Annotated in this window: 50 protein-coding genes, 1 pseudogene and 1 riboswitch (2 of these 52 only partly in view); of the genes and pseudogenes, 18 read left to right on the forward strand and 33 right to left on the reverse strand. The window is 70.1% G+C overall.

Annotated elements, in window-relative coordinates; all coding sequences use genetic code 11:
- On the reverse strand, positions 1–523 hold the 5' portion of the coding sequence (locus OG844_RS18190; protein WP_406391555.1) for a PaaI family thioesterase. Its footprint begins 62 nt before the window's first position; 523 of the gene's 585 nt are visible here — the first part of the coding sequence; its start codon is at positions 521–523; its stop codon lies beyond the left edge, outside the window.
- Positions 524–581: 58 nt separating this feature from the next.
- Between OG844_RS18190 and OG844_RS18195 the strand changes: the two genes are divergently transcribed.
- Positions 582–1,037 carry a DUF3093 domain-containing protein gene (locus OG844_RS18195; protein WP_406391557.1) on the forward strand — a complete coding sequence of 152 codons (456 nt, stop codon included), beginning with the start codon at positions 582–584 and terminating at the stop codon, positions 1,035–1,037.
- Between the two features lie 4 nt (positions 1,038–1,041).
- Here the strand turns inward: OG844_RS18195 and OG844_RS18200 are convergent, their stop codons facing one another.
- From OG844_RS18200 to OG844_RS18215, 4 genes are all read right to left on the reverse strand, one after another.
- Positions 1,042–1,998: a hypothetical protein gene (locus OG844_RS18200; protein WP_406391559.1), complete on the reverse strand. Its 957-nt coding sequence runs from the start codon at positions 1,996–1,998 to the stop codon at positions 1,042–1,044.
- Between the two features lie 12 nt (positions 1,999–2,010).
- Positions 2,011–2,307, reverse strand: coding sequence for a DUF4193 domain-containing protein (locus OG844_RS18205; protein WP_003965732.1), 297 nt, complete (start codon positions 2,305–2,307; stop codon positions 2,011–2,013).
- 404 nt (positions 2,308–2,711) lie between these two features.
- Positions 2,712–3,944, reverse strand: coding sequence for a sensor histidine kinase (locus OG844_RS18210; RefSeq protein WP_406391560.1), 1,233 nt, complete (start codon positions 3,942–3,944; stop codon positions 2,712–2,714).
- Positions 3,945–3,951: 7 nt separating this feature from the next.
- Entirely contained in the window at positions 3,952–4,605 is a 654-nt protein-coding gene (locus OG844_RS18215) for a response regulator transcription factor (RefSeq protein ID WP_329206664.1), read from the reverse strand.
- A 362-nt stretch (positions 4,606–4,967) separates the two neighbouring features.
- On the opposite strand from OG844_RS18215, the gene OG844_RS18220 reads away from it, so the two are divergent.
- The gene (locus OG844_RS18220; protein WP_167359495.1) at positions 4,968–5,141 is read left to right on the forward strand and encodes a hypothetical protein; all 174 of its coding nucleotides are present in this window, start codon (positions 4,968–4,970) and stop codon (positions 5,139–5,141) included.
- A gap of 99 nt (positions 5,142–5,240) precedes the next feature.
- On the opposite strand, the gene OG844_RS18225 is transcribed toward OG844_RS18220, so the two are convergent.
- The gene (locus tag OG844_RS18225; protein WP_406391561.1) at positions 5,241–6,041 is read right to left on the reverse strand and encodes an inositol monophosphatase family protein; all 801 of its coding nucleotides are present in this window, start codon (positions 6,039–6,041) and stop codon (positions 5,241–5,243) included.
- 40 nt (positions 6,042–6,081) lie between these two features.
- On the reverse strand, positions 6,082–7,209 hold the full coding sequence (locus OG844_RS18230; RefSeq protein ID WP_406391563.1) for a ferrochelatase: 1,128 nt from the start codon (positions 7,207–7,209) through the stop codon (positions 6,082–6,084).
- 127 nt (positions 7,210–7,336) lie between these two features.
- Between OG844_RS18230 and OG844_RS18235 the strand changes: the two genes are divergently transcribed.
- Positions 7,337–8,584, forward strand: coding sequence for an MFS transporter (locus OG844_RS18235; RefSeq protein ID WP_406391564.1), 1,248 nt, complete (start codon positions 7,337–7,339; stop codon positions 8,582–8,584).
- The gene (locus tag OG844_RS18240) at positions 8,541–9,863 is read left to right on the forward strand and encodes a D-arabinono-1,4-lactone oxidase (protein ID WP_406391565.1); all 1,323 of its coding nucleotides are present in this window, start codon (positions 8,541–8,543) and stop codon (positions 9,861–9,863) included. Before OG844_RS18235 ends, OG844_RS18240 begins: the two co-directional genes overlap by 44 nt.
- Positions 9,864–9,959: 96 nt before the next feature.
- Here the strand turns inward: OG844_RS18240 and OG844_RS18245 are convergent, their stop codons facing one another.
- Positions 9,960–10,961, reverse strand: coding sequence for a hypothetical protein (locus OG844_RS18245; RefSeq protein ID WP_406391567.1), 1,002 nt, complete (start codon positions 10,959–10,961; stop codon positions 9,960–9,962).
- Between the two features lie 497 nt (positions 10,962–11,458).
- Between OG844_RS18245 and sepH the strand changes: the two genes are divergently transcribed.
- Positions 11,459–12,520, forward strand: coding sequence for a septation protein SepH (sepH, locus tag OG844_RS18250; protein ID WP_406391569.1), 1,062 nt, complete (start codon positions 11,459–11,461; stop codon positions 12,518–12,520).
- A gap of 80 nt (positions 12,521–12,600) precedes the next feature.
- On the opposite strand, the gene OG844_RS18255 is transcribed toward sepH, so the two are convergent.
- Positions 12,601–13,428, reverse strand: coding sequence for a sulfurtransferase (locus tag OG844_RS18255; protein WP_406391571.1), 828 nt, complete (start codon positions 13,426–13,428; stop codon positions 12,601–12,603).
- A 238-nt stretch (positions 13,429–13,666) separates the two neighbouring features.
- Here OG844_RS18255 and OG844_RS18260 point away from each other — a divergent pair, with 238 nt between their 5' ends.
- The gene (locus tag OG844_RS18260; RefSeq protein WP_406391573.1) at positions 13,667–14,443 is read left to right on the forward strand and encodes a VOC family protein; all 777 of its coding nucleotides are present in this window, start codon (positions 13,667–13,669) and stop codon (positions 14,441–14,443) included.
- Positions 14,444–14,491: 48 nt separating this feature from the next.
- Here OG844_RS18260 and OG844_RS18265 read toward each other — a convergent pair whose 3' ends face one another.
- A complete protein-coding gene (locus OG844_RS18265) occupies positions 14,492–15,274 on the reverse strand; it encodes a hypothetical protein (protein WP_406391575.1) in 783 nt (260 codons plus the stop codon).
- Positions 15,275–15,852: 578 nt separating this feature from the next.
- Here OG844_RS18265 and OG844_RS18270 point away from each other — a divergent pair.
- From OG844_RS18270 to OG844_RS18290, 5 genes and pseudogenes are all read left to right on the forward strand, one after another.
- The gene (locus OG844_RS18270; protein WP_406391577.1) at positions 15,853–16,680 is read left to right on the forward strand and encodes a class I SAM-dependent methyltransferase; all 828 of its coding nucleotides are present in this window, start codon (positions 15,853–15,855) and stop codon (positions 16,678–16,680) included.
- Positions 16,681–16,900: 220 nt separating this feature from the next.
- Positions 16,901–17,170: a hypothetical protein gene (locus OG844_RS18275; protein ID WP_406391579.1), complete on the forward strand. Its 270-nt coding sequence runs from the start codon at positions 16,901–16,903 to the stop codon at positions 17,168–17,170.
- 217 nt (positions 17,171–17,387) lie between these two features.
- Positions 17,388–17,693 (forward strand): chitin binding peritrophin-A domain-containing protein, encoded by a 306-nt coding sequence (locus OG844_RS18280; RefSeq protein WP_406391581.1) that lies wholly within the window; start codon positions 17,388–17,390, stop codon positions 17,691–17,693.
- Between the two features lie 52 nt (positions 17,694–17,745).
- On the forward strand, positions 17,746–18,075 hold the full coding sequence (locus OG844_RS18285; protein WP_406391583.1) for a hypothetical protein: 330 nt from the start codon (positions 17,746–17,748) through the stop codon (positions 18,073–18,075).
- 287 nt (positions 18,076–18,362) lie between these two features.
- Positions 18,363–18,491, forward strand: a pseudogene (locus OG844_RS18290) (AAA family ATPase); the annotation flags it as partial.
- 68 nt (positions 18,492–18,559) lie between these two features.
- Here the strand turns inward: OG844_RS18290 and OG844_RS18295 are convergent.
- The 4 genes from OG844_RS18295 to OG844_RS18310 form a co-directional block, all read right to left on the reverse strand.
- A complete protein-coding gene (locus OG844_RS18295) occupies positions 18,560–19,210 on the reverse strand; it encodes a thymidine kinase (protein WP_384611859.1) in 651 nt (216 codons plus the stop codon).
- 48 nt (positions 19,211–19,258) lie between these two features.
- Positions 19,259–20,446 (reverse strand): alkaline phosphatase family protein, encoded by a 1,188-nt coding sequence (locus OG844_RS18300; RefSeq protein WP_406391585.1) that lies wholly within the window; start codon positions 20,444–20,446, stop codon positions 19,259–19,261.
- Entirely contained in the window at positions 20,446–21,042 is a 597-nt protein-coding gene (locus OG844_RS18305) for a DUF5998 family protein (protein ID WP_329206686.1), read from the reverse strand. The genes OG844_RS18300 and OG844_RS18305 overlap by 1 nt, the downstream gene beginning before the upstream one ends.
- A gap of 61 nt (positions 21,043–21,103) precedes the next feature.
- Positions 21,104–24,109 (reverse strand): GNAT family N-acetyltransferase, encoded by a 3,006-nt coding sequence (locus tag OG844_RS18310; RefSeq protein ID WP_406391587.1) that lies wholly within the window; start codon positions 24,107–24,109, stop codon positions 21,104–21,106.
- A gap of 161 nt (positions 24,110–24,270) precedes the next feature.
- Between OG844_RS18310 and OG844_RS18315 the strand changes: the two genes are divergently transcribed.
- The gene (locus OG844_RS18315; RefSeq protein WP_329206688.1) at positions 24,271–24,552 is read left to right on the forward strand and encodes an HPr family phosphocarrier protein; all 282 of its coding nucleotides are present in this window, start codon (positions 24,271–24,273) and stop codon (positions 24,550–24,552) included.
- Between the two features lie 170 nt (positions 24,553–24,722).
- On the opposite strand, the gene OG844_RS18320 is transcribed toward OG844_RS18315, so the two are convergent.
- The 4 genes from OG844_RS18320 to OG844_RS18335 all read right to left on the reverse strand — a co-directional run bounded on the left by OG844_RS18320 (position 24,723) and on the right by OG844_RS18335 (position 29,579).
- Positions 24,723–25,427, reverse strand: a complete 705-nt coding sequence (locus OG844_RS18320; protein WP_406391589.1) for a GntR family transcriptional regulator — start codon at positions 25,425–25,427, stop codon at positions 24,723–24,725.
- A 223-nt stretch (positions 25,428–25,650) separates the two neighbouring features.
- Complete coding sequence (locus OG844_RS18325) at positions 25,651–26,433, reverse strand: M23 family metallopeptidase (protein WP_406391591.1); 783 nt, start codon at positions 26,431–26,433, stop codon at positions 25,651–25,653.
- A gap of 12 nt (positions 26,434–26,445) precedes the next feature.
- A riboswitch (cyclic di-AMP (ydaO/yuaA leader) is annotated at positions 26,446–26,613 on the reverse strand.
- Between the two features lie 192 nt (positions 26,614–26,805).
- Entirely contained in the window at positions 26,806–28,188 is a 1,383-nt protein-coding gene (locus tag OG844_RS18330; RefSeq protein WP_406391592.1) for a M16 family metallopeptidase, read from the reverse strand.
- Between the two features lie 26 nt (positions 28,189–28,214).
- Positions 28,215–29,579 carry a M16 family metallopeptidase gene (locus OG844_RS18335; RefSeq protein ID WP_406391593.1) on the reverse strand — a complete coding sequence of 455 codons (1,365 nt, stop codon included), beginning with the start codon at positions 29,577–29,579 and terminating at the stop codon, positions 28,215–28,217.
- A 248-nt stretch (positions 29,580–29,827) separates the two neighbouring features.
- Here OG844_RS18335 and OG844_RS18340 point away from each other — a divergent pair, with 248 nt between their 5' ends.
- Positions 29,828–32,278: a DNA topoisomerase (ATP-hydrolyzing) subunit A gene (locus tag OG844_RS18340; RefSeq protein ID WP_406391595.1), complete on the forward strand. Its 2,451-nt coding sequence runs from the start codon at positions 29,828–29,830 to the stop codon at positions 32,276–32,278.
- A 28-nt stretch (positions 32,279–32,306) separates the two neighbouring features.
- On the opposite strand, the gene OG844_RS18345 is transcribed toward OG844_RS18340, so the two are convergent.
- Together OG844_RS18345 and OG844_RS18350 are read right to left on the reverse strand one after the other, a co-directional pair.
- Positions 32,307–33,371, reverse strand: a complete 1,065-nt coding sequence (locus OG844_RS18345) for a CobW family GTP-binding protein (RefSeq protein ID WP_406391597.1) — start codon at positions 33,369–33,371, stop codon at positions 32,307–32,309.
- 22 nt (positions 33,372–33,393) lie between these two features.
- Positions 33,394–34,557: a citrate/2-methylcitrate synthase gene (locus OG844_RS18350; RefSeq protein WP_406391599.1), complete on the reverse strand. Its 1,164-nt coding sequence runs from the start codon at positions 34,555–34,557 to the stop codon at positions 33,394–33,396.
- Between the two features lie 131 nt (positions 34,558–34,688).
- On the opposite strand from OG844_RS18350, the gene OG844_RS18355 reads away from it, so the two are divergent.
- On the forward strand, positions 34,689–36,041 hold the full coding sequence (locus OG844_RS18355) for a citrate/2-methylcitrate synthase (protein ID WP_406391601.1): 1,353 nt from the start codon (positions 34,689–34,691) through the stop codon (positions 36,039–36,041).
- A gap of 6 nt (positions 36,042–36,047) precedes the next feature.
- Here the strand turns inward: OG844_RS18355 and OG844_RS18360 are convergent, their stop codons facing one another.
- Positions 36,048–37,067, reverse strand: a complete 1,020-nt coding sequence (locus OG844_RS18360; protein ID WP_383179111.1) for a LacI family DNA-binding transcriptional regulator — start codon at positions 37,065–37,067, stop codon at positions 36,048–36,050.
- Between the two features lie 183 nt (positions 37,068–37,250).
- On the opposite strand from OG844_RS18360, the gene OG844_RS18365 reads away from it, so the two are divergent.
- Together OG844_RS18365 and OG844_RS18370 are read left to right on the forward strand one after the other, a co-directional pair.
- Positions 37,251–38,924 (forward strand): ATP-binding protein, encoded by a 1,674-nt coding sequence (locus tag OG844_RS18365; protein WP_406391603.1) that lies wholly within the window; start codon positions 37,251–37,253, stop codon positions 38,922–38,924.
- Entirely contained in the window at positions 38,921–39,598 is a 678-nt protein-coding gene (locus OG844_RS18370; RefSeq protein ID WP_406391605.1) for a response regulator, read from the forward strand. Before OG844_RS18365 ends, OG844_RS18370 begins: the two co-directional genes overlap by 4 nt.
- Positions 39,599–39,622: 24 nt before the next feature.
- Here the strand turns inward: OG844_RS18370 and OG844_RS18375 are convergent, their stop codons facing one another.
- The 6 genes from OG844_RS18375 to OG844_RS18400 form a co-directional block, all read right to left on the reverse strand.
- Positions 39,623–41,215 carry a cation acetate symporter gene (locus OG844_RS18375; RefSeq protein WP_406391607.1) on the reverse strand — a complete coding sequence of 531 codons (1,593 nt, stop codon included), beginning with the start codon at positions 41,213–41,215 and terminating at the stop codon, positions 39,623–39,625.
- Positions 41,212–41,682: a DUF485 domain-containing protein gene (locus OG844_RS18380; protein ID WP_406391609.1), complete on the reverse strand. Its 471-nt coding sequence runs from the start codon at positions 41,680–41,682 to the stop codon at positions 41,212–41,214. The genes OG844_RS18375 and OG844_RS18380 overlap by 4 nt, the downstream gene beginning before the upstream one ends.
- Before the next feature lie 98 nt (positions 41,683–41,780).
- Entirely contained in the window at positions 41,781–42,449 is a 669-nt protein-coding gene (locus tag OG844_RS18385) for a response regulator (RefSeq protein ID WP_406391611.1), read from the reverse strand.
- Positions 42,446–43,609 (reverse strand): sensor histidine kinase, encoded by a 1,164-nt coding sequence (locus OG844_RS18390; RefSeq protein ID WP_406391613.1) that lies wholly within the window; start codon positions 43,607–43,609, stop codon positions 42,446–42,448. Before OG844_RS18390 ends, OG844_RS18385 begins: the two co-directional genes overlap by 4 nt.
- The gene (locus OG844_RS18395) at positions 43,606–44,133 is read right to left on the reverse strand and encodes a DUF1453 domain-containing protein (RefSeq protein ID WP_406391615.1); all 528 of its coding nucleotides are present in this window, start codon (positions 44,131–44,133) and stop codon (positions 43,606–43,608) included. The genes OG844_RS18390 and OG844_RS18395 overlap by 4 nt, the downstream gene beginning before the upstream one ends.
- A gap of 185 nt (positions 44,134–44,318) precedes the next feature.
- Entirely contained in the window at positions 44,319–46,445 is a 2,127-nt protein-coding gene (locus tag OG844_RS18400; RefSeq protein ID WP_406391617.1) for a type IIA DNA topoisomerase subunit B, read from the reverse strand.
- 432 nt (positions 46,446–46,877) lie between these two features.
- Between OG844_RS18400 and OG844_RS18405 the strand changes: the two genes are divergently transcribed.
- Positions 46,878–47,111 carry a hypothetical protein gene (locus OG844_RS18405; protein WP_014153643.1) on the forward strand — a complete coding sequence of 78 codons (234 nt, stop codon included), beginning with the start codon at positions 46,878–46,880 and terminating at the stop codon, positions 47,109–47,111.
- A 106-nt stretch (positions 47,112–47,217) separates the two neighbouring features.
- Here the strand turns inward: OG844_RS18405 and OG844_RS18410 are convergent, their stop codons facing one another.
- The 6 genes from OG844_RS18410 to OG844_RS18435 all read right to left on the reverse strand — a co-directional run bounded on the left by OG844_RS18410 (position 47,218) and on the right by OG844_RS18435 (position 55,308).
- Entirely contained in the window at positions 47,218–48,051 is an 834-nt protein-coding gene (locus OG844_RS18410) for a S1 family peptidase (RefSeq protein WP_406391618.1), read from the reverse strand.
- Positions 48,052–48,183: 132 nt separating this feature from the next.
- Positions 48,184–49,731: an RNA polymerase sigma factor gene (locus tag OG844_RS18415; RefSeq protein WP_351170551.1), complete on the reverse strand. Its 1,548-nt coding sequence runs from the start codon at positions 49,729–49,731 to the stop codon at positions 48,184–48,186.
- 324 nt (positions 49,732–50,055) lie between these two features.
- Positions 50,056–50,922: a FadR/GntR family transcriptional regulator gene (locus tag OG844_RS18420; protein WP_406396176.1), complete on the reverse strand. Its 867-nt coding sequence runs from the start codon at positions 50,920–50,922 to the stop codon at positions 50,056–50,058.
- Positions 50,923–51,103: 181 nt separating this feature from the next.
- Positions 51,104–52,852: an ATP-binding cassette domain-containing protein gene (locus OG844_RS18425; protein ID WP_406391620.1), complete on the reverse strand. Its 1,749-nt coding sequence runs from the start codon at positions 52,850–52,852 to the stop codon at positions 51,104–51,106.
- A 136-nt stretch (positions 52,853–52,988) separates the two neighbouring features.
- Positions 52,989–53,753: an NUDIX hydrolase gene (locus OG844_RS18430; RefSeq protein WP_406391622.1), complete on the reverse strand. Its 765-nt coding sequence runs from the start codon at positions 53,751–53,753 to the stop codon at positions 52,989–52,991.
- A 217-nt stretch (positions 53,754–53,970) separates the two neighbouring features.
- A complete protein-coding gene (locus OG844_RS18435; RefSeq protein ID WP_406391623.1) occupies positions 53,971–55,308 on the reverse strand; it encodes a DUF4192 domain-containing protein in 1,338 nt (445 codons plus the stop codon).
- Positions 55,309–55,418: 110 nt separating this feature from the next.
- On the opposite strand from OG844_RS18435, the gene OG844_RS18440 reads away from it, so the two are divergent.
- Positions 55,419–57,429: the 5' portion of a RecQ family ATP-dependent DNA helicase gene (locus OG844_RS18440; protein WP_406391624.1), read on the forward strand. 161 nt of this gene lie beyond the right edge of the window; only the first 2,011 of its 2,172 coding nucleotides appear in the window; the start codon lies at positions 55,419–55,421; its stop codon lies off the right edge, out of view.

Consider the following 57,429-nt stretch of genomic DNA (forward strand, 5'->3'; position numbering starts at 1 on the left):
GGATCTCCTCCGGTCGACCGTTGTCGATGAAGTGGTCCATCTTGACCTCGATGAAGAGGGCCTCGGCACGGACCGCGACGGGCCCCTCGGGGCCGCCGATCCGGCCCGTGGCCTGGCAGAAGATCTTCCGCCTGTGCACTGCGGTGACCTCGGCGTCCAGGAAGAGCACCGTGTCCACCGGTACCGGCCTGACGAAGTCGGTCTCCAGCCGTCCGGTCACCGCGATCACCCGCAGCAGCCAGCTCAGGGCACCGAGGGTCTCGTCCATCGCCGTGGCGAGCACGCCGCCGTGCGCGAGCCCCGGAGCACCCTGGTGCGCGGGCTTCACGGTGAACTCGGCGGTGACGCTCACTCCCTCTCCGGCCCGCGCCTGGAGGTGCAGCCCGTGGGGCTGCTCATCTCCGCAGCCGAAACATTGCTCGTAGTGCGACCCGAGCAGCGTGCCCGGCGCCGGGGCATCGGGATGCCGTTCCGGCTTCGCGGCATCGGCCGGGGGTGTCAGACGTGTAGATGTTCCACTCACAGGCGCAGACCTTACCCGCGCGGCCGATCGCAGGTCGCGCCGTGCCAAGCTTGGCTCCATGCAGCCTTCCGCACCGCCCTTCGACGAACGTCTCACCGCACCCCGCACGTGGTGGCTCATCGCCTTCGGGGTCGGCGTCGCCTGCGCCCTGATGCTCCTGCCGCTCGGCACGCTGCCCATGCTCGGCGGTCTGGCCGGCGGCACCGTCGCGGCCGCCGTGGTGGTGAGCTCGTACGGCTCGGCACGCGTCCGGGTGGTGGCCGGCGCCCTCGTCGCGGGCGATGCGCGGATCCCGCTGTCGGCGCTCGGCGACGCCGAGGCGCTGGATGCGGAGGAGGCGCGGGCCTGGCGCTCGTACAAGGCGGATCCCCGCGCCTTCATGCTGCTGCGCAGCTACATCCCGACCGCGGTGCGGGTGAAGGTCACGGATCCGGACGACCCGACGCCGTACGTCTACCTCTCGACCCGGGAGCCGCAGGCCCTGGTGGCCGCCCTCACGGGCGTCCACGCCTGAGGCCCTAGGCGCCGGGCTCGTCGAGCCCCTTCGGCAGCTCCTTCGCGGGCACCGCGGGCTGCTCCAGCGGGGGCAACTCGGGGAGCCGGTCCCAGGTGACCTGCTGCTTGCGCAGATCGGCCCTGACCCGGTCGGCCAGCTTTCTGGTGTCCCGGCGGTTCATCAGGGCGCCCACCGCGGCGCCGATCATGAACGGCATGAGGTTGGGCAGGTCGCGCACCATGCGCTTCATGATCTGCTGACGCAGTTCGCGCTTCATCTGCCCGCCCAGCGCCGCGTTCAGCGTGGTGGGGCGCGACACGTCGATACCGCGCTCCTCCGTCCAGGAGGTCAGATACGCGGTGCTGCGCTGCCCGAGGTTGCCCGGCGGGCGCCGGCCGTAGACCTCGTGGAGCTCGGCGACGAGCTTCATCTCGATGGCTGCCACACCGGTGATCTCGGCGGCCAGCTCGGCCAGCATGGCGGGGGGTACGGGCATCATGGCCGCCGCCCCGATACCCGCGCCGACGGTGGCGGTCGCGTTGCACGCGCCCGCGACGAGCTTGTCGGCGAGTTCCTCGGGACCCAGTCCCGGGAACTGCTTGCGCAGCCTGGCGAGGTCGCGCACAGGGATGCGGGGAGCCATGTCGATGATCCGGTCGGCCAGCTGGCCGATTGCCGCCCTGGCGCTCTCCCCGCCCTTGTGTACGCCCCGTTTCAGTTTCCTCAGACGGCCTGCCCCGGTCGTGGACTCCGTCGTGCCGTCCGGTCCCGGCATCTCCGGAGATGCCGCTGCCCGGACTGCTTCGAGCGAGGCCGACCGGCCCCGCTCGTCGTCAGATGTGCCGGGAGAGGGCGGCAGGGCGGCCTGGTGCTCGGCAGGCGTGCTTACGCCTTCTGCCGGGCCCGTACCGCCCTGATGCGCCTCCGACGACTTCGTGCGCCGCAAGCGCCGCTTCCGGAACGGTGTGTCGCCTGCCACGGCCGGCCTGCCTCAGTCGCAGTCGCGGCAGATGGGCTGGCCGTTCTTCTCGCGCGCCAGCTGGCTCCTGTGGTGGACCAGGAAGCAGCTCATGCAGGTGAACTCGTCCGCCTGCTTGGGCAGGACCCGCACGGCCAGCTCTTCGTTGGACAGGTCTGCGCCGGGCAGCTCAAGGCCTTCTGCCGCGTCGAACTCGTCCACGTCGACGGCGGATGCCGTCTTGTCGCTCCGACGAGCCTTGAGCTCTTCGAGGCTGTCCTGGTCCACGTCGTCGTCAGTCTTGCGTGGGGTGTCGTAATCCGTTGCCATGTCGCTCTCCCCCTCTTGGGTGTCTGCGGTGTCTCAGCGCACGTAACGCGTGAGAGGCCGGACTTGTGCCCGACCTGAGGCGGAGATTTTGCCTCACATCAAGGTCTGTTACTCAATCGACACCCAACCGGATCTCCCGAGGGCGATCAGCTTGGGTGGCGATGGGGACCGTACACGGTCCGATTGCTGCAGTTCACGGGTGCCACCCCGTGTACTTCCCGTGATATCGACCCCCGGAAACCCGGACGTTTCCCGGCTTTCCGGCAGAGACGTGATCACCGAGAGTAGAAGGACCGAAAATGGCTCCTGTGATCGATCACACAGGGAGTCAACGGGACAGGCGCCCGAAAATTCCGCCCAAAGCGAACAGAGCGATCCAATGCGGCTTCACACCGCGAAGCCTCTCAGACCGGCAGGGTGACGCGCATCACGAGACCACCGCCCTCGCGGGGCTCCGCGATGATACGGCCTCCGTGCGCCCGCGCGACGGACCGTGCGATCGACAGGCCGAGCCCCACCCCCTTGTCGCTGCCTGTGCGCTCCGTACGCAGCCGCCTGAACGGCTCGAAGAGGTTGTCGATCTCGTAGGCGGGCACCACAGGACCTGTGTTCGAGACCACCAGGAGTGCCTGTCCGGGCTGGAGCTCCGTGGTGACCTCCACCCAGCCGCCCTCCGCCACGTTGTAGCGCACGGCGTTCTGTACGAGGTTCAGCGCGATCCGCTCCAGGAGGACACCGTTGCCCTGGACGACGGCCGGGGCACGCTCGCCGCGGATCTGCACCGCCTTCTGCGCCGCCTCGGCGCGGGCCTGGTCGATGGCGCGGTCGGCGACCTCGGCGAGGTCCACCGGCTTGCGCTCGACGATCTGGTTCTCGCTGCGGGCGAGCAGCAGCAGGCCTTCGACCAACTGCTCACTGCGCTCGTTGGTGGCGAGAAGTGTCTTGCCCAGCTGTTGGAGCTCCGTAGGGGCTTCCGGGTCGGAGAGGTGCACCTCCAGCAGGGTGCGGTTGATCGCGAGCGGCGTGCGCAGCTCGTGCGAGGCGTTCCCGACGAATCGCTGCTGGGCCGTGAAGGCCCGCTCCAGTCGGTCCAGCATCTCGTCGAAGGTGTCGGCGAGCTCCTTCAGCTCGTCGTCCGGCCCGTCCAGCTCGATCCGGCGGGACAGGTCCGTGCCGGCCACCCGGCGTGCGGTGCGGGTGATCCTGCCCAACGGGGACAGGACGCGGCCGGCCATGGCGTAGCCGAAGGCGAAGGCGATGATGCTGAGGCCCACGAGGGCCAGCAGCGAGCGGTTCAGCAGGGAGTCGAGCGCCTGCTGGCGCTGCTGGTTGACGCAGGCGTTCATGGCGGCGTTGAAGGTCTCCGGGCTCGCCGTCTTCGGCAGGTCGCAGACCTCACTGGTGACCTGGCCGTTGACGATCCGGAACGGCAGGTCGCTGCCCACGTTCAGCGCCTGTGCGGCCAGCATGTAGATGATCGAGAGCAGCAGGATGCCCGCGATCAGGAACATGCCGCCGTAGAGCAGCGTGAGCCTTATCCGGATGGTCGGGCGCAGCCAGGGGTACGGCGGCTCCTGCGGCTTGGGCTCCCAGGTGGGTTTCGGAGGCGCCTTCACGGGCGCCGGGGAGGCGGCCACGGGGCGCTCAGATCCGGTATCCGGAGCCGGGCACGGTGACGATGACGGGCGGTTCCCCGAGCTTGCGCCGCAGGGTCATCACCGTCACGCGCACCACGTTGGTGAACGGGTCGGTGTTCTCGTCCCACGCTTTCTCCAGGAGCTGCTCGGCCGAGACGACCGCGCCCTCGCTGCGCATCAGCACCTCGAGCACGGCGAATTCCTTCGGGGCCAGCTGGATCTCCTGCTCGTCCCGGAAGACCTCGCGCCGGTTGGGGTCGAGCTTGATGCCGGCCCGCTCCAGAACGGGCGGCAGGGCGACCGTGGTGCGGCGTCCCAGTGCGCGTACCCGCGCGGTCAGCTCACTGAAGGCGAAGGGCTTGGGCAGGTAGTCGTCCGCGCCGAGCTCCAGGCCCTCGACCCGGTCGCTGACGTCCCCGGACGCGGTGAGCATGAGGATCCTGGTGGGCATGCCGAGCTCGACGATCCTGCGGCAGACGTCGTCGCCGTGCACCAGCGGGAGGTCCCGGTCCAGCACAACGACGTCGTAGTCGTTGACCCCGACGCGCTCCAGGGCCGCCGCTCCGTCGTAGACGACGTCGACGGCCATGGCCTCCCGGCGCAGTCCGGTGGCCACCGCATCGGCGAGCAGTTGCTCGTCCTCGACGACGAGTACGCGCACGGCGCAGTCCTTCCCTAGATCTCCAGAAACACGGCGAGCGGCCCTCGTTCCGGCCGCTCGCTGCACGTCAGCGGCACCGACTGTGCGCGTCCATCCTGCCCGTAACGCGCATAAACCGGCGGTAAGACGACGGGGCCCGGGCGGCGCCTCCCGGGAATTCATCGGATTCCCGGGCCAGTTGAGGTTTCTCCGGCATGCGGCCCGGGGAGGACGATTTCACACCCGCGATCACGCCATGCACGTGGCGTTCCACAGCCCGCTCTTCTCCCCGGAGGGCCTGCGTGATCACCCGCCCCCGACCGCTGGCCGGGGGAATCCCGGGCACACCCCCGTGCCACCGACCCACGATGAGGGGGCGCTCCATGGACGCTTTCACCGCAGGTCTGCTGCAACGAATCAAGACCACCGAGTCCGATCTCACGAGGGCTCGCGAGACGGGCGACGACTTCCTCGCGGACGTCGAGCAGGGAGAGCTGGACGACCTGCACCGCCTCGCCGCCGAGCACGGCGTCGAAATCAGCGCCACAAGCGTCTGAGCCGCCGCGAGAGGGCCCCGGAGCCGATTACGGCACCCCGGGGCCCTCTCGTACGTCCGCGCCCGTCCGGGGTGCCACCAGGGGCCCCGGACCCGGCCGTCAGTCGTGCCAGGCCCCCAGCTCCTCCAGGAGCGCCTGCAGCGGCTCGAAGACGCCCGGGGTCGCGGCGACGGTCAGGTCGCCGTCCGCCGGGAGCCCCGGCCGGCCTCCGGTGAGCGCTCCGGCCTCGCGGGCGACGAGATCGCCCGCCGCCAGGTCCCAGGGGTGCAGTCCGCGCTCGTAGTAGCCGTCGAGCCTGCCCGCCGCGACGTCGCAGAGGTCGACCGCGGCCGATCCGCCGCGCCGGATGTCTCGCAGCTTCGGGATCAGCTGCTGGGCGACGGCGGCCTGGTGGGTGCGCACCTCGGTGACGTAGTTGAAGCCGGTCGACACGAGGGCCTCGCCGAACGGTGGGGCGGGGCGGCAGGTCAGGGCCTCGCCGTTCAGGTACGCGCCGCCGCCGAGCACCGCGTGGAACGTCTCGCGGCGCATCGGGGCCTCGACCACGCCGACGACGCGCTCGCCGTCGCGCTCGGCGGCGATGGAGACGGCCCAGGTGGGCAGCCCGTAGAGGTAGTTCACCGTGCCGTCGAGCGGATCGATGACCCACCGGATCCCGCTGCTGCCCTCGGCGCTGGCGCCCTCCTCGCCGAGGAAGCCGTCGCGGGGGCGGTTCCCGGAGAGGAAGCCGGTGATGAGCTTCTCCGCCCGGATGTCCATCTCGGTGACGACGTCGATGGGGCTGGACTTCGTCGCGGCCACCCCCAGGTCGGCCGGGCGGCCGTCACGCAGCAGGGCTCCGGCCCGGCGGGCCGCCTCCATGGCGAGGTCGAGCAGTTCGGACAGGAAGGGGTCGGTCACAACGCTCCAGGGTTTTCCGGCCGGCTCGCTCACCGGGGATTCAGGCGTACGGGCTGTCGGCACCCGCGGCTGCGGGCCTGACGGCCCTGGCCGGACAGCACCCGGCCGGGCAGAGGTCGTGGGAGGGGCTGAGGGCACCCAGGGCGCACCGGTCCGCCGGGCGGCCCTCTTCGGCGGCGGTGCGCTCCAGGAGGAGCTCACGCACGGCCGCCGCGAACCTGGGGTCCGCACCGACCGTCGCGGACCTGCGGACCGGCAGCCCCAGCTCGGCGGCCTTCGCGGTGGCCTCCGTGTCGAGGTCGTACAGGACCTCCATGTGGTCCGAGACGAAGCCGATGGGCGCCATGACGACCGCGGGGACACCGGCGCCGTGGAGGGTCTCCAGGTGGTCGCAGATGTCGGGCTCCAGCCACGGGATGTGCGGGGCACCGCTGCGCGACTGGTAGACGAGCTGCCACGGGTGGTCGGTCCCGGTCTCCTCGCGCACCGCGTCGACGATCACCCGGGCGACGTCGAGGTGCTCCGCCACGTACGAGCCGCCGTCCCCGTGCGTCTCCACGGGGCCCGAGGTGTCGGCGGCGGACGTCGGGATGGAGTGGGTGGTGAAGGCGAGGTGCGCGCCCGCCCTGACGTCGTCGGGGAGGTCCGCCAGCGAGGCCAGCACACCGTCCACCATGGGGCGCACGAAGCCGGGGTGGTTGAAGTAGTGCCGGAGCTTGTCCACCCGCGGCACCGGCAGCCCCTCGGCCTCCAGGGCGGCGAGCGACTCGGCGAGGTTCTCGCGGTACTGGCGGCAGCCCGAGTAGGAGGCGTAGGCGCTGGTGGCGAGGACGGCGATGCGGCGGTGGCCGTCCGCGACCATGTCCCGGAGGGTGTCGGTGAGGTACGGCGCCCAGTTGCGGTTGCCCCAGTACACCGGCAGATCGAGCCCGTGGTCGGCGAAGTCCTTGCGCAGCGCGTCGAGCAGCGACCTGTTCTGCGCGTTGATCGGGCTGACGCCGCCGAACAGGAAGTAGTGCTTGCCGACTTCCTTGAGCCGTTCTTCGGGGATACCCCTGCCCCGGGTCACGTTCGCCAGGAACGGGACCACGTCGTCCGGGCCTTCGGGGCCCCCGAAGGAGAGCAGCAGCAGGGCGTCGTAGAGAGCGGGATCGCGCAGATCGGACATGCACCCGATCCTGCCACCCGCCGCCGCCCGTGCGACAGCCGACATCGGTCCCGGTCCCCGGGGGCCGCTACCACCCGTAAGCTGCATAAGCCATCCATACGCCTGACAGGCTTCTCCGGAGCTCCTCTTGCCCAGCCCCTACCGCGCCATCTTCGCCGCCCCCGGAACCAGGGGTTTCTCGGCGGCCGGATTCTTCGGCCGGATGCCGCTCTCCATGATGGGGATCGGCGTGGTGACGATGGTGTCCCAGATCACCGGCCGTTACGGGCTCGCCGGTGCGCTCTCGGCGACACTCGCCATGGCCGCGGCCGTCATGGGGCCGCAGATCTCCCGACTGGTCGACCGGTACGGGCAGCGCCGGGTCCTGCGCCCGGTCACCCTGGTCTCCGTCGCGGCGGTCGCGGGGCTCCTGATCTGCGCCCAGCAGCGGCTGCCGGACTGGACCCTCTTCGTCTTCGCCTCGGGCGCGGGCTGCGTCCCGAGCGTGGGTTCGATGGTCAGGGCGCGCTGGGCCGAGATCTACCGGGGTTCCGGCCGTCAGCTGCACACCGCGTACGCCTGGGAGTCGATCGTCGACGAGGTGTGCTTCATCTTCGGGCCGATCATCTCCATCGGCCTGTCCACCGCGTGGTTCCCGGAGGCCGGGCCGCTTCTCGCGGCCGGGTTCCTGGTGATCGGCGTCTTCTGGCTGACGGCCCAGCGCGCCACCGAACCGAGACCGCACCCCAAGGAGCACCACTCGGGCGTTTCTCCGCTCCGCTCGACCGGCCTGCAGGTCCTGGTGGTCACTTTCGTCGCCACGGGCGCGATCTTCGGAGCGGTCGACGTGGTGACGGTGGCCTTCGCGGAGGAGCGCGGCCACAACGCTGCGGCCAGTCTCGTACTGGCGGTCTACGCGCTGGGGTCGTGTCTCGCCGGAGCCGTCTTCGGCCTGCTGCACCTCAAGGGGAAGTCGTCCACGAGGTGGCTGGTGGGGGTCTGCGCGATGGCCGTGAGTATGATCCCCCTCCAATTGGCCGGGAGCCTGCCGTTCCTGGCCGTGGCGCTCTTTGTCGCGGGTCTCGCCATCGCACCGACGATGGTCACCACCATGGCCCTCGTCGAACAGCACGTACCGCGCACCCAGCTGACCGAGGGCATGACCTGGACCAGTACCGGGCTCGCCGTCGGGGTGGCGCTCGGCTCCTCCGCCGCCGGCTGGGTGGTCGACGCCTCCGGGGCCGAGGCGGGGTACGCGGTGCCCGCGGTGGCGGGAGCGCTCGCGGCCGCGGTGGCGTTCCTGGGGTATCGCCGGCTCGCCGAGCCGGTTCCTACGGGAGGGCGCGGGGAATATGACCGACACCTACGCACGGACGACGACGAGCACGTGGCGTAACTGGGCGGGAAACGTCAGCGCCCGGCCGGTACGGACCGTGTCCCCCGCCTCCGTCGACGAGCTCGCCGAGGTCCTCCGCAGGGCGTCCGAGGACGGCCTGACGGTCAAGCCGGTCGGCACCGGTCATTCGTTCACCGCGGCTGCGGCGACCGACGGTGTGCTGATCCGCCCCGGTCTGCTCACCGGGATCCGGGAGATCGACCGTACGGCGATGACGGTGACCGTCGAGGCGGGCACCCCGCTGAAGCGTCTCAACACGGTGCTCGCCCGCGAGGGACTCTCGCTCACCAACATGGGCGACATCATGGAGCAGACGGTCGCCGGTGCCACCTCCACGGGTACCCACGGCACCGGTCGCGACTCGGCTTCCATCTCCGCGCAGATACGCGCGCTGGAGCTGGTCACCGCGGACGGCACGGTGCTTCGCTGTTCGAAGAGCGAGAACCCCGATGTCTTCGCGGCCGCCCGGATCGGGCTCGGCGCACTCGGTGTGGTCACCGCGGTCACCTTCGCGGTGGAGCCGGTCTTCCTGCTCAGGGCACGCGAGGAACCGATGACCTTCGACAGGGTCACCGCCGACTTCGATCAGCTGGTCGCCGAGAACGAGCACTTCGAGTTCTACTGGTTCCCGCACACCGGCAACTGCAACACCAAGCGCAACAACCGCAGCGCGGGCCCCGCCGATCCGCCCGGAAGGATCAGCGGCTGGATCGAGGACGAGCTCCTCTCCAACGGGGTCTTCCAGGTCGCCTGTTCGGTCGGCCGGGCCGTCCCGGGGACGATCCCGTCCCTCGCCAAGCTCTCCAGCCGCGCCCTGTCGGCCCGTACGTACACCGACGTTCCCTACAAGGTGTTCACCAGTCCCCGGCGGGTGCGCTTCGTGGAGATGGAGTACGCGCTGCCGCGCGAGGCCGCGGTCGAGGCACTGCGCGAGGTCAAGGCCATGGTCGAGCGCTCACCGCTGAAGGTCGGCTTCCCGGTGGAGGTCCGGACGGCGCCCGCGGACGACATAACGCTCTCCACGGCCCACGGCCGCGAGAGCGCGTACATCGCCGTGCACCTGTACCGCGGCACGCCGCACCAGGCGTACTTCACGGCCGTCGAACGGATCATGACGGGTTGTGCCGGCCGCCCGCACTGGGGGAAGATCCACACCCGGGACGCCGAGTATCTGGCCGGGGCGTACCCGAAGTTCGGCGAGTTCACCGCCGTACGCGACCGCCTCGACCCGGGCCGGCTGTTCGCCAACGACTATCTGCGGCGCGTTCTGGGCGACTGAACCCGGCAGCGCCGGAGGTGCGGTGCGAGGGCCTGGTTCACGGACCGCCGGTGCGGTGACCGGCCGTGCGGTGACCGCGCGTTCGCGGACAGCCGGTCATCGGCCGGTGTCCGCCCCCGCCGCTGCCCCGTCGTCCTGCTCCGGGACGTCGCCGGTTCCGCTCGGGTCCGGTGACGCCGGAGCTCCGTCGCCGGGCGCCGTCGGAGTGGCGGTGGGATCCGGGGTCAGGTCTTCGCCCGGGGCGGAGGGTGTGGTGCCGGGCTCGGCCGACGAGCCGCCGCTCCGGTCCGGAGCCGGGTCCGGTGCCGTGCTCCGCCCGTCGTCCGCGTCCGTGCCGGGCGTGGTGCCGCCGCCCCCACTGCCCGGATCGCTGCCGTGGTCACCGTCCGACTGCTCACCGGTATGGCCCGAGGGCTCCGGAACGGTCGTTCCGGTGTCCCGTTCGCCGTGTACGACGGAGCCGACGGTCGTTCCTCCCCCGCCGCTGAGGTCGTTGCCGGAGGCCAGTTCGTAGGCAGTGATACCTGCCATCGAAAGGGCGAAGACGGCAACCGCCGCGAGCGCCGAGCGCCTTGCGCCCCGGATCCGCGTGCCGTGGGTACGGGCGTCCGAGTACGTGTCGGGCCGGACCTGGCCGAGCAGCTGCGTGGCATCCGCGTCGGCTCGCAGCAGTTGCGTACGCTCCGGGTCGGGCCCCACCGCGCGCAGGATTGTCGTCGCGTCGTCAGTGGGCCGCAGGACCGTCGTCGCGTCGTGCCCCGGCCGCAGGACCGTCGATGCGTCACCCGGGAGCCGTTGCGGCTCCGGAGCCGTGTCCCGCGTGAGTACGGCCACCTGACGGCCGGCCGGATGCTTCGCCTGGACGGTGACTTCGCGGATCTGCTCACCCGTGCGACGGAAGAAGTGCTGGAAGACCGACCCCCCGCAGGTGGCGACCACGCTCATCACGCCCGCGCCGGCGATCGTCCCGTACACACCCAGCTGCGAAGCCATCACCGCTGCGGCGACCGCTGCGACGGCGCTGCCCGCAACCTGCGGCAGGCTCAGGTCTATGCGCTTCTGCCCGGGTTCCGCATCCCTTTGCGGCTTCTGATCCATTACCAGCCCTTGCTCGACAACTACCCCACCCTGCACCAAGAAGGGACATATGAGCGAAGGGAATAGTTCCGATTCTGGAGATTGTGTGAAGCAGCACACGCGTTGAGGGCATAGTGCCGACAACTGGGTAGCCCAACTCCCGTGCCCGGCGAGAACTTCGGCGGCGCGCCGGTCCACCCCCGTGGCCCGAATGGAGTACTGTGGCGAGCCCTGGGGCCGGACTCCCACATGGGTATCCGGAACCTGCGGAAGGGGGCCGAAGACGGCACTCGAACCGGCGGCGCCGCGGCATCGCACGGGCGCCTGCGGCACAGAGCGACCACCCGGTCACCATGTGTCGCAAACAGGTAACCGTGCCATGGTGGCGATCCAGGGCCAACGCCCGACACGCCGGGTAACTTGGCAAGGTTGTGGCAGGCTGCACCCGGGCAGGCCACACTCGACTAGCGGAAGCAGCGACGCACGTGACGTCGGCAGGCACCACCCGGGAGGTTCCCATGCCCGAACTGCGTGTCGTGGCCGTCTCAAACGACGGCACACGACTGGTGCTCAAGGCTGCGGACAGCACGGAGTACACGCTTCCGATCGATGAGCGGCTGCGTGCCGCCGTGCGCAATGACCGCGCCAGGCTCGGCCAGATCGAGATCGAGGTGGAGAGCCACCTCCGCCCCCGCGACATCCAGGCACGCATACGAGCCGGTGCCTCCGCGGAGGAAGTCGCCCAGTTCGCCGGAATCCCCGTCGACCGTGTGCGCCGCTTCGAGGGCCCCGTCCTCGCCGAGCGCGCCTTCATGGCCGAGCGGGCCCGGAAGACTCCTGTGCGCCGCCCCGGCGAGAACACCGGCCCCCAGCTCGGTGAGGCGGTGCAGGAGCGCCTCCTGCTGCGCGGCGCCGACAAGGAAACCGTCCAGTGGGACTCCTGGCGCCGGGACGACGGCACCTGGGAGGTCCTCCTGGTGTACCGGGTCGCGGGCGAACCGCACTCGGCGAGCTGGACGTACGACCCGCCGCGCCGGCTGGTCCAGGCGGTGGACGACGAAGCGCGCTCACTGATCGGCGAGACGGACGACGACGCCGTGCCGGAGCCCAGCTTTCCTTTCGTGCCGCGGATCGCACGGCTGCCGCGCGATCGGCCGCTGGACCGTGCGCTCGACCGTCAGATCGAGCGTCCCACTCCCCCGGCACCGGAGCCGGAGGAGCGCCTCAGCGGTGTGTCGGCCGGCGAGCGCGACTCGCTGACCAGCCTTCTGGAGGCGGTGCCCAGCTTCCGTGGCGACATGGTCGTCCCGGAGCGCCCCCAACAGCCCGAACCGCCGGCGATCGAACCCGCCGCCCAGGAGCCGGAGGCCGACGAACCGCCGGCCGCCGCCGCGTCCGCGGGTGCGGGTTCCGCCTACGCGGACGTGCTGATGCCGCGTGCGGTGGCCGGCCATCGCGACCGGCTGACCGGGACGACGGACCGGCAGGCCGAGGCGGACGGGGTCCGTCCGGGCCGCAGGGCAGCGGTGCCCAGCTGGGACGAGATCGTCTTCGGTACGCGCCGGAAGAAGCAGGACTGAGGTCCATCCGGATGTTCGTCGCATGACGAGGGCCCGTACGTGCCGCGTACGGGCCCTCGCTCTGTCCGGACGCGGTCGCGTCAGCTGGGATCCGGACCCGTCGCGACGGGGCGGGACTCGTCCGAGGACCACTCGGACCAGGAACCCGCGTACAGCGCCGCCCTGTGCCCGGCGATCTCCAGTGCCAGCACCTCATGAGCGCCAGAGACACCCGAGCCGCAGTAGACGCCGACCTCGGTGTCCCCGTCGGCCCCCAGGTCGGCGAAACGGGAGGCGAGCGATCCGGCGGGGAGGAAGCGCCCGTCCTCGGCCACGTTCTGCACGGTCGGTGCCGATACCGCGCCGGGGATATGGCCGCCCACCCGGTCGATCGGCTCCACATCGCCCCGGTAACGCTCCGCGGCCCGCGCGTCGAGGAGCAGCCCGGAACGGGCGAGTGCCGCGGCGGCGTCCGCGTCCAGCAACGGGAGCGCGCCCGGTTCGGGCCGGAAGTCGCCCTCGGCAGGCGTCGGCACCTTCGTCGAGAGCTCTCCGGTCCATGCCCCGAGACCGCCGTCCAGAACCCGGACGTCGGGGTGACCGGACCAGCGCAACAGCCACCAGGCGCGGGCCGCCGCCCAGCCCTGGCCGCCGTCGTAGACCACCACCGGCGTGTCGTGGGAGACCCCTGCCCGCCTCATGGCCGCTCCGAAGGTCTCCGGCCGGGGCAGCGGGTGACGCCCACCGCTGCCCGCCGGACCGGCGAGCTCCGCATCGAGGTCGATGAACACGGCGCCGGGGATGTGCCCGGCTTCGTAGTCGGGGCGGCCGTGAGGACCGCCCAGCTGCCAGCGGATGTCCAGGAGCACCGGCGGACGTGGCCCTGCCGACTCGCTCACGTATTCGGATGCGGTGATGATGGGCTTCATATGTGCCATCTTCGCGCAGACCCCGTCCCGCATGGGACGACGCCAAAATGGATGTACCGCATCAAATCGGTCTTCGCGCATTCAGAACCCGGAAAATGCGGCGCGGCCGGGGTGCCTGTGGAGCTCGGTGGTGCGAGCATCTGCACGGAGCGTACACACCCGTATCCGTACCGCTGACGGTGTACCGGCCCCGTTCCCCCCGTACGGCCACGACGATGGTCCGAGGAGAGATAAGAAGATGACCGAGGCTGCCGCCCGGCGCACGCCCGGAGCACCTTGCTGGGTGAGTCTGATCGTGCACGGCCTGAGCGCGACCCAGGAGTTCTACGGCAATCTGTTCGGCTGGGAGTTCCGGCCGGGACCCCCAGAGCTCGGGCCGTACGTGCGCGCGCTGCTTCACGGGAAGGAAGTCGCAGGCATCGGCCAGCTTCCTCCCGACCGCCACCTGCCGATCGCCTGGACCACCTATCTCGCCACCGAGGACGCCGATCTCACCGCGGAGGTGATTCGGGCCTGCGGTGGAACGGTCGCCGTCGGGCCGATCGTCGCCGGGAGTGCGGGCCGTCTCGCCATCGCCTCCGACCCGAGCGGAGCGGTCTTCGGCATCTGGCAGGCCGCCGCGCACGTCGGTACGGCCCTTGCGGGCGAACCGGGAACCCCTGTCTGGAACGAGCTGGTGACACGCGAGACGTCCTCGGTCGCCAAGTTCTACCAGGCCGTGTTCGGGTTCGAGCTGGAGGCGGTCATCTCGGCCGACTTCGACTACCAGACACTGCACCTGGAGGGCCGCCCCGTGGCAGCCCTCCACGGGGTGGGCCATGCGCTGCCACGCGACCGGGGACCGCACTGGATGACCTATTTCGAGGTGTCCGACACGGACGAAGCCGCCGCGCGAGTGGTGGAGCTCGGCGGACACGTTCTGCAGCCGCCGCAGGAGGGATCGAGCGGGCGGCTCGCCACGGTCGCGGACCCGGAGGGCGCGGTGTTCACGATCGTGCGGTCGGCGGACCGCTGAGCCCTGCCCCGCCGCGCCCGGCATCACGCGGACGGCGTTCGCGGTCGGTCAGGCACCTCCCAGCAGCCCGCCGAGCAGTCCTCCCAGCAGATCGCCGAGCGGCCCGCCGGGCGGGTCCGCCGCCTCCGGGTCCTGGGCGTCGTCACCGCCGCCGGGCGAGCCCTCGGTGCCGGATCCGCTTCCTGTCTCCGGAGCGGGCGCCGGTACCGAGGGCTCGCCCGGCGATTCCTCGCCGCCCCCACCGGTCTGCGCGGCCCCGTCGGACGTCTGGGGTCCGGGCGTGGGCGCGGCTTCCACGGCGGGGATGTCCGCAGGGTCGGAAGACGCTTCGATCGGCCGCTGGACGGTGGGCCGGGCGGCCGCCGACAGGCGTTCCTGATCGGGTGTCACCGGACCGGGTGAGCCGGGCGCGGATTCGGTGGCCGAGGCGTCCCGGGACTCAGCCGGCCGCTCCCCCACCTCGCGTTCCAGGCCCATCGCCCGGGGCAGTTGGAAGAAGGGCGCGCTGGAGTCGCCTCCGATCAGCGCGGCGACCACGGTCGTGGCGTAGCAGGTGCAGCAGAGCGCGGTAATGGCCCCTGCGCGGCGCCAGGTACGGCTGCGTTTCCCGGTGGAGTCGACGAAGACCGCCCGGGTGGGCGGCACAACGGTGCGGGAGTCCGAGCCGTCACCGACTGCGGAGACCCGGCCGTGGACGGCAGGGTCCTGGACACGTTTCGCGCCGCCGTCGCATCGAGGGGCCTCGCCCTGACGGCCGTCCGTTTCGTCGCCCGTGGTCCTGTCGCCCCGTATGCTCCGAGCCTCGTCCACTGTCGCGCTGCGTATGCCCACGTGCGTCTCCACCTGCGTCGGGTTGCCGGATCATTCGCCGACAGGGGTCGTCCGTTGCCGGGGTCCGTGCCAAGCGCGCACGGAAGAGGTCCGGCAGCGGCGCCGGACCCGTCCCCTCCCCCAGCTGTTCGGATCCATATGCCCTACGGATTGGTCCGATCGGCCGGTAATCGGACAACTGCCGACCACACCCACGGGTAACGGGTCCTGTCCTCATCAGGCTACGCGAACTAGGCGTACACAAAGGCGACTTGGCCGCCAGTGACGCGCCTGCTCCGCCGTCGTCGCGGACGTGAGCGGCTGGTACTCGCCAATCGGCCGGAACCAGCCCGGCATGGTTGCGCGCCAGCATCCCCGTCATCGTCAGTCACAGGGACGAGCCCTCCGCCCGCACGCTCGACGCGGACCGAGACCCTCGCCGACGCGAGCGCGCACCCCCTGACCTCCATCGCCGCGGCGGCCACCTCGCTCGGCAAGAAGGACACGGACGGGTTCCTCTCCGAACTACCGGCGGCAGCACGGCAGCTGTCGGCAAACCAGTGGCGTTTCCCTGGACGGACCTCATAGCTTGTGCGTTCGTGACTGGTGATCCGAAGACGCGCCCGAATCGATACGACCTCGGCCGAGTGTTCAACGAGGTGCCGGAGCTCTACGACCGGGTCCGGCCGGGATACCCCGACGAGTTGTTCGTGGACCTTGGCGCCGTCACCGGCATGGACGAACGGTCGTCGGTGCTGGAGGTGGGCTGCGGTACCGGTCAGGCGACGCGCTCGCTGGCAGCACTCGGATGCTCAGTGACTGCCGTCGAGCCGGGGGCAGACATGGCCGCACTCGCTCGCCACCGGATCGCCTCCTTCCGCAACGTCGAAGTCGAGACGTCGACGTTCGAGGAGTGGGACAACCGCGGACGGCGCTTCGATGTCCTCGTAGCTGCGTCGTCGTGGCACTGGGTCGACCCGACGGTTGGCTGGCAGCGAGCGCACGACATGCTCCATCCCGGAGGCTGGATGGCGCTGCTCGGCCACGTCGTTGTCCGCCGGCCGGGAGAACCCGAGGTGTATGCCGAGACCGCCGATCTCCACGAGCGGTTCTGCCCAGGGAACCCTGACTGGGGTCATCCGCCACTCGAAGAAGACGTGCGCGGCACCGACGAGGGCTGGGGCCTGGTCGAGGATCCCGGAGAACTGTTCGGCCCGACGATCGTGCGCTGGTATCCAACGGTCCAGTGGTTCACCGGGGACGGCTATGCCGATCACCTTCGCTCATTGTCGCTGTACCGGAGACTCGATCGCGAAGTCCGTGACCCTTTGCTCGACGCCGTCGCCGAGCGGATCCGCACGCGGATGGGCGACCGGGCATCACGCCGATACCTGAGCGTCCTCCGTGTTGGACGGCGCGCCCGTTGAGGCCAGGGACGCGCAGCCAGGCGTAGGAGAGGGTGCTGCTCAGCGGCAGGAACGCCAGGAACGCCTGGTTCCACGAGAGAGTGATGTCGCTGAGTCTCGGTTCCGGCCCAACTTTTGGCTTTTGTGGAGCGGCGACGATCAGTGCTGCTGAACTGCTCTGCGACGGTGACGTGCCACCACGACCGACGGTGTGCCGGTGGGACAGTCGATGATGCTGGGCGTGGCGGATCGCAGTCCGGTGCTCCGGATCATCACCTCGGCGGCGCGGGAGTCCCTGAAGCCGCTCGGCCTGGCCCAGCGCGGGCGGTCGCGGCTGTGGATTGATGATCACGGGTGGTGGCTCGGGGTTGTGGAGTTCACCCCGCCGCGGATTGCCGGCAGTGGTCTGAAGGTCGGTGCGATGTGGCTGTGGCACAACGTGGACCACCTGGCCTTCCACGTGGACGCACTCCAGGTCGGCTCCGAGCTGTTTCGCACCGAGTGTGACTGAGCGCTGTAGATGGCCCCTGAGCGTTCTAGTTGGCCCGAGTGAGCCTGTAGGTGGCCCGAAGGGGGAGCGCGCTCAGAGATGTCGGTGGTGTGCCCTTCTCATGGTAGCCGTCACCAGCAGACGTCGGAGCCGTTCACAAGGGGGGCACCTGACGCCGGTCGCGATACGACCCGGCTCACGGGTGCATCCGGTACCTGTTTCCGACGAAGGGCTGATAATGATCAAGGTTCCCCGGACGGCGGCGTCCGTCCTCCTGGCTTTCGGCGTTCTGTGCCTGCCCGCGTACAGCGCCTCAGCGCAGACTCTCAGCGCGCCTGTGGCTGCGGAGGAGTGCGAGCAGGAAGGCGACCTCTTGGCCAACCCGGACGACGCCCGCTCCTTCTTTCACTGCTCGCACGGCGTGGCGTACCTGAAGCAGTGTCCGAGCATCCTCCACTTCAACCCGGTCCTGAAGGTCTGCGACTGGCCCGAGAACGCAGGAAACCCCGCCGCTGACCAGGGCACGGGCTCGGACCCAAGCTGATGCAACCTGAGCGCACTGGTTGGTGAACTCCGCCAGGCAGGCGGCTGCGAACGTGACCGCCCTGAGGGAGAGGTTCCCGGCTCTGCCGGACGTCGCCCGATACCTGACGTCCAGGCCGGTGCGGCGGGGATTCCTCTGGGACAGCTTCGACGCCGGGATCGCAGCCGCCCTGGTCGGGGACCCGGATACGGCCCGCGATCACTTCGAACGAGTCCTTCGCGAGGACGCACTGGTCCCGTGGATGGTCGATGCCCAGGAGAAAGCGCGTGAGCTTCACGCGATCGCGGCAGATCGCGACGCCGTGACCGCCTGGGTCACGCGGGCCGTCGACTCATGCCGGAGCAAGCTGGGCCTGGATCCTGTGCCGTTCGCGATCAGCTGAACGGACCCACTCGTCGAGCTACGGAGCGGCGCTAGGTAAGGAGGACTCGTTTTCGCACGAGGCTGAAGCCGGCCCGGCCGTGCATCTGGCGCTGGACCACTCTGATCCGGTCGACGTGGCCCTCGACGACGCCGCAGCTCCACGGCAGCGTCAAGCCAGCGGTGACGGCGGCTAGGTCCCGTTCGGGCATCCGGTTCGGGGCAACTGGCGACAAGCAATTTCATCCTCAGGCGCTCGCTCTCCGGCAGAGCGTCGGGGTGCGTCAGGATGAAGCTGCGAGTGGCCCAAGGCCGCGAGAGCGCCGCATCAAGGCCGCCGGCTTCCCCCACGACAAGTCGCTCCGCACGTTCGGCTTCGAAGCGAACGCCAACATCGACACGCTCATGATCCACACCCTTGCCGCATGCGAGTGGATTTGAGCCGGGCGGCGACGACGTCGAGGTGGCACGGCACGGTGAACCATGGCGTGCGGGGTCGGCAACGTTCAGTCGGAGCCCATAGGCAGGACGTCGGGCGAGAGCGCGCCGGCGTGGACGGAGCCGCTCGTCATACGGCGACGATGGTGACGACGGCACAGCACCTCGTAGCCGACGTCCGCAGCGGGGCTGCTCACGTCACCCACAACGACCTGCTCACCTTCCACCACCATCTCGCCGCCCACGGTGCGGGCATTGTGCGTCGCACGTGCCCCGCACCAGCACAGCGCCTCCACCTGCAGCGTCTCCACCCGGTCCGCCAGCTCGAACAGCCGCCGCGAGCCCGGGAAGAGCTTCGTGCGGAAGTCGGTGGTGATACCGAAGGAGAAGACGTCCAGGTCCAGGTCATCCACGATGCGCGCCAGTTGATCGATCTGCACCGGCTCCAGGAACTGCGCCTCGTCCACGATCAGGTAGTCGACCCTGCCGCCCTGCGACACCCGGTCGACGACGTAGGCGTACAGATTCATGCCCGCCACCGCCTCGACCGCCTCCGTCACCAGCCCGAGCCGGGAAGAGAGCTTTCCCTCCCCCGCACGGTCGTCCCGGGTGAAGTTCAGGCCCTGCAGCCCTCTGGCCGACCGGTTGTGCGCAATTTGCAGCGCGAGCGTGCTCTTTCCGCAGTCCATCGTTCCGGAGAAGAACACAAGCTCGGGCATGAGAAGTTGAGCGCCTTTCGGATCGTGCGTGGTGGGGGCGGGAGGGAGTTACGAGCGTACTTCGAGGAGCGGGACGAGCTGCTCGGCCGGGGTCAGCGAACCGTGCATGCCGGCCATCACGGACTCATGGGGCTCGTTGACCGACGCGGTGATCACCACGTCGTCGTGCGCGGCCGCCACCACGTCTCCGATCCTGCCGTGGACCCGCTCGTCGATCCGCGGGCCGAACCAGCCGGCCGCGATCGCCTCGTCCCGGCTCGCCACCCAGAACTGCTCGCCGAGCACTTCGCGCCAGACGGTCAGGACATCGTTGTGCGCCCCGGGGACCGCGTACACATGACGGGCCCGGCCTTCGCCGCCGAGCAGGGCGACTCCGGCACGGAGCTCCCAGTCCTCGTCGAAGTCGATCCTGGACTGCTCGTCGAACGGGATGTCGATCATGCCGTGGTCGGCGGTGATGTACAGCGCCGAACGGGGCGGGAGCTGCTCGGCGAGGCGCCGGGCCAGCCCGTCGACATACATCACCTGGCCCCGCCAGGCGTCGGAGTCGACGCCGAAGCGGTGCCCCTTGCCGTCGACCTCGCTGTAGTACGTGTAGACGAGCGACCTGTCACCGGCGGCGAGCCGCTCCGCGGCCAGGTCCATCCGGTCCTCGCCCGAGAGCCGGCCGAGGAACGAGCCGCCGCTGAGCGCGACCTTGGTGAGCGGAGTCTGCTCGAACGTGGGTGCGGAGACCTGCGCCGTGTGCACACCTGCCGCGTCGGCGAGCTGGAAGACGGTGGGATACGGCTGCCAGACCTTGGGCTGGGTCCAGGGCTTCCAGCGGAGCTGATTCATCAGCTCGCCGGTCTCCGGATTGCGCGCGGTGTAGCCGGGCAGGCCGTGCTCGCCGGGCGCCAGCCCCGTACCGACGGAGGCGAGCGAGGTCGCCGTGGTGGACGGGAAGCCCGACGTGATCGGGCGGCCCGTGCCGCCGCGGGACGTGGGGAGCAGCGAGTGCAGGAAGGGCGCCTCGTCCGGGTGTGCCTTGATCTGCTCCCAGCCGAGTCCGTCGATCAGGAAGACGCAGTTCCGGTCGGCGGGGGTCAGCTCCGCGAGCGTCGCCTCGAAGCCGGGTACGCCCTGCCCCGCGGCGATCGTCGGGAGCAGGTCCGCGAGCGAGCCGCTGCCGTACTCGGGAACGGGAGCGCTGTCGAGAGTGAGCAGAACGGGGTCCTGCCAGGCCGGCTGGGCCATCAGCGGCCGGTCGCCGCAGTGGCGGCCGTGGCCTCGGAGAGGGCCTGGGCGAAGGCCAGGGTCTGGCGCACGGTGTCCGGTCCGTCACCGGCCTCGCTGACCCGCAGGCTCAGGTCGTCGGCGGTGGAACTGCCGGTGTAGCCGTGGTCGGCCTCACAGTTGGGGTCGCCGCAGGCGGCGGGCTCGAGGTCGATGCGGGAGACCGCGCCCCAGCCGATGGTCAGGACGACCTCGCGGGGCAGGGTGCCGGGCACGTACTTCTCGGGATCGGCGACCACGCGGCTGACGACGACGGAGGAGATCCGGTCGAGCTTGACCGACTCGGTGGACGTGGTGGCGTACGGCGTCGGGGAGCTGGTGTCGGCGGCCTGCTCATCGGTGTGGCTGACGATGAAGCGGGTGTCCGTCAGGACCAGGACCGTGACATGGCGACGCACCTCGTTGGAGTCGAAGGTGGTCTCCTGGTGCACCAGGTACGACGCGACAGGCTCACCGCCGACGGCGGCCTCCACCGCCTCGGCCACGAGGGCCGGGTAGTAGCCGCTGCGCTCGATCGCCGCGCGCAGCCCCTGGGTCGTCGTACCGGTCTTTGCCATAGGGACCATCCTACGGGGGGCCGGTGGCTGCCGGGGACGCCGTGGTGAGGTCCGGGGGCGGTCAGTAGTTGGGGAGTCTGCGGGGACCGAGATCGGTACGGGCCGGAGGCGGCGCGAGCCGGACGCTCGCCCCGAGAACGGTCAGGCCCTGCGTGGCGACCACGACGGGCTCCAGCGCGACCGACACGACCTCGGGGTGGTCGTCGACCAGCCGGGACACCCGCAGGAGGAGCTCTTCGAGCGCCGCGGTGTCCGCGGGCGCGGAGCCCCGCCAGCCGAACAGCACGGGCGCGGCTCTGATGGACCGGATCAGCTCCGCGGCATCACGGTCGGTGGCCGGTACGAGGCGGTGGGCCACGTCTCCGAGCAGCTCGGAGGGTGCGCCGGCCAGACCGAAGGAGAGGACGGCTCCAGCGGCGGCGTCGATCGAGGCCCGTACGACGGTGTCGACGCCGCGCGGCGCCATGGCCTGGACGACGGGCCGCAGCTCGGCAGGCGTGCCGAGCAGCTCGGTCAGTTCGCCGTAGGCCCGGCCCAGGGCGCTCTCGTTGGCGAGGTCGAGCCGGACACCGCCGAGGTCCGCACGGTGGCGGAGGTGGGGGGCGGTCGTCTTGAGCGCCACCGGGTAGCCGAGCCGCTCGGCGGCGGCGACGGCGGCCTGCGGGTCGAGGGCCGGAAGGGCGGGCCGTACGGCGATGCCGTAGCGGCCGAGCAGCTCGGCTGCCTCGTCGTGGGTGAGCGGACGGCCCTTCGGATCGGGACTGGTGCCGAGCAGCTCCTCGATCAGGGTGGCCGCCCCCGGCTCGTCGATGGTCTCGTCCAGGAACTCGGGAATCTTCCCGGGCACGGCCGCCTGCCGCCGCCACTGCGCGTACTTCACGGCCTCGGAGAGCGCCCGGACTGCACGCTCGGCGGCCGGGTAGGCGGGGATCCGCCAGGTCCGGGGCTGCGGACCGAGCGCCTCGTCGGGCCCTTCGCCGCGTTCGGCGGTGCCGCTGCCCCCGCGCCCGGCGGCACCGTCCCGGCCGTTCCCCTCCCGGGCTGCCGTGCCGGCACGTGACGCGTCCGGTCGCGGCGCACCGGCCGGGGGCTCGCCGCCCGGCCCCCGCTCGCCCGCCCCGACGGTCGCCGGGGCGCCTGTCGCGTAAGGGGCCTGTGCCGGCTCCCCTGTCCCGGATCCGCCGGCCGGGGTGGCCGTGCTCGCGGCCGCGGCCAAGGCCTCGGCCAGGCCGCCGATTTCGACGTGCACCACGGCGACCGGCTTGGCCGGGCCGGTGGCCGCCGCTTCGCGCAGGGCCGCGGCGAGCACCTCGCCTTCGCCCGTCTCCGCTTCGCCGTTCTCTCCCACCCAGGGGATCGCGGTCACGATCACGGCGTCGCAGGTCTGGTCGGAGAGCGCCTCGGCCAGGGCGTCCCGGAAGTCCTGCGGTCCGGCCGCGGTCGTCAGGTCGCGCGGCGGGCGCGGGCGAAGTCCTTCTGCGAGGCAGGCGTCGTAGGTGAGGAGGCCGAGGGATTCGGAGTTGCCGAGGATCGCCACCCGGGGACCGGCCGGCAAGGGCTGATCGGCGAGCAGCAGGCCCGCGTCGACCATCTCCGTGACCGTGTCGACGCGGATCACGCCGGCCTGGCGCATCAGTGCGGAGACCGTCGCGTCGGGGATCCGGCTGACGGGGACGGCGTGGCCGGGCGGGGTGGAGCCGCTGTGCCGGGCGCCCTTGACGACGACCACGGGCTTCACGGCGGCGGTCCGGCGGGCGAGCCGGGTGAACTTGCGCGGGTTGCCGAGCGACTCGAGGTAGAGGAGGGCCACATCGGTGTCCTGGTCCTCGAACCAGTACTGCAGGAAGTCGTTGCCGGAGACGTCGGCCCGGTTGCCCGCGGAGATGAACGTCGAGAGCCCTGCGCCGCGCCGGTGCAGGCCGGACAGCAGGGCGATCCCGATCGCGCCGGACTGGGTGAACAGCCCGATGCGTCCGGGTGCGGGCGATTCGGGTGCGAGAGAGGCGTTCAGCCGGACGGCGTCGGAGGTGTTGATGATGCCGAAGGCGTTCGGACCGATGATCCGCATCCCGTACGAACGGGCCTGCCGGACGAGTTCGCGCTGGCGCTCCCGGCCTTCTGCGCCGCGCTCGGCGTAACCGGCGGAGAGGACGACGAGGCCCTGGACCCCGTGTTCACCGCAGTCGGCGACGGCCTCCGGCACCCGCTCGGCCGGGACGGCGACGATCGCGAGGTCGACCTGCTCGCCGATCTCTCCCACGGAGCGGTGCGCGGGCACACCCTCGACCGTGGCCTGCTCGGCGGCGAAGGACCGGTTCACCGCGTAGGCGCGACCGGTGAAGCCCGAGCCGAGAAGGTTGCGCAGCACCGTGCGGCCCACTCCGCCCGGGGCGCGGCCGGTGCCGACCACGACGACGGAGCCGGGGGCCAGCAGCCGCTGCACGGAGCGCGCCTCGGCCCGCTGTTCACGTCCGCGCTGGACGGCGAGGGACGCCGCGGTGGGTTCGAGGTCGAGCGTGAGGTGGACGGAACCGTCCTCGAAGCTGCGCTGCTGCGTGTAGCCGGCGTCCCGGAACACCTTGATCATCTTGTTGTTCGCGGGCAGCACTTCGGCGGCGAAGCGCACGATTCCGCGCTCGCGGGCAACCGCCGCGATGTGTTCGAGGAGGGCCGATGCCACGCCGCGGCCCTGGTGGGCGTCCTGGACGAGGAAGGCGACCTCGGCCTCGTCGGCGGGTGCGGAGGCCGGTCTGCCCTGTTCGTCGATCCGGTCGAAGCGGACGGTCGCGATGAACTCTCCGCCGATCGTGACGGCCAGCCCCACCCGGTCGACGTAGTCGTGATGGGTGAAGCGGTGCACGTCCTTGGCGGAGAGACGTGGATAGGGGGCGAAGAAGCGGTAGTACTTCGATTCGTCGGAGACCTGCTCGTAGAAGCTGACCAGCCGTTCGGCATCGTCCGTGGTGATCGGCCTGATCCTGGCGGTGCCACCGTCGCGGAGCACCACGTCCGCTTCCCAGTGGTCGGGGTACGCGTGGTGCGGACTCTGCTCCGGCGTGGGCTCCATGGGCAAAGCCTACGGCCGCCGCACCGGTCGCGGAGGGATCGTCGCGCGGGCAGTCTGAGGGAGCCGATCGGCGGTGGCGGCCGGGCCGGAGGTCGGACACAGCAGTGCGCACTGCATGAGAGACTGGTCTAGACAACCATTGATACGTGAAGGGCAGAACCATGGCTGAGCGCCGCGTCAACGTCGGTTGGGCCGAGGGCCTGCACGCCCGCCCCGCATCCATCTTCGTCCGTGCCGCCACGGCCTCCGGCGTCCCCGTGACGATCGCCAAGGCCGACGGCAACCCGGTGAACGCCGCCTCCATGCTCGCGGTGCTCGGCCTGGGAGCCCAGGGTGGCGAGGAGATCGTGCTCGCGTCCGAGGCGGACGACGCCGAAGCCGCCCTGGACCGTCTGGCGAAGCTGGTCACCGAGGGGCTCGAGGAGCTTCCGGAGACCGTCTGATTCCGCCCGTTCCGGGCCGGAATTACTTCCTCGACAAAGCCGCGGTGTCCCGATCGGGAGCCGCGGCTTTCTCGTTGCCGGAAAGTCACGGACGACTGCGAGGACGACCTGAATTCGGGCAGCAAAAAGAAAGCCCTCCCGAATTCCCTTCTTTGTATACGGCGCCATTGTTAATGCCGGACGCCTGCGATGTTTACAGAATGTTGCGAAGTCCTCACCCGGGCCGGGCCGGTCGTGCGGCCCTGCCGGTCCGCGCGCCGCAGCCGGTGGGCGGTGGTGGCCCGCTCGGCGTGCTGGGCCGCGAGCGCCCTGGCCCGTTCCGCGTCACCGCGCGCCACGGCGTCCACGATGGCGCCGTGCTCGGCCCAGGAATCGGCGGGGCGGGCCGGATGCTCGACCGCGTACATCCAGGCGATCTTGTGCCTGAGCTGGGTGAGCAGCGCGATGAGGGCGGGGCTGCCCGACGCCTGGGCCAGCGTCTCGTGGAACCAGCCGCCGAGCGAGCGCAGATCCTCCCCCTCGCCCCGGCGAACCCGCTCCTGCCCCAGTCTGACCAGGCCTCGGAGCACCTTGAGGTGGGCCTCGGTACGACGCTGGGCGGCACGGGCGGCGCCCAGCGGCTCCAGGAGCATGCGGATCTCCAGGAGGTCGGCGGCCTCCTGCTCCGTGGGCTCGGCGACACAGGCACCGGCGTGCCGGCGGGTGACGACGAACCCCTCGGACTCCAGGGTGCGCAGTGCCTCGCGCACCGGGACCCGGGAGACCCCGTACCGACGTGCGAGCACCTCCTCGGTGAGGCGGCTGCCGCGTTCGAAGACACCGGAGACGATGTCGTCACGGATTGCCGTGCATACTGAATGCGCGGGAATGCGCATGTCCGAACCTCCGCCTTAATCCCCGCGAAACGCGGCCGATCGACGCCTGTTCTGTGACTCTATTGCAATCAGCCGCAATTTCCGATGGCGGAGCGGAATCCATGGATATCTTCCAGCCGACGAGTACTTCTCCGGCGGCTCGCGGCGGAGCAGTCCCGGGGTGCGGCACGACGAAGGCCCCGGCGGGTGCCGGGGCCTTCGGGAAGCTGTGCGGTACGGGGTCTCAGACCTGGAGACCGTGCGCTCGGAGGTAGGCGACAGGATCCATGTCGGATCCGTACTCCGGGGTGGTCCGCGCCTCGAAGTGCAGGTGCGGTCCGGTGGAGTTGCCGGTGGAGCCCGACAGGCCTATCTGCTGCCCCGAGGTGACGCTCTGTCCGACGGACACGCCGATCGAGGAGAGGTGGCCGTACTGGGTGTACGTGCCGTCCGTCATCCGGAGCACGATGTTGTTGCCGTACGCGCCGCCCCAGCCCGCCTCGACGACCGTTCCGGCGCCTACCGCGACGACGGAGCTGCCGGACGCGGCGCGGAAGTCGACGCCGGAGTGGCTGCCGGAGGACCAGAGGGCACCGCCGGACTTGTAGCCGGTGGTCACGGAGGAGCCGGCGACCGGGAGGTGGAAGGAGTTCAGCCGGGCTCGCTCGGCGGCGCGGGCGGCGCGCGCCTTGGCCTCGCGGGCCTCCTTGGCGCGGGCTTCGGCCTCACGCTTGGCCTCGGCCTTCGCCTTCGCCACCGCTTCGGCCTTCGCCTTCGCCGCGAGGTCGGCCTGGTGCTGCTGCGCCTCGGCCTGGGCGTCGATCTGGGCGGCGAGAGTGGTGTCGATGGCAACGGCCTGGGTCAGACCGGTGACGGTGAGGGCCTCGGAGTCCGCGGCGAGGGCCGGGGAGGCCATTGCGCCGATGACGCCGGTGGTGGCCAGAGCCGCGATGCCGGCGACCTTGGCGCTGCTGCGCGTCAGGCGGCTCGGGGCACGATGCTTCCCGGTGGCACGGGTGAACGCCATGGAGGGGCTGATCCTTTCCTTCCTTCTCGCCTACCGGGTTAGCTGACGGGTTCGGAGCAGGAAGGTCTCCTACGGATCCCCCGCCTCGTACGAGACGCGGACATCCGATTCACCCCAGGGACTGCGTGGGTCCCCGGCTCCCCAGGCTCGCGCCTGACGGGGACTCGGCGATGGCTGTCCGGCGCCGCGGATGCGGCATACGTCTGGCGGACAGCCGAGCCGACGCTAGGCCGGGCGACTTTCAATCACCAAACGGACAGGGCGCTTTGTCGCACATCCCACAGGTCATACATGAACGCTCTTCACCAAATCAGACAAAAAGGAGAACCCCGGCGAGAACGCACTCGCCGGGGTTCGCTCTGCTCAGTCCTGTCAGCCGGTGACGACCGACACCTCGCCGATACCCAGGGCCCTCACGGGCTCCGCGATCTGCGAAGCGTCTCCCACCAGGACCGTGACCAGCCGGTCCACGGGGAACGCGTTGACCACCGCGGCCGTCGCCTCCACCGTGCCGGTCTCCGCCAGGCGCGCGTACAGCTGGGCCTGGTAGTCGTCCGGGAGGTGCTGCTCCACCTGGTCGGCGAGGGTGCCCGCGACCGATGCCGCCGTCTCGAACTTCAGCGGGGCGACCCCGACGAGGTTCTGTACGGCGGTCTCGCGCTCGGCATCCGTCAGTCCCTCGGCCGCCAGGGTGCGCAGGACCACCCAGAGGTCTTCCAGGGCCGGCCCGGTGGACTCCGTGTCCACGGAGCCGCTGATGGCGAGCATCGCGGCGCCGGTCGCCCCGGAGACGGATCCGGGTGCCGTCGAACGCAGCACCTGGCCGAAGGCCCGGACCCCGTAGGTGTAGCCCTTCTCCTCGCGCAGGACGCGGTCGAGGCGGGAGGTGAGGGTGCCCCCCAGGCAGTACGTGCCCAGGACCTGGGCGGGCCAGACGCTGTCGTGCCGGTCGGCGCCGATCCGGCCGATCAGCAGCTGCGTCTGCACCGCTCCGGGACGGTCCACGATCACCACCCGGCCGGTGTCGTCCGCGGTGATCGGCGGCACCGGGCGCGACTGGCCGACGTTGCCCGACCAGTCACCGATGGTGTCCGCGAGCAGCGTGTCCAGATCGACCCCGGTGAGATCGCCGACGATGACGGCCGTCGCCGTGGACGGGCGGACGTGGGCGTCGTAGAAGGCGCGCACACCCTCGGCGTCGATCCGCCGCACGGTCTCCTCCGTGCCCTGGCGCGGACGCGACATCCGCGCCGTGGCCGGGAACAACTCCTTGGAGAGCTGCTTGGCCGCACGCCGGGCGGGGTTGGCCTGCTCGTGCGGAATCTCGTCGAGCCGGTTGCCCACGAGGCGCTCCACCTCGCTCTCGCTGAAGGCCGGCGCCCGCAGCGCTTCGGCGACCAGACCGAGCGCCTTGGAGAGCCGGGAGACCGGGACCTCCAGGGAGACCCGGACACCCGGGTGGTCGGCGTGCGCGTCGAGCGTGGCACCGCAGCGCTCCAGCTCGGCGGCGAACTCCTCCGCGGAGTGCTTGTCCGTGCCCTCGGACAGCGCGCGCGCCATGATCGTGGCCACGCCGTCCAGACCCTCGGGCTCGGCGTCGAGCGGCGCGTCCAGGAAGATCTCCACGGCGACGACCTGCTGGCCGGGGCGGTGGCAGCGCAGCACGGTCAGGCCATTGGGCAGAGCGCCGCGATCGGGCGCGGGGAAGGCCCAGGGCCTGGCCTCGCCTGCGGTCGGCTGCGGGTGGTACTCCATCGCTACTCCAGTCACGGCGGCGTCGGTCACTTCTCGGCCCCCTCGTGGTCGTCGGTGCTGCCTGCGGCATCCTCGGCCTCGTCCGCCGGCTCGACCGGCTCGTAGACCAGGACCGCCCGGTTGTCGGGACGCAGATGCGCCTGGGCGGCCGCCTGGACCTCCTGCGCGGTGACGTCGAGCACCCGCTGCACCGCGGTCAGGGCGAGTTGGGGGTCGCCGAACAGCACGGCGTACCGGCACAGTTCGTCGGCGCGGCCCGCGACCGTGCCGAGCCTGTCCAGCCACTCGCGCTCCAACTGGGCCTGTGCCCTCTCCATTTCCTCGGGCGTGGGGCCATCGGCCGCGAAGCGGGCCAGCTCCTCGTCGACCGCCGTCTCGATCTGCGGCACCTCGACGCCACCGGACGTCTTGACGTCCAGCCAGCCCAGGGAGGGTGCTCCGGAGAGCCTGAGCAGCCCGAATCCCGCGGCCACCGCCGTACGGTCGCGGCGGACCAGGCGGTTGTGCAGCCGGGACGACTCGCCGCCGCCGAGGACGGTCAGCGCCAGGTCCGCGGCGTCACACTCGCGGGTGCCGTCGTGCGGCAGCCGGTAGGCGGCCATCAGCGCACGCGCGGGAACCTCCTCGTGCACCACTTCGCGCAGCTGCTCACCGATCGTGCCGGGCAGCGTGCCGTCGCGCGGCGGCTGCTTGCCGTCGTGCGAGGGGATGGATCCGAAGTACTTCTCGATCCAGGCCAGCGTCTGCTCGGGGTCGATGTCACCGACCACCGAGAGCACGGCGTTGTTCGGCGCGTAGTACGTACGGAAGAACGCCTGCGCGTCGTCCAGGGTCGCCGCGTCCAGATCGGCCATCGAGCCGATCGGCGTGTGGTGGTACGGGTGACCCTCCGGGTACGCGAGGGCCGTGAGCTTCTCGAACGCCGTGCCGTACGGAACGTTGTCGTAGCGCTGACGGCGCTCGTTCTTCACGACGTCGCGCTGGTTCTCCATGGACTCGTCGTCGAGCGCGGCGAGCAGCGAGCCCATCCGGTCGGCCTCGAGCCACAGCGCGAGCTCCAGCTGGTGCGTGGGCATCGTCTCGAAGTAGTTGGTGCGCTCGAAGCTGGTGGTGCCGTTCAGGGAACCGCCGGCACCCTGCACCAGTTCGAAGTGTCCGTTCCCCTTGACCTGGCCGGAGCCCTGGAACATCAGGTGCTCGAAGAGGTGAGCCAGGCCGGTGCGTCCCTTGACCTCGTGACGGGAACCGACGTCGTACCAGAGGCAGACCGCGGCGACCGGGGTCAGATGGTCCTCGGAGAGCACCACGCGCAGGCCGTTGGCCAGGCGGTGCTCGGTCGCCGTCAAGCCGCCGGAACCGGCCTGGGCTGTGGCCGTGTGACCCATGGGCATGTACGTCCCTTCGATCGCGATACAGGATTTCCTGCCGGACCTGCCACTGTAAGCAAGCGCACCGGCACCTGGCGAAGTTCCCGATCGGTGAATGTTGTCGTAGATGGTGCCGTAAACAGGGGCTCCGGAGGGGCCCCTGAGACCACTTCGGACGGGTCGAGGTCGGCGTTGTCAGTACGGCGGTCCACAATGGTCGGCGTCAGAACCTGAGGTTGCCCGACAGAATCTGTGAAGGAGTCGCAGCCGCGATGGCCCGCCGCAGCACGAAGACCCCGCCGCCGGACGACTTCGAGGAGAAGATCCTCGACATCGACGTCGTCGACGAAATGCAGGGCTCCTTCCTCGAGTACGCGTACTCGGTGATCTACTCCAGGGCTCTGCCCGACGCCCGCGACGGCATGAAGCCCGTGCACCGCCGCATCGTGTCCCAGATGAACGAGATGGGGCTGCGCCCCGACCGCGGCTACGTGAAGTGCGCCCGTGTCGTCGGCGAAGTGATGGGCAAGTTGCACCCGCACGGTGACGCGTCGATCTACGACGCACTGGTGCGCATGGCACAGCCGTTCTCGATGCGCCTTCCCCTCGTCGACGGACACGGCAACTTCGGCTCGCTCGGCAACGACGACCCGCCGGCCGCCATGCGGTACACCGAGTGCCGGATGGCCGACGCCACGTCGCTGATGACGGAGTCGATCGACGAGGACACCGTCGACTTCCAGTCGAACTACGACGGCCAGGAGCAGGAGCCCGTCGTCCTCCCGGCGGCGTACCCGAACCTCCTGGTCAACGGGGCGTCCGGGATCGCGGTCGGCATGGCGACCAACATGCCCCCGCACAACCTCGGCGAGGTGATCGCCGCCGCCCGCCATCTCATCAGGCACCCGAACGCGGACCTCGAGACCCTGATGCGTTTCGTCCCGGGCCCCGACCTGCCGACGGGTGGCAGGATCGTCGGTCTCGGCGGCATCAAGGACGCGTACGCGGCAGGCCGCGGCACGTTCAAGATCCGTGCGACCGTCGCGATAGAGGACGTCACGCCGCGCCGCAAGGGCCTCGTCGTCACCGAACTGCCCTTCACCGTCGGCCCGGAGAAGGTGATCGCCAAGATCAAGGACCTCGTCTCCGCGAAGAAGCTCCAGGGCATCGCGGACGTCAAGGACCTCACCGACCGGTCGCACGGGCTCCGCCTGGTGATCGAGGTCAAGAACGGCTTCGTGCCGGAGGCGGTGCTGGAGCAGCTCTACAAGCTGACGCCGATGGAGGAGTCCTTCGGCATCAACAACGTGGCGCTGGTCGACGGGCAGCCGCTCACCCTGGGGCTCAAGGAGCTCCTGGAGGTCTACCTCGACCACCGCTTCGAGGTGGTGCGCCGGCGCAGCGAGTTCCGCAGGACCAAGCGCCGGGACCGGCTGCATCTGGTCGAGGGTCTTCTCGTCGCCCTGCTCGACATCGACGAGGTCATCCGCATCATCCGGGACAGCGACAATTCGGCGCAGGCCAAGGAGCGGCTGATCGAGCGCTTCTCCCTGAGCGAGATCCAGACGATGTACATCCTGGACACCCCGCTGCGCAGGCTCACCCGGTTCGACCGGATCGAGCTGGAGAGCGAGCGCGACCGGCTCAACGACGAGATCGACAAGCTGACGGCGATCCTGGAGTCGGACGCGGAGCTGCGCAAGCTCGTCTCGGCCGAACTGGCCGCGGTGGCGAAGAAGTTCGGCACCGACCGGCGCACGGTGCTGCTGGAGTCGGCAGGTTCGCAGGTCGCCTCCGTACCGCTGGAGGTCGCCGACGACCCGTGCCGGGTGCTCCTCTCGTCGACCGGTCTGCTGGCCCGTACGGCCAACGCCGACCAGGTCGTGGCGGCCGAGGACGCCAAGCGCACGAAGCACGATGTGGTCGTCTCGGCCGTCCCCGCGACGGCGCGCGGCGATGTGGGTGCGGTGACGTCCACGGGGCGCCTGCTGCGGCTGTCGGTGATCGATCTGCCGCGGCTGCCGGACACCCATGCGGCTCCCAACCTCTCGGGAGGGGCTCAGATCTCGGAGTTCCTCACGCTGGAGACGGGCGAGGAGCTGATCTGCCTCACCACGCTGGACGAGGAGTCGCCCGGCCTGGCGATCGGCACCCTGCAGGGGGTGGTGAAGCGCGTGGTGCCCGACTACCCGGCCAACAAGGACGAGCTGGAGGTCATCACGCTCAAGGACGGTGACCGCATCGTCGGCGCGACGGAGCTGCGTACGGGCGAGGAGGACCTGGTCTTCATCACGTCCGACGCCCAGCTGCTGCGCTATCCGGCGGCGCAGGTGCGCCCGCAGGGGCGCCCGGCGGGTGGCATGGCGGGCGTCAAGCTCACGGCGGGGGCCGAGGTGCTCTCGTTCACGGCAGTGGATCCCGCGCTGGACGCCATGGTGTTCACGGTGGCCGGGTCGCACGGCACGCTGGACGATTCGGAGCTGACCTCGAAGCTCACCCCGTTCGACCAGTATCCGCGTAAGGGCAGGGCGACCGGTGGGGTGCGCTGCCAGCGCTTCCTCAAGGGGGAGGACGTCCTGGTGTTCGCCTGGGCGGGCGGTGTTCCGGCCCGCGCCGCGCAGCAGAACGGCACACCGGCGGAGCTGCCTGCCCCGGATCCGCGGCGCGACGGCTCGGGCACACCGCTGACGAGCCCGGTCTCCGTGATCGCCGGCCCGCTGTAGACGCCCGGCCGGACGACGCCGGGGCCGCTCAGGCCTCGTCGTCGTCCGGCTGCCGTACGTAGCGCAGGATGCCCCACATGCTGCGCTCGAGTTCTCCGCCGGCGGTCTGCTCCGGCTCCCGGCAGTCCGAGAGCCCCTTGTCCAGCGCCTCCGCGTCGATCCCGGAACCGATCAGCACGAGCTGCGTGCACCTGGGCTCGTCCCGCGACCAGGCCTGCGGAACGAAGCGCAGAAACCTGCCGACGGAGTGCAGGGTGTACCTGTTTCCCGGGTCGCCCGCGCCGAAGTCGACATACCCCTTGATCCGGTAGAGGCCTTCGGGCCTGGAGTCGAGAAACTCGATGAACCGCCGGGGGTTCATCGGAACGTCGGTGGTGAAGGAGACGCTCTCGTACGCCGCGTGCGGATGGCTGTCGTGCTCGTGGTCCGTCTCCAGGAGAAGGTCCTCGAACGTCAGCTGACGTGCGGTGTCGTCACCGTCCGGCCGCAGCACGGGATCGACGAGCAGCTCGGGGTCGACGCGTCCGAACTCGGCGTGGATAACAGCCGCCCTGCTGCCTGCGGTCGCCACCGCTTCTCGCACGGCGTCCAGTTCCGCCTGCGCCACCCTGTCGGTTTTGTTCAGCACGATGAGGTCGGCCACCCCCAGATGGCGGTCGATCTCCGGGTGCCGCTCCCGCGTGGTCATGAATTCGGCGGCGTCGACGACCTCGACCAGCCCCCCGTAACGGATGTGCGGATTGTCGCTGGCCAGCAGCATCCGTACGAGCTCCTGGGGCTCGGCGAGACCGCTCGCCTCGATGACGATCACATCGAGCCGGGCGGCAGGCCTGGTCAGCGTCTCCAGGAAGGTGTCGAGCTCGCTCGCGTCGACCGCGCAGCACAGGCAGCCGTTACCCAGCGAGACCGTCGACCCGACCTGTCCCGCGACGGCCATGGCATCGATCTCGATCGAACCGAAGTCGTTGACAATCACCCCGATCCGGTTGCCGGCCCGGTTGCGGAGCAGATGGTTGAGCAGGGTCGTCTTGCCTGATCCCAGGAACCCCGCCAGAACGACGACCGGGAGCTGCGGGGCGCGGGGCGGGGTCAACGTGGGCCTTTCTCGGGGTCGGTCAGGGTGCCGGTACGGGCTGGGGCGGGGGCGTTCCCACATAGCGGGCCGCCGGGCGGATGATCTTCGAGTCCTCCGCCTGCTCCAGGATATTGGCGCTCCAGCCGACCACACGCGCGGCGCAGAAGGTGGGGGTGAACATCTCGCGCGGCAGACCGCAGAGCTCCATGACGACCCCTGCGTAGAACTCCACGTTGGTGTGCAGCTCACGCCCCGGCTTGAGCTCGGCGAGAATGGCCTCCACCTGCCGTTCGACCTCGACGGCGAAGTCGACGAGCGGTCCGCCGAAGCTCTGCGCGATCGAGCGCAGCATGCGTGAGCGCGGGTCCTCGGTGCGGTAGACGGGGTGTCCGAAGCCCATGATCCGGCCTCCCGCGAGGACCTGTTCCCGGATCCAGCCGTCGATACGGTCCGGAGTCCCGATGGCGTCCAGGGTGTCCAGGGCCCGGCTGGGCGCGCCGCCGTGCAGCGGTCCGGAGAGCGCGCCGACCGCCGCGACCAGGCAGGCGGCCACGTCCGCGCCGGTGGACGCCACCACCCTGCCGGTGAACGTCGAGGCGTTGAAGCCGTGGTCGATGGTGGAGATGAGGTACTGCTCGACGGCCCTGACCCGCGCTGCGTCCGGCTCGGCTCCGGTGAGCATGTACAGGTAGTTCGCGGCGAACGGCAGGTCCTCACGCGGTTCGAGGGGTTCGAGGCCCTGGCCGAGCCGGTACAGGGCGGTCAGCACGGTCGGTACGGCCGCGCAGACGGCGAGTGCGTCGCCGCGGCGGCGGTCGGCTCCGATGTCGTACATCGGGCGGAATCCCGCCGAGGCACCGAGCAGCGAGAGGGCGGTGCGCAGGCCGGCCAGCGGACCGGAGACCGCGCCGGCGCGCGCGATGGCCGGCAGCGCGTCGCGCACCTCGTCCGGCAGACGGCGCAGTCCGGCCGTGCGGGCCGCGAAGTCGGCGCCTGCGGCGCGGTCGGGCAGTTCGCCGTGGAACAGCAGGTACCAGACGTCCTCGAAGCTGCGGCTCCGCGCCAGATCGATCGCCGAGTAGTGCCGGTAGTGGTAGAAGCCCTCGCGCCCGCGCACATCACCGATTGCGGTGTCGGTGACGATCACTCCGGCGAGACCGCGGGGCACGTCGAGCGGGGCGGTACCAGTCCTCAGGGCAGACATTTCAGGTCTCTCCTCCGACGGTCGATTGAACATTGATTCGACTGTCTATGATTGACTCAATTCATGTCAACATTGATCCAATCAATATGGAGTCTCGATGGATGCCGATGGATATGGATACGGTGGGCGCCATGACGCATGAGGCAGCGCGCGGGGCGGACACGGAAGGCGCCGGAGGCGAAGATCCGGGGGAGGCGCGCAGGCTCACCACACGGGAGACGGCGGAACAGCTGGGGGTGAAGCCCGAGACCGTGTACGCGTACGTGAGCCGGGGACAGCTCGGCAGCAGGCGGGCCCCCGGGGGGCGCGGCAGTACGTTCGACGCCGCCGAGGTCGCGGCCCTGGTACGGCGCACCGGGCGCAGGGAGCCCGTTCCCGCCGCGGGTGAGCTGGTCTTCCGTACCGGCATCACGCTCATCGAGCACGACGCGTACTACTTCCGCGGTGTCGACGCCACCGAGCTCGCCCGCGCGTACGGCTACGAGGAAGTCGCCGAGTGGATCTGGACCGGCGAGCTCCGTCCGGGCATCCGTTTCACCGCGCCCCCGGAATCGCTCGCTGCCGCGCGCCGGACGGTCGCCGCACTCCCGGCACACAGCGGGTCGACGGACCGGCTGCGGGTCGCGGTCACCGCGGCCGCGGCAGCCGATCCGCTGCGGTTCGACCTGTCTCCCCAGGGGGTTCTCAGCAGCGCACGCGGCCTGATCCCCACCCTGGTGGCCGCATTGCCCGTGGTCGGGGAGCAGCCGCCTGCCGACGGCCGCGACGGGGCGGGCGGCGCCTCCGCGACCCTTGCCCGGCAGCTGTGGCCGAGGCTCTCCGGCCGGCCGGCCGACGCGGCGTCACTGGCCGTGCTCGACACCGCTCTCGCACTGCTCACGGACCACGACCTCGCCGCGTCGACGCTGGCTGCGCGGGTCGCTGCGTCAGCCCGCGCCCATCCGTACGCAGTGGTCTCGGCGGGGCTGGGCGTACTGGAGGGGCCCCTGCACGGTGCCGCGAGCGGCCTGGCCCACCGAATGCTGTCCGAGGTCGTGGCACGGGGCAGCGCGTCCCCGGTCGTCGCCGACCACCTCCGCGTCGGCCGCCGTGTGCCGGGGCTTGGGCACCGTCTGTACACGGGTGAGGATCCGCGGGCACACGTCCTGTTCGACCTGCTGGAGGACGTACCGCAGGCTGCCCGGGCGCTGGCCGCGGCCCGCGACGTGGTCGCCACCACCGCCCGCCACACTCCCCTGCACGCCAATGTCGACCTGGCGCTCGCCGTCCTGTCGGTCACCTCCGGCATGCCCGCGGAGGCGGGCGAGACGGTGTTCGCCGTGGCGCGCACCGCGGGCTGGATCGCCCACGCACTGGAGGAGTACGCGGAGCGGCCCCTGCGGATGCGGCCCAGCGGGCAGTACACAGGACCTCGCCCGCCGCAGCCACTGCCCGCACCGGTACTGCGGGCCGATCCGCCGCCGCGGGCCGATCCTGCAAATTAACTACAATCAGCGGGAATTTTCACGGGGCGGCTGAGCCGTGGAGCCACGCACCACGAGTTCCGGCTCGAAGAGAAGCTCGTCGGACGGCACCGCACGTCCCGCGATCTGCACCGAGAGCAGCTCCACCGCGGCCCGGCCCATGGCCTCGATGGGCTGGCGGACCGTGGTCAGAGGCGGCTCGGTGCAGTTCATGAAGGCCGAGTCGTCATAGCCGACGACCGAGACGTCCGCGGGCACGGACAGTCCGCGGCGGCGCGCCGCACGCACAGCCCCCAGGGCGAGCGGGTCGCTGGCGCAGATGATGCCCGTGACCCCCTGGTCCAGCAGCCGCATGGCGGCGGCCTGCCCGCCCTCGAGCGAGAACATGGCCCGGGCCACCCGCTCGTCCGGCACCGTCGTCCCCGCCTCCTCGGCGAGCGCGCGGGCGGCAGCGAGCTTCCGCTGCGAGGGCACGTGATCGGAGGGGCCGAGGACGAACCCGATCCGTTCGTGACCGAGCGAGACGAGGTGGCGCCACGCCTGCTCGACGGCCACCGAGTCGTCGCACGAGACCCCGGGGAACCCGAGATGAGCGATGGCCGCGTTGATCAGAACCACGGGGATCTTGCGGTCGGCGAGCACCTTGTAGTGATCGTGCGGGGCGTCGGCCTGGGCATAGAGCCCACCGGCGAACACGACCCCGGACACCTGCTGCTGCAGCAGGAGCTCGACATAGTCGGCTTCGGAGACGCCGCCCTTGGTCTGGGTACAGAGCACGGGCGTCAGCCCCTGCTGGGCGAGCGCGCCGCCGACCACTTCGGCGAAGGCCGGGAAGATCGGGTTCTGCAGCTCGGGAAGGACGAGCCCGACCAGCCGGGCACGCTCGCCGCGCAGCTGCGTGGGGCGCTCGTAACCAAGGACGTCCAGCGCCGAGAGGACAGCTTGCCGCGTGGCGTCGGAGACGCCCGGCTTGCCGTTCAGCACCCGGCTGACCGTGGCCTCGCTGACTCCTACCTTCTGGGCAACTTGAGCAAGTCGTCGCGTCATGAACGCAAGATTAGCGCAAGAACCGCAAGAAGATTGCGCTCCGGTGGAAATCACCGAAACCCACTGCACGCTCACAGATCGGGGGCCCGGAGGCAAGCCCTCCGGCTCAAGCGTTCCGGTGCGTCGGCGGACCAACAGCAACGGATTTCGGGAAGGACCGGAATGCCCTCTACCGTTCGTACGATGAGCGCCCCACCGACCACCGTCCGGGGACCCCGCCGGTTCGGCTGGCCGAAGCGGGTCTTCTCGCAGGTCCTCCTGATGCAGCTGACCATCATCACCGGTGTCACAGCGCTGGTCACCGGCCTCTTCCTGGCACCGCTCAGTGACCAGCTCGACGACCAGGCGATGCGCCGGGCCCTCGCCATCGCGCAGAGCACGGCGGCACAGCCGCAGATCGCCGCGTCGCTGCTCTCCACCGCCCCGGCCCCGGACGGTCCCGTCCAGACCGTCGCCGAGCGGATCAGGCGGTCCACCGGCGCCGAGTACGTCGTCGTCATGGACAGGCGTGGGGTGCGCTGGTCGCACACCGACACCTCCCGGATCGGCGCAGTCGTCTCCACGGACCCCAGCACGGCGCTCGCGGGCAGATCCGTGATGGAGATCGACAGCGGCACGCTCGGCCGCTCCGCCCGCGGCAAGGTGCCGCTGCGCGACGGGGCGGACCGGATCGTGGGCGCGGTCTCCGTCGGCATCGCGTACGACAGCGTCCGCGCCCGGCTGCTCGCGACGATCCCGGGGCTGCTCGCGTATGCCGGCGGGGCGCTGGCCGTGGGCGCGTTCGCCGCCTACCTGATCTCGCGCCGTCTTCAGCGGCAGACCCACGACCTGGCGTTCTCCGACATCTCCGCACTGCTGACGGAGCGCGAGGCCATGCTGCACAGCATCCGTGAGGGTGTCGTCGCCCTCGACCGCACGGGACGCATCCGGCTGTTGAACGACGAGGCCCAGCGTCTCCTCGGCCTCGGTCCCGATGCTGCGGGCCGCCCGCTCGACGACGCCCTGGGAGCCGGGCGGACCGCCGATGTACTGGCGGGCCGGGTGGTCGGGCACGACCTGGTGACGGTCCGCGGCAACCGTGTGCTGCTCGCGAACCGGATGCCGACCGACGACGGCGGTGCGGTCGCCACCCTCCGCGACCGGACCGAGCTCGAGAACCTCGGCCGTGAGCTCGACTCCACCCGTGGCCTGATCGACGCCCTCCGCGCCCAGGACCATGAACACGCGAACCGGCTGCACACCCTCCTGGGACTCCTCGAGCTGGAGATGCACGACGACGCGGTGGAGTTCGTCACCGAAGTCGTCGGCGTCCACCGGGCGACCGCCGAGCAGGTCACCGAGAAGGTCCACGACCCCCTGCTGGCCGCGCTGCTGGTCGGCAAGACGACAGTGGCCGCGGAGCGTGGTGTCGCCCTGCGCATGGCGCCCGGCACGCGCCTGCCGGACCGGCTGGTGGACCCGCGCGGTCTCGTCACAGCCGTCGGCAATCTCGTCGACAACGCCCTCGACGCCGCCGCGGGATCGGTGGACGCCCGGGTCGAGGTGGACCTGCGGGCCGACGGCCGTACGGTGGTCCTGCGCGTGCACGACAGCGGCCCGGGCATACCCGCGGGCAGCCATGACTCGATCTTCATGGAAGGCTGGTCCACCAAGGAGCTCCCTGCCCACGGCAAACGCGGGCTGGGCCTGCCGTTGGTGCGGCGGCTGGCGGAACGGCAGGGCGGCAGCGTCTCCGTGTCGGATTCCCCGGAGGGCGGGGCCGTGTTCACGGTCGTCCTGCCCGAAGCCCTCGAGGAACAGGCCCCGGACGGCATCGCGACACCCCCGCAACCGGCAACGGCAGGAGAGACCGCGTGATCGAGGTCCTGATCGTGGACGACGACATCAGGGTCGCGCAGATCAACGCGGCGTACGTCTCCAAGGTGCCCGGCTTCCACGTGGCCGGCCAGGCCCACTCGTCGACGGAGGCCCTCGCCCGGATCAGTGAGACATCCGTCGACCTGATCCTGCTCGACCACTATCTGCCGGACCGCAACGGTCTGACCCTCGTGCGGGAGCTGCGAGGTCTCGGCCATCACACCGACGTGATCATGGTGACGGCCGCACGCGACGTCTCGACCGTTCAGGCCGCGATGCGCCACGGAGCCCTTCAGTACCTGGTGAAGCCGTTCACGTACGCGGGGCTGCGCACCAAACTGGAGGCGTACGCAACCCTGCGGCACACCTTCGAGGGCGGCGGCGAGGCCGAGCAGACAGAGGTGGACCGGCTCTTCGGCGCCCTGTGGGCCACCGGGGAGCCCGACCTGCCCAAGGGGCACTCGCCCACCACCGCCGAGCTGGTCCGTCAGGCCCTGCGCACCGCCGACGGGCCGCTCTCCGCGCAGGAGATCGCGGAGAGCGCCGGAATGAGCCGGCAGACCGCCCAGCGCTATCTGAAACTGCTGGAGCGAACGGGACGGGTGCGGCTGTCCCTGAAGTACGGCGAGACCGGCCGCCCCGAACATCGGTACACCTGGGCTCCGGGCCCCTGAACCAGCGGCAGCAGGAACGGGTCCTCAGGCCGCACCCGCGCCCGTCAGCGACCGGACCTCCGCCTCCGCGTGCCTGGCCGCGTCGGGCGGCTCCGTGGAGGTGACCGTGCCGATCCAGCCGGCCAGGAAACCGGCCGGGATCGAAACCAGCCCCGGGTTGTCCAAGGGGAAGAGCTGGAAATCCACGCCCGGGAAGAGCGAGGTCGGGCTCCCCGAGACGACCGGCGAGAACAGGACGAGCAGCACTGCGGGAATCAGCCCGCCGTAGACCGCCCAGACCGCCCCCCGCGTGGTGAAGTTCCTCCAGAACAGGGAGTAGATCAGCGCAGGAAGGTTGGCCGAGGCTGCGACGGCGAAGGCCAGTCCCACCAGGAACGCGACGTTGAGGTCCTGGGCGAGGAGTCCCAGGGCGATCGCGACGACGCCGACACCCGCCGCCGCCGTCCTGGCCACGGCCACCTCGCTGCGCTGTTTGGAACCCCGGCGACGGAGCGAGGCGTAGAGGTCGTGGGCGACGGAGGCCGAGGAGGCCAGCGTGATCCCGGCGACGACGGCGAGAATGGTCGCGAAGGCGACGGCCGCGACCACGGCGAACAGGACCGTGCCGCCGGTGGATCCCTCGCCGCCTCCGAGAACGAGTGCCAGGAGCGGGACCGCGGTGTTCCCCGAGGCGTTCGACGCCCGTACGTCCGCCGAGCCGACCAGGGCGGCGGCTCCGAACCCGAGCACGATCGTCATCAGGTAGAAGCTGCCGATGAGTCCGATGGACCAGACGACGGAGCGCCGGGCCGCCCGGGCCGTGGGCACGGTGTAGAAGCGCGACAGAATGTGCGGCAGGCCGGCCGTGCCGAGCACGAGGGCAAGGCCCAGGCTCATGAAGTCGAAGCGTGCCGTCCAGCTTCCGCCGTACTTGAGTCCGGGCGAGAGGAAATCCCGCCCGTGGCCGCTGCGTTCGGCGGCCGTGTTGAGAAGTGTGTTGACGTTGCCGTGGAAGTGCACGAGGACGAGCACGGTGAGCGCGAGAGCACCAGCCATCAGAAGGACGGCCTTGACGATCTGGATCCAGGTCGTGGCGCGCATACCGCCGAGCGACACATAGATCACCATGAGTGCGCCGACCCCGACGACGGTCCACGACCGGGCGGTGTCGCTCGTCCCGCCGAGCAGGAGCGCGACGAGACTGCCCGCACCCACCATCTGTGCCACCAGGTACAGCACCGAGACGGTGACCGACGAGGTGCCGAGCGCGGTGCGCACGGGACGCTCCGCCATGCGGGCGGCAACCACGTCGGCGAGAGTGAACCGTCCGCAGTTGCGCACGAGTTCCGCGACGAGGAGCAGGACGACCAGCCAGGCGACGAGGAACCCGACCGAGTAGAGCATGCCGTCGTAGCCGAAGAGTGCGATCAGTCCCGAGATCCCGAGGAAGGAGGCGGCGGACATGTAGTCGCCGGCGATGGCGAATCCGTTTTCCATGGGCGAGAAGAGCCGCCCGCCCGCGTAGAACTCCTCCGGCGATCCCTGCCTGTTCCGGCTCACCCAGGTCGTGATGCCGAGCGTCACGGCGATGAACGCGCTGAACAGCAGCAGCGCCAGCGTCTGGTGGTCCCCGCTCACCGGTCGATCCCTCTCGTCATCTCCTGGGTGTCCCAGCGCAGTTCCAGCGCGTCCCGGTCCCTGCGGAGCCGGGCATGACGTGCGTACGCCCAGGTGAGCAGGAACGTGGTGACGAACTGTCCGAGCCCTGCGACCATCGCCACGTTGAGCGCACCCGCAACCGGGCGCGCCATCAGGTCGTGTGCCGTGGTCGCGGCGACGACATAGGCGAAGTACCAGAGGAGGAAGGCGACTGCCGCGGGGACCACGAACCTGCGGTAGCGGCGCCGCACCTCGCGGAAGGCCGCGCTCTGCTGCACCTCGAGATAGATGTCGGCGGCACTGTGGTTGTGCTGTGGCGGCCCGGGCGGCCCGTCGGGCGCAATACCTCCCGTACCGTCCAGGTCGCCCCATCCGGGGGCCAACGCGTCGTACCACGGGTCGTCGAGCCGCACTGCTGCGACTTTCGGCCCTGCTTCCTTCTCCACCCGAACAACTCCCTTGTCCACGAGCCTTTTCGGTCGCGTAGCCAAGAATGGGCAGATCGGGAAGATCCCGGGCACTTCATTCGCCCGGCTTCACCATTTCAGGTGACGGCAGTGCCGGGCGGGTGTGCGAGTCCCCGGCCGTACGCATAGCGCACGGCCTGCGCTCGGTCACGCGCTCCCGTCTTGGCGAAGAGGTTGTTGATGTGAGTCTTCACCGTGGCCCGGGAGATGTGCAGCGTGCGGGCGATCTCCGCGTTGGACAGTCCCCCGGCGATCAGGACGAGCACCTCGGCCTCCCGTGGGGTGAGCCCGTCGGGCAGCTCGGACGGCACCGGCGGACCGGCCTCCGCGGTGACGCGCTCCAGCAGCCGGCGCTGCACCTTCGGTGAGAGTCCGGCCTCGCCGGACAGCACCGCCTCGATGGCCCGCACGATCTCCTCACCCCGCGCGTCCTTGGTCAGATAGCCTCGCGCGCCTGCCTGCAGCGCGGTGAAGAGCGAGTCGTCGTCGGCGAAGGTCGTGAGCACCACCACCTGGGTGCGCGGGTGTTCCTTGCGGATCCTGCGCGTTGCCTCGACGCCATCGCAGCGGGGCATCCGCAGATCCATAAGGACCACGTCGGGCGCCTTCTCGGCTACGAGAGCAACCGCCTCGTGCCCGTCCTTCGCCGCACCGACCACCTCGATGCCGGGCAGCAGCCCCAGCAGCATGACGATGCCTTCGCGCACGATTGCCTGATCATCGGCGACCACCACCCGCGCACTCACGCAGGCACCCGAAGATTCACCACGAACCCCTCCTCGCCCGGCCCTGCCTCCAGCGTTCCGCCGATCAGTTCGGCGCGCTCCCTCATCCCCAGCAGACCGTAGCCGGAACCACTGACAGCGAGCTCTCCCTCCGAGTGGCGTCCTCCGGAGTCCCGCACCTCCAGGGCGACGGAGTCCGGCAGATACTCGAGCCGGACCAGGACCGCGGCCCCCGGGGCGTGCTTGCGGGCATTGGTCATCGCCTCCTGTGCGACCCTCCGCACCGTCTGGGAGGCATCCGCGGCCAGTGGTCTGCGATCCCCCGCAACGAGCACCTCGGCCGCCTCACCTGCCACCAGCTGCCGCAGGAAGTCCTCCACCGGTGTCATCTCCCCTCGCAGTGCGGACAGGGCCTGACGCGTCTCTGCGAGGCCCTCACGCGCCATGGAGCGCGCTGCGACGACTCTCTCCAGCACTAGGTCGCGAAACTCCCCCGCAGGCTCTCGTTCGACCAGCAGCCGGGCCGCTTCCAGGTGCACCAGTTGTGCGGAGAGGCTGTGGGCGAGCACATCGTGGATCTCTCGGGCGATCCTGGACCTCTCGGCCAGCGCGGCCGTCCCGGCCTCCGCGACCCTCGCCGCCCGCTCCTGGTCGAGGAGCCGCCTGGCGCTGCCGCGGGCCTCGGCATCAAGTCGCAGGACATAACCTCCCAGGCACAGGCTTCCGGTGGTGATCACCGTGGTCAGCCACCCGTCGCTCTCCACGATCGCGTAGGCGGCGAGAGCCACAGCGGTGAGCGGCACGGCCGCGGAGAGCGGGAGCCGCTCCAGAGCGGTGATGGCGCACCCACACCACAGCACGACGGCGAGGGCTCCGGCGCCCGCCTCCTGCGCCCCGAACGCCGCGGCCATCAGCAGCACCAGCAGCCCCAGGGAAGGCCAAAGACGATATGCCAGGGTGCTCCGGAAGAACGCGACACCCGCGACCGCGCAGCCGGCCACTCCCACCGGGAGTACCGCGACCTGCCAGAGGGCGAATCCCCCTTCGGCGAGAGTGCGCCAGAGGAGGCCGACGAGCACAGCGGTCCATACGAGTCGTCCGATGGCGGCCCGCGGGCGTGTGTGCGCGGTTCTGGCGAGGGCCTCCTTGGACGGCCAGCTCGTCCAGGTGCTGCGGTTCACGCGTGCCCCTTCCACGCGGCATGTGCGGGCCGCAACGGCATTCCGTCGGCCGGACCACCGTGCCGCTCACGCAGGCTCCGGGCCCGCAGGCTGAGCACACCGCCGCGCGCGAGCAGCATGGCCGCGAGTGACACCGTGAGAGCGGCCGGCCCTTGATGTATGCCCAGCAGCACCCCGGCACCCGCCAGCGCGGCGTGGATCGTGAGGCCTCCCACCCACACCTGGACTGTGCCCTTGGTGCCCCCGCTCCGCACGGAGCCGTCCGGTTCGCGCCACAGCCTCGCGGTCCAGCCCCAACCGGCGCCGGTGACCAGGCCCACCACGATCCCGGCTCCGAGAATCAGAGCGGACAGTGCCTCGTGGTGCGGGTCGAGTGCCCCTTCGTTGCGCGCGGAAATGATCAGCAAGATCCCCGGCAGGACCCACCACCGCTTGTCGTCGACGATCCGTTGCGCCGTGAACTGGCGCACGACGACGAGCGCGACGACCGCAGCGATCACCAGAACGTGGAAGAGCGCGGACATGGATGCCTCCGACGGGCGGGAAGGTTCGAGGCCTTCGACGCTACGGAAGCGCGCGGATCAGGGGATCGGCTCAGGGGTTGAGCGTGGGTGGAGAAGCTGTCTCCACCCACGGGTGGACTCGGTCAGGCGTCGACTCGGTCAACCGGGACTCCGTCAGACGTCGCCTCCGTCCGACATGGACTCGGTCAGACGTCGATGCGCGAGCGGTCGAGCGTGGCCGCCGAACTCGTGATGAATTCCTTCCGGGGCGCCACCTCGTTGCCCATCAGCAGATCGAAGACCTGCTCGGAGGATTCGAGGTCACCGATGTTGATCCGGCGCAGCGTGCGGTGGCGCGGATCCATCGTGGTCTCCGCCAGCTGGTCCGCGTCCATCTCGCCGAGACCCTTGTAGCGCTGGATCGAATCCTTGTACCGGACGTTCTTCCGCTGCAGCTCCAGCAGCGTCTGCCGCAGCTCGTTGTCGGAGTACGTATAGATGTACTTGTCCTGGCCCTTCTTGGGCTGGACGAGCTCGATCCGGTGCAGCGGGGGCACCGCCGCGAAGACCCGCCCGGCCTCGACCATGGGCCGCATGTAGCGCTGGAAGAGCGTGAGCAGCAGGCACCGGATGTGGGCACCGTCGACGTCGGCGTCCACCAGCAGGACGATCTTGCCGTAGCGCGCGGCGTCGATGTCGAAGGTCCGACCGGACCCCGCTCCTATGACCTGGATGATGGCGCCGCACTCGGCGTTCTTGAGCATGTCCGACACGGACGACTTCTGAACGTTGAGGATCTTTCCGCGGATCGGGAGCAGCGCCTGGAACTCGCTGTTCCGGGCGAGCTTGGCCGTGCCCAGCGCCGAGTCTCCCTCCACGATGAAGAGCTCACTGCGCTCGACGTCGTCGCTGCGGCAGTCGGCGAGCTTCGCGGGCAGGGAGGAGGACTCCAGCGCGGTCTTACGGCGCTGTGCGTCCTTGTGCTGGCGGGCGGCGATGCGGGTGCGGGCGGCCGCCACCGCTTTCTCCAGCACCGAGCGGGCCTGGGCCTTGGCATCACGCTTCGTCGAGGTCAGGAACGCCTTGAGCTCCTTGGCCACCACGTTGGCAACGATCCGGTTGGCCGCCGAGGTGCCGAGCACCTCCTTGGTCTGACCTTCGAACTGCGGCTCCGCAAGCCGTACGGTGACGACCGCCGTGAGGCCCTCCAGGGCGTCGTCCTTGACGACGTCGTCCTCGGCGACGCGCAGCAGCTTGGCGGAGCGGAGCACCTCGTTGACGGTCTTGGTCAGGGAGCGCTCGAAGCCCGACACATGGGTGCCGCCCTTGGGAGTGGCAATGATGTTGACGAAGGACTTGACGTTGGTGTCGTACCCGGTGCCCCAGCGCAGCGCGATGTCGACGCCCAGCTCCCGGGTGACCTCTGTCGCCGTCATGTGACCTCGGTCGTCCAGGACCGGCACGGTCTCCTTGAACGTCCCTGTCCCGGTCAGGCGCTGAACGTCGCAGACCGCCTTGTCCTGTGCGAGGTACTCACAGAACTCGCTGATTCCGCCGTCGAAGCGGAACGTCTCCTCCGTCTTGCCCTCGCCGTCGATGCCGCGCTCGTCCCGTACGACGATGGTCAGGCCCGGCACCAGGAAGGCCGTCTGCCGTGCTCGCTGGTACAGCGTCTCCAAGTTGAGCTTGGCGTCCTTGAGGAAGATCTGCCGGTCCGCCCAGTACCGCACCCGGGTACCGGTGCGGTTCTTCGCTACTCGCTTCCCCTTGCGCAGCCCGTTCGACGGATCGAAGGGACTGTCCGGCCCCTGCTCCGTGAACATGCCCGGAACGCCACGCCGGAAGCTGATCGAGTGGGTCGAGCCGGTGCGGTCGACCTCCACGTCGAGCCGGGCGGAGAGCGCGTTGACCACCGAGGCACCCACGCCGTGCAGGCCGCCCGACGCCGCGTAGGAGCCACCGCCGAACTTTCCGCCGGCGTGGAGCTTGGTCATGACGACCTCGATGCCGGAGAGCCCCGTCTTGGGCTCGACGTCGACGGGGATGCCCCGCCCGTTGTCGCGCACCTCGACGGAACTGTCGTCGTGGAGGATGACCTCGATGCTGTCGCAGTAGCCGCCGAGAGCCTCGTCGACCGAGTTGTCGATGATCTCCCAGAGGCAGTGCATGAGTCCGCGACTGTCCGTGGACCCGATGTACATTCCGGGGCGCTTGCGGACCGCTTCGAGCCCCTCAAGAACGAGAAGGTGCCGCGCGGTGTAGTTGGAGCTGTCCCTGTCTGCGCCGCCTGCTCCGGTCAGCAGCGCAGTGGACGGCACGGAATCGGCGGTCACGCGGTTCGCTCCTCGCTGAATTTCATTGGTGGCCCAGTGGGTAACGGGCTCGGCCTCGGTAGCCGCTGAGAGCCTACCGAGGCCTGGTAGAGCGGTTGTAACGCCACCCAGGGGGAATCATTATGCTAGTCCAGCCTCGCATAGACGTTCGATCACTCGTTGGAGTGACGTGCACATCACGTTCCCTTCGAGGCATGAACCATTTAGGCTCCGGGCACGTCCTCATGAACAACCGGCAAGCCAGCCGGCGGACCCACCCCCGCAAGCAACGCGAAACCGTAGCGCTCCGCAATACGGCACATTCGCCGCCAACCGGCAACAGACAGCCATCTTGAGAAGAAGTTTCGAAGAAAAGCCACGAGCGGGAACGTTTTCGGCCTGGTTGGATGTTGACCCTGGTACGACAGCTCGTCGAGCTAGAGAAGAGGCGACGTGACTACTGTTCTGACCCCCGCGAGCCCGCTGACCGCAGCTGACCGCTGTGACCGTTGCGGCGCCCAGGCATATCTGCGCGTCGTCCTGATCAGCGGCGGTGAACTGCTCTTCTGCGCCCACCACGGACGCAAGTTCGAGCCGGAACTCAAGAAGATCGCCGCGGAAATACAGGATGAGACAGATCGGCTCACCGCCGTACAGGCAAGTGCAGCCGACGAGGAACAACACTGACACCTCGCATCCACGACGAGCCAGGGGCCTGTCCAGGACCGGCCGACGGGCGGCCTTCCCATGAGGGGAAGCCGCCCGTTCTCGTACCTCCGAGGTGCTCGCGCGGTCAGTCCTGACCGGCGGCCATCCACCGGATCGCTGCGGAGACACGCGTGTACACACCGGGGCTCCCCGGGCTCCCGCAGCCGCTGCCCCAGGAAACCAGGCCGATGAGCCGCCCACGGGCCACCAGCGGGCCGCCGGAGTCGCCCTGGCACGCATCCCGCCCCCCGGCCGTGTCACCGGCGCAGAGCATGGACGAGGCGTCGTACGTGCCGTGCAGGCCGCCGGGATAGGCGCGCGCGCAGGCACTGTCCGGCAGCACACGCACCTGGGCGGCGTGCAGCACAGACGCGTAGGCGCCGTATCCGGTCGTGTCCCCCCAGCCGTACACCTTGGCATCGGTGCCCGGCTCGTATGCGGCGTTTCCGGCTCCGGCCATCGGGATGACGCTGCTGGCCGGCAGCTTCCCCGCCAGTGTCAGCACTGCCAGATCGCCGACGTTCGTGCGCGGGTCGTAGCCGGGATTGATCCATGCCGTACGCACCGGGATCTCCCGGCCGCCGGGCCCGCTCAGCTCGTCCCGGCCCGCGATGATCCGCAGATCGCGGACCTCGGAGACACCGACGCCCAGGACGTCCTGCCTCAGGCAGTGCGCGGCCGTCAGCACTTTCGCGGGCGCGATCACCACCGCACCGCAGAACTGACCGTCGCGGGTTCCTCCGAACCGGTCACGGCTGGACAGTGCCACCGTCCAGGGACTGTCCGCGATGCGCGCCGGCCGGCCGCCGACAACAATGCTGTCCGCCACGGCAGCGGCCTGGGGGGCGAGGGGTATCACGGCCGCAACAGCCGCCAGGGCGAACGCCACGGGCACGGCACGGACGACAAAGCGGGGCATGAGGACTCCTGACTCCGGGGTGAACGATGCCTACTCAGCGTCATCCGCACCGCAGTCGCCCGCACTTGCAGACGGACGCGGGGCCCGGAACCTGAGAAGGTTCCGGGCCCCGCGTCCGTGCCTGTCCGCGATCTAGTCGAGGTAGTCGCGCAGCACCTGGGAGCGCGACGGGTGACGCAGCTTCGACATCGTCTTCGACTCGATCTGACGGATGCGCTCGCGCGTCACGCCGTAGACCTTGCCGATCTCGTCCAGCGTCTTCGGCTGGCCGTCGGTGAGACCGAAGCGCATCGACACCACGCCAGCCTCACGCTCGGAGAGCGTGTCGAGCACGGAGTGCAGCTGCTCCTGGAGCAGCGTGAAGCTGACCGCGTCGGCCGGCACGACCGCCTCGGAGTCCTCGATCAGGTCTCCGAACTCGCTGTCGCCGTCCTCACCCAGCGGGGTGTGGAGGGAGATCGGCTCACGGCCGTACTTCTGGACCTCGATGACCTTCTCAGGGGTCATGTCGAGCTCCTTGGCCAGCTCCTCCGGGGTGGGCTCACGGCCCAGGTCCTGAAGCATCTGGCGCTGCACTCGCGCGAGCTTGTTGATGACTTCGACCATGTGCACCGGGATACGGATGGTACGGGCCTGGTCGGCCATGGCGCGGGTGATCGCCTGGCGGATCCACCAGGTGGCGTACGTGGAGAACTTGTAGCCCTTGGTGTAGTCGAACTTCTCGACCGCGCGGATCAGACCGAGGTTGCCCTCCTGGATGAGGTCCAGGAAGAGCATGCCGCGGCCGGTGTAGCGCTTGGCCAGCGAGACCACGAGCCGGAGGTTGGCCTCCAGCAGGTGGTTCTTGGCCCTGCGGCCGTCCTCGGCGATGATCTCCAGTTCGCGCTTGAGCTTCGGCGCGAGCTTGTCGGAATTCGCCAGCTTGTCCTCTGCGAAGAGACCGGCCTCGATGCGCTTGGCGAGCTCGACCTCCTGCTCGGCGTTGAGGAGGGGAACCTTGCCGATCTGCTTCAGGTAGTCCTTGACCGGGTCGGCAGTGGCGCCGGCGACGGCGACCTGCTGGGCAGGTGCGTCGTCCTCGTCGTCGTCGGAGAGGACGAAGCCCTTGTTCTCACCCTCGCCCTCCTCTTCGTCGCCCTTGGCAGCCTTGACTTCCTCGGCCGCCTCGTCGCCGTCGAGGAGCTCCTCGTCCTGCTTGCCGGCCTTCTTCGCCGCGGTCTTCTTGGCCACGGTCTTCTTCGCGGCAGTCTTCTTGGCCGCTGTCTTCTTCGCGGCGGTCTTCTTCGCGGGGGCGGCCACGGCGGCGTCGTCAGCTGCCGAGTCCACGCCTTCGGCCGCCGGGGCGGCAGTGGCCGCGACGGTCCGCGTCACGGTGGTCTTGGCGGCGACAGTCTTGGTGGCGGTGCGCTTGACCGGGCTCTTCGCTGCGACGCTCTTGCGGGCGCGCTTCGGCGACTCCGCGGCACTGACCATCAGCGTCACACCCTCTTCCTCGAGGATCTGGTTGAGGCTGCGCAGAACATTCTTCCACTGGGTTGGCGGAATCTGGTCAGCCTCGAAGGCCCGACGCACGTCGTCGCCGGCGATCTGCCCATCAGCCTTTCCCCGCTCGATGAGCGCCATCACAGACTCGGACTCGGCGATCTCCGGCGGGAGCGTACGGGATGTGCTGGCCGACACGAACAACCTCTCGGAACGATGGAAACGGCTTTCGGCCCTGCCCTGGAGAGGGCTGGAACCGACGACCGGCGGCTGGGGATGTTGCCGACGGCGCGGGCTTGGCCTCAGAACTGCACAGCGCACTACGTGGCTGCTGTATTCCTTCCGCGGCGGTCACCTCTTAAGTCATCGCACTGTTTCGAGGAGTGTTACGCCCAATCCGCGTGGCCCGAGTCACACCTCATTACCGACAAACGTACCCAAGGGTTCATATCTCCGTAAAATTATGCCGCCGGACCATGAGGGTCCGGCGGCACACGGTCCCGCACCCCGGCAGTACAGCGGTCAGTGCTCGCGCGGCGCGGGAACCACCCGCTCCACATCCAGGTGGACGACGAGCAACTGCCGCATCGCCGCTTCGGCAGCGGTGGAGTCGCCCGACGCGAGCGCCTCGACGATGCGCGCATGGTGACCGAGCGACACTTCACCGGGCCGGTCACAGCCCGTGACCGGGCCACCGGAGACCTGCAGGGCCGCCGAGACGATCCCGGAGAGGTGCTCGAGCATGCGATTGCCCGCCGCCTGGATGAGCAGCGAATGGAACTCCGCGTCAGCCCGGGAGAACGTGATTCCGTCCGCCTGCGCCATCGCGTGCCCCATGATCTCGATCATGTCGCCGAGGCGCTGCTGGATGTCCTCACGCCCATGACCCGCGGCGAGCTGGGCGGCCAGCGGCTCGATCGTCCAGCGGAGCTCGGCCAGCTCCCTGCGCTGGTCGTCGCGCTGAGGACCGAAGGCCCGCCATTCGATGATGTCGGGGTCCAGAAGGTTCCAGTCGCTGACCGGCCGGACGCGCGTGCCCACATTGGGTCGGGCGCTGACCAGCCCCTTGGCCTCGAGAACGCGCAGGGACTCCCTCACAACGGTGCGGGAGACCTCGAATCGCTGCCCGATCTCCTCCGGAACGAGCGGCCGGTCGGCACCGAGGTCGCCCGAAACGATCATCTGGCCCAGCTGCTGGACCAGTTGGCCATGGAGCCCACGGCCCCGACTGGCTGTGCCGCGTCGGCTCGCCCGCCCGAAATCGGAATCACCACCGCCCCAGGAACGCAGCGGGGCGCGCTCGCCGGTCGGCGCCTCCCCGTAGGGGTATCGGTCGATTTCGCCCGGGCCGGCGAGGCCGGAGTCGGCGGAGCGGGCGGCGGTCATCATGGTGTGCGCAAGGGTACTCACGCATCCTTTGTCGGCGTGGCTCAGCCGACCCTTGAGGTCTTTGGTGAAAAGCACACGAAAGGGTGATCGGCACCCACCTCGCAATTGACGCCTTATCGTCTGAAATCGCACATTTTCTGGAGAGTTGCCCGTACCCCGCCTCCAGGGCGACCATCCGCGATCACCAACGGGCCCTCCCTCGAAGGCTGGTGAACACATACGCGCAGATGAGAGCCGACAACGACAAAGAAAGAGCTACTCCCACGGGCTGGGTCACCACGCGAACGGCAGCCATCGCCCACCTGTCCGTTTCGTAGGGCCATTGCAGCCAGGCGAGCTCCCGCAGCCTGCCCGGGAGTCCGACGATCGAACGGGTGGACGGACCCGAGAGCAGCCACTGCACGAGTGGAACGACAAGGACGGGAACGGCGAGGACTGCGGCAACTCCGGCGCCCGTCAGGCGAAAGACACCGGCCGCCAGCAGCCCCGCCCAGGCGCAGCCGACCGCCAGACCCGCCCAACTCGCTGCCAGCGGCGCGGCGTTTGCGGGGACCTCGACCAAGTCGCCGCCGTAGAAGAGACGCAGGGCTTCGGCGTCCGCGAGCACGGATGCCGCGGCCAGAAACAGCGCCACGCCCGCGGAGACGGCCAGCTTGGCGACCAGGAGCCCCAGACGGCGCGGGACGGTACCGCGCCCCGCCGCGAGCGCCGGGTAGCGGAACTCGTCGCCGAAGGACAGCGCACCGAGCAGACCTGCGCCGAGTGCCGCGGGGGGAAGAGGCAGCAGGTCGGGCCAGGCAACCAGCAGATCGGGCAGAGGCGTCCGCCCCGACCGGGCCAGCAGGACGGAGAGCCCCACGGAGACGGCCAGAACGCCCGCCATGATCATGGCCGTTGTCCGGACGCCCAGGAGGCGGCGCAGCTCGTAGCGCAGAGGACGCAGGGGGCCCCGGGCGGGACGCACGGGGATCGGAGGGGGGAGCTCAGAGATCGCTACGGACGAGGCGGGCCTCGGGGCGGCTCGCCCACCGGGACCGGCTGCGGAAGCAGATACCGGCCCCGCGTCCCCGGTCTCGTCTGCGAGTTGATGCACGGGCACCCCGTGCCGGTATGCGGTGTCACCGATCTCCGCACAACTGCTGCCGTACACCGACAACCGGTTGCTCTCCTCGGCGACCACCTCGACCGAACGCTGAGCGGCCCTCGCCTCACGCCTGACCACCGAGGCCAGCCTGGCCGCATGCGGAGTCCGCACTGCGACACGGGGACGGAGTCTGGTGCGGGAGAAGTCGGCGACGTCCTGGTCGGCGACGAGGCGCCCGTCATCGATGGTCACGACGCGGTCGGCGGTACGGGCGGCCTCCTTCGGATCGCTGGTGGTGTGCAGAACGGTGCCGCCCTCGGTCGCGTGCGCGCGGAGCAGCCCGTGCAACCAGCTCCTCTCCCGGGGAGAGAGTCCCTCGGCGGGGTCGTCGAGAACGAGCGTGTGCGGGTCGCCGAGCAGTGCCGACGCGAGGCCTAGACGACGGTCCATACCGACCGAGAGCGTGCCGAGGCGCTGATCACCCAGCCCGGCGAGACCGACGACTTCGAGCAGGTCGTCGGCTCGTGACGCGGGGACGCCGGCGGCGGCGCAGAGCATGCGGAGCTGCCCGCGGGCGGTACGTGCGGGATGGCCAGGGACATCACCGAGCAGCACGCCGACCTCGCGGGCGGGGTGACCGATGCGATGCAGTGGCCGGCCTCGGAAATAGGTGACGCCCCGCCCGGATTCGAGCTCGAGCATCAGGCGCAGAGCAGTGGTCTTGCCGGATCCCGGAGCACCGAGAAGTACGGTGACGCGGCCGGGCGGGGCTTCGAAGGTCAGGTCGTCCACAGCGGGGGAAAGATCGCGGCGGGGGGTGCTGGTGAGTCCGATGGCCTGGAGCATCGCTTCTCTCGCGGAGTGTGAGACCGCTCGGCGGCAGGGTTGGGTACCCCAGCAAGATAACGCGACATTTCAGATTTTTTGCGCAGCCGTGAGGCGGCGGGCGCTCCGCAGCCCCGCACTTCACACGTCCGCGCCGTCAGACCTCGGGCCTCAGCATCGGCGGGTTGAGCACATTGGCCGCACCCGCCCGGAAGAGCTGCGCGGGGCGACCGCCCTGGCGGGTGGTCGTTCCTCCGGAGGGAACCAGGAAACCGGGCGTGCCGGTGACCTTGCGGTGGAAGTTGCGAGGATCCAGGACGACACCCCACACCGCTTCGTAAACCCGGCGCAGCTCACCGACAGTGAACTCGGGCGGGCAGAACGCGGTGGCCAGCGAGGAATACTCGATCTTGGATCGTGCCCGCTCCACCCCGTCGTCGAGAATCCGCGCGTGATCGAAGGCGAGCGGCTCGGACTGCTCGCCCTCGCGGCCGAAGCCTCCTTCGGGGCCGAGCAGATCCTCGACCGGGGCCCAGCGGGCACTGTTCGCATCACCACCGGCGCGAGGTGCGGGCAGGTCGGGCGCCAGTGCGAGGTGCGCGACACTGACGACCCTCATCCGGGGGTCGCGCTCCGGGTCTCCGTATGTGGCGAGCTGTTCCAGGTGGGCACCGGTTCCGACAGCGGGGACCGCCGGATCGTGTGCGCAGAGCCCGGTTTCCTCGACCAGTTCACGCGCTGCCGCAGCAGCGAGATCCTCATCGGCTCTGACGAATCCGCCCGGTAGCGCCCACCTGCCCTGGAAAGGCTGTTCGCCGCGGCGCACCACCAACGCACAGAGCGCGTGACGGCGCACCGTGAGCACAACCAGGTCGACGGTGACAGCGAAGGGCGGGAAGGTCGACGGGTCGTAGGGCGGCATGCCGAAATCATAGTCGTCTGCCTGACGATAAACAGTCCCTTCGCCGTGCGGGCGTCCGCCACTCGGCCACGGCCGTGCCGCGCGGCCGCACTCGCCCGGGCCGGCGCGTTCACCCTCGGTCGGCCGATGCCCGGACCGAGCCGCCCTCGCCCCCCGCTTGCCGGTCTCAGGGCCTGCTCCGGGCGGATCCCCATCCCCCGCCCGCCGGGTTCTCCTGTCAACGGCCGCTCCTGGTCTCACGTCGGCCCTGCCGCTGGAGGTCCCGTACCCGACGCCGGGACGACGAAGCCGGCTTGGGGTTCGCGGAGCCGGGGGACGCCCTCCTGCGCCGTGCGGCCGAGGTGCGCGCCTGCCGCGTCCGAGTGCGTCGCCCCGCACGGCGCGCAACCTGTTCACCGGCCCTGCGGCCGCCGCCCTGTCCGGAGCGCACCCTGCGCTCGCTGCGAAGGCAGCGGCGCAGTGTCTCCGGGTCCAGGCCCTCGTTGCACGCCTGGTGCAACAGCTGAGCGAACGTGTAGTCCGGGTCGGCCCGCAGCGCGAGCCCCAGCGCCACCCTCGCGGCCGGTTCATCGCCCGAGGACCAGGAAACCCAGCCCGCCAGCGAGAGCGGCGCAGCCGCATGTTCCACGTACGGGCCGACACATCGACGGGCCAGCGCCCGCCACAGCCGAAGCGCCGTTTCCGCCTCTCGGCCTTCCATCCACTCCGCAGCCCTGTCCCGCGTCTCCCTGTCCTGAAGCCCGAGAATCACAGCGGCGCCCTCGTCCGCGCTGATCAGACTGTCATCGCCGGTGTCCGCCTCCGACGGAGCGGGCACCGGCGCACTTCCGAGGCGGTCCATGAGGGCACGCGCGAGTGTCAGAGTCTCCCCGGCCACCTCACGCCGTCCCACGGTGTCGAGGATCCTGGACATCAGCGCAGCTCCCGCGGAGTCCAGAGCCCGCTCCTGTTCCGCCGCCGCCTGAGCCGCGGAATCCCACGGCGAGAGCCGCGCCTCCATCTCTCTCAGCGATCCGCGCACCTGAATGCCGGCGTAAGCGGCTGCCGCTGCCATCACGGTGGTACCGGGAAGGGCCAGTGGGTTCCCCTCGGCCGGACAGCACCGCTCATCGGGGCAGCAGTAGGACCAGTAGCGACCGTCGGAGATGCAGAGGGCCTCCAGCACCGGAACATCGAGCGCCCCGCAGGCCCTGCGCAGACGCTGCGCGAGCGGCCTCAGCCGCTCCATCGTCTGATTGCCGCTCTCTCCGTCGGCCGGGTCCTGGCAGAGGAAGACGACGATCGCGTCCGGACGCGTGTCACGCCGCTCGCTGCCGGAGATCAGGCACTGCGCGAGCTGGTCGGCGACCGGCGCCCACTCCTTCGGCGACTGCGGAATGCCCAGCCTGAGCCGCCCTCCGAAGCGGCCCCGCCCGCCGTGAAGGGCAACCATGACCACGCTGTCGTTCGGATGGAAGCCCATGAGGTACGGCAGGGCGTCGGCAAGTTCGGCGGGGCCGCGCAGGGTGATCTGCTGCTCGTCGGCCGGTCCGGTGGATTCGTGGTGCTTGTTCATGGCACGACCGTCCCGCGGGCAGACGATTTCCGCGACCCCTGTGGATAACTTTATCCACAGGGGTCGCACGGTCGTTCGCGGTTGTCACAGGCATCGGGTTGCATGGGGGCATGACCAACGCAGACCGCGCAGACCTCAGAGCCTCGGCCGATTCCGTACTTGCCCGACTCGTCGGGGACACCACCGGCACTGCCCGCCTGCGCGAGGACCAGTGGCGGGCCATCGAGGCCCTCGTCGCCGACAAGCGCAGAGCCCTGGTCGTACAACGGACGGGATGGGGTAAATCCGCTGTGTACTTCGTGGCTACCTCGCTGCTGCGCGCACAGGGGAGCGGCCCGACCGTGATCGTCTCCCCCCTGCTCGCGCTGATGCGCAACCAGGTCGCCGCAGCTGCCCGTGCGGGCATCAGCGCCCGCACGATCAACTCCTCGAACACCGAGGAGTGGGAGACCGTCCAGGCAGAGGTCGCCGCAGGCGAGGTGGATGTGCTGCTCGTCAGCCCGGAGCGGCTGAACAACCCGGACTTCCGCGACCAGGTGCTGCCGGCACTCGCCGCCGCGACGGGTCTGCTGGTGGTGGACGAGGCGCACTGCATCTCCGACTGGGGGCACGATTTCCGGCCGGATTACCGGCGCCTGCGGACCATGCTCGCGGACCTCCCCGCAGGCGTCCCCGTCCTCGCCACCACGGCCACCGCCAATGCCCGTGTGACCGCGGACGTCGCGGAACAGCTCGGAACGGGCGCGGGCACGGACGCGCTGGTCCTGCGTGGCCCGCTGGACCGGGAGAGCCTCAGTCTCAGCGTGCTCCAACTGCCCAATGCCGCACATCGTCTGGCGTGGCTGAGCGACCATCTCGGGGAGCTTCCCGGCTCCGGGATCATCTACACGCTCACCGTCGCGGCTGCCGAGGAGATCACGGCCTACCTGCGCCAGGGCGGGCACACGGTCGCGTCCTACACCGGCCGGACGGAGAACGCCGACCGGCAGCAGGCGGAGGACGATCTGCTGGCCAACCGGGTAAAGGCCCTGGTCGCCACATCGGCACTCGGTATGGGATTCGACAAACCCGACCTCGGGTTCGTCGTACACCTGGGGTCGCCGTCCTCCCCCATCGCCTACTACCAGCAGGTGGGACGCGCGGGGCGTGGAGTCGAGCATGCCGAGGTGCTGCTGCTCCCCGGCAAGGAGGACGAAGCCATCTGGCAGTACTTCGCCTCGGTCGCCTTCCCTCCCGAGGAGCAGGTGCGCCGAACACTCGATGTCCTCGCCCAGGCCGGCCGGCCTCTCTCGTTGCCCGCCATGGAGCCCTTGGTCGATCTGCGGCGCACCCGCCTCGAAACGATGCTCAAGGTGCTGGATGTCGACGGCGCCGTGAAGCGCGTGAAGGGCGGCTGGATCTCCACGGGCCAGCCGTGGATCTACGATTCGGAGCGCTACGCCTGGGTCGCCGGACAGCGGTCCGCCGAGCAGCAGGCCATGCGCGACTACGCCTCGGGGACCGGTTGTCGCATGGAGTTCCTCCGGCGCCAGCTGGACGACGAGGAGGCCAGAGCGTGCGGCCGCTGTGACAACTGCGCTGGCGCCCGGTTCGACGACAAGGTCTCCACCGCGGCTCTCGACGGTGCGCGGGGCGAGCTCGGCCGTCCGGGCGTGGAGGTCGAGCCGCGCAAGATGTGGCCCACGGGGCTGGCAGCGGTCGGGATCGACCTCAAGGGCCGGATCCCGGCGGGTGAGTTGTCCTTCACCGGACGCGCACTGGGGCGGCTCTCCGACATCGGCTGGGGCAACCGGCTCCGCCCGATGCTCGCAGCACAGGCCCCGGACACGGCTGTTCCGGACGATGTGTCGAACGCGGTGGTCACTGTGATCTCCGACTGGGCCAAGGGGCCGGGTGGTTGGGCTTCCGGGGCTCCGGACGCCGCCGCCAGACCGGTGGGCGTCGTCACGGTCGCCTCGCGCCGCAGACCGCAGTTGGTGCACTCGCTCGGAAGCCGTATCGCCGAGGTCGGCCGGATGCCTCTGCTGGGTACCGTGACCTACGCGCCCGGTGCCGAGGACCTGCGCATCTCGCAGACCAACAGCGCACAGCGGGTGAAGGCCCTGCACGAGGCGCTCGTCG

The sequence above is a fragment of the Streptomyces sp. NBC_00887 genome, assembly GCF_045207585.1.

Bases quoted from the DNA above. Each gene is read 5' to 3' on its own strand.
- OG844_RS18195 (WP_406391557.1), top strand. From the start codon at position 582: ATGCAGCCTTCCGCACCGCCCTTCGACGAACGTCTCACCGCACCCCGC.
- OG844_RS18205 (WP_003965732.1), bottom strand. From the start codon at position 2,307: ATGGCAACGGATTACGACACCCCACGCAAGACTGACGACGACGTGGAC.
- OG844_RS18220 (WP_167359495.1), top strand. From the start codon at position 4,968: ATGGACGCTTTCACCGCAGGTCTGCTGCAACGAATCAAGACCACCGAG.
- OG844_RS18230 (WP_406391563.1), bottom strand. From the start codon at position 7,209: ATGTCCGATCTGCGCGATCCCGCTCTCTACGACGCCCTGCTGCTGCTC.
- OG844_RS18240 (WP_406391565.1), top strand. From the start codon at position 8,541: ATGACCGACACCTACGCACGGACGACGACGAGCACGTGGCGTAACTGG.
- OG844_RS18245 (WP_406391567.1), bottom strand. From the start codon at position 10,961: ATGGATCAGAAGCCGCAAAGGGATGCGGAACCCGGGCAGAAGCGCATA.
- sepH (WP_406391569.1), top strand. From the start codon at position 11,459: ATGCCCGAACTGCGTGTCGTGGCCGTCTCAAACGACGGCACACGACTG.
- OG844_RS18255 (WP_406391571.1), bottom strand. From the start codon at position 13,428: ATGAAGCCCATCATCACCGCATCCGAATACGTGAGCGAGTCGGCAGGG.
- OG844_RS18260 (WP_406391573.1), top strand. From the start codon at position 13,667: ATGACCGAGGCTGCCGCCCGGCGCACGCCCGGAGCACCTTGCTGGGTG.
- OG844_RS18280 (WP_406391581.1), top strand. From the start codon at position 17,388: ATGATCAAGGTTCCCCGGACGGCGGCGTCCGTCCTCCTGGCTTTCGGC.
- OG844_RS18295 (WP_384611859.1), bottom strand. From the start codon at position 19,210: ATGCCCGAGCTTGTGTTCTTCTCCGGAACGATGGACTGCGGAAAGAGC.
- OG844_RS18300 (WP_406391585.1), bottom strand. From the start codon at position 20,446: ATGGCCCAGCCGGCCTGGCAGGACCCCGTTCTGCTCACTCTCGACAGC.
- OG844_RS18305 (WP_329206686.1), bottom strand. From the start codon at position 21,042: ATGGCAAAGACCGGTACGACGACCCAGGGGCTGCGCGCGGCGATCGAG.
- OG844_RS18310 (WP_406391587.1), bottom strand. From the start codon at position 24,109: ATGGAGCCCACGCCGGAGCAGAGTCCGCACCACGCGTACCCCGACCAC.
- OG844_RS18315 (WP_329206688.1), top strand. From the start codon at position 24,271: ATGGCTGAGCGCCGCGTCAACGTCGGTTGGGCCGAGGGCCTGCACGCC.
- OG844_RS18320 (WP_406391589.1), bottom strand. From the start codon at position 25,427: ATGCGCATTCCCGCGCATTCAGTATGCACGGCAATCCGTGACGACATC.
- OG844_RS18325 (WP_406391591.1), bottom strand. From the start codon at position 26,433: ATGGCGTTCACCCGTGCCACCGGGAAGCATCGTGCCCCGAGCCGCCTG.
- OG844_RS18330 (WP_406391592.1), bottom strand. From the start codon at position 28,188: ATGGAGTACCACCCGCAGCCGACCGCAGGCGAGGCCAGGCCCTGGGCC.
- OG844_RS18335 (WP_406391593.1), bottom strand. From the start codon at position 29,579: ATGCCCATGGGTCACACGGCCACAGCCCAGGCCGGTTCCGGCGGCTTG.
- OG844_RS18340 (WP_406391595.1), top strand. From the start codon at position 29,828: ATGGCCCGCCGCAGCACGAAGACCCCGCCGCCGGACGACTTCGAGGAG.
- OG844_RS18350 (WP_406391599.1), bottom strand. From the start codon at position 34,557: ATGTCTGCCCTGAGGACTGGTACCGCCCCGCTCGACGTGCCCCGCGGT.
- OG844_RS18355 (WP_406391601.1), top strand. From the start codon at position 34,689: ATGACGCATGAGGCAGCGCGCGGGGCGGACACGGAAGGCGCCGGAGGC.
- OG844_RS18360 (WP_383179111.1), bottom strand. From the start codon at position 37,067: ATGACGCGACGACTTGCTCAAGTTGCCCAGAAGGTAGGAGTCAGCGAG.
- OG844_RS18365 (WP_406391603.1), top strand. From the start codon at position 37,251: ATGAGCGCCCCACCGACCACCGTCCGGGGACCCCGCCGGTTCGGCTGG.
- OG844_RS18395 (WP_406391615.1), bottom strand. From the start codon at position 44,133: ATGTCCGCGCTCTTCCACGTTCTGGTGATCGCTGCGGTCGTCGCGCTC.
- OG844_RS18410 (WP_406391618.1), bottom strand. From the start codon at position 48,051: ATGCCCCGCTTTGTCGTCCGTGCCGTGCCCGTGGCGTTCGCCCTGGCG.
- OG844_RS18420 (WP_406396176.1), bottom strand. From the start codon at position 50,922: ATGATGACCGCCGCCCGCTCCGCCGACTCCGGCCTCGCCGGCCCGGGC.
- OG844_RS18425 (WP_406391620.1), bottom strand. From the start codon at position 52,852: ATGCTCCAGGCCATCGGACTCACCAGCACCCCCCGCCGCGATCTTTCC.
- OG844_RS18430 (WP_406391622.1), bottom strand. From the start codon at position 53,753: ATGCCGCCCTACGACCCGTCGACCTTCCCGCCCTTCGCTGTCACCGTC.
- OG844_RS18435 (WP_406391623.1), bottom strand. From the start codon at position 55,308: ATGAACAAGCACCACGAATCCACCGGACCGGCCGACGAGCAGCAGATC.